This window comes from uncultured Shimia sp. (assembly GCF_947493595.1).
Classification (GTDB): domain Bacteria; phylum Pseudomonadota; class Alphaproteobacteria; order Rhodobacterales; family Rhodobacteraceae; genus Shimia.
In genome coordinates this window covers 1-48457 of sequence record NZ_CANLRL010000014.1, presented here as the reverse complement: position 1 = coordinate 48457, position 48457 = coordinate 1, and the positions used below count along the sequence as shown (strand labels likewise).

Annotated in this window: 41 protein-coding genes and 2 tRNA genes; 15 read left to right on the top strand and 28 right to left on the bottom strand. The window is 58.1% G+C overall.

The annotated features are described in order from the left end of the window. Positions 1-394: 394 nt before the first annotated feature. Positions 395-907 carry a GNAT family N-acetyltransferase gene (locus Q0955_RS20565; RefSeq protein ID WP_299428696.1) on the top strand — a complete coding sequence of 171 codons (513 nt, stop codon included), beginning with the start codon at positions 395-397 and terminating at the stop codon, positions 905-907. 68 nt (positions 908-975) lie between these two features. Here Q0955_RS20565 and Q0955_RS20560 read toward each other — a convergent pair whose 3' ends face one another. Next, the gene (locus tag Q0955_RS20560; protein WP_299428693.1) at positions 976-3987 is read right to left on the bottom strand and encodes a cyclic nucleotide-binding domain-containing protein; all 3012 of its coding nucleotides are present in this window, start codon (positions 3985-3987) and stop codon (positions 976-978) included. Between the two features lie 233 nt (positions 3988-4220). Between Q0955_RS20560 and Q0955_RS20555 the strand changes: the two genes are divergently transcribed. After that, a complete protein-coding gene (locus Q0955_RS20555) occupies positions 4221-4607 on the top strand; it encodes a DUF3307 domain-containing protein (protein ID WP_299428690.1) in 387 nt (128 codons plus the stop codon). A 1-nt stretch (position 4608) separates the two neighbouring features. Here the strand turns inward: Q0955_RS20555 and Q0955_RS20550 are convergent, their stop codons facing one another. From Q0955_RS20550 to lepA, 7 genes are all read right to left on the bottom strand, one after another. Beyond that, complete coding sequence (locus tag Q0955_RS20550; protein ID WP_299428687.1) at positions 4609-5388, bottom strand: MaoC family dehydratase; 780 nt, start codon at positions 5386-5388, stop codon at positions 4609-4611. Then, complete coding sequence (locus Q0955_RS20545) at positions 5375-6589, bottom strand: beta-ketoacyl-[acyl-carrier-protein] synthase family protein (RefSeq protein WP_299428684.1); 1215 nt, start codon at positions 6587-6589, stop codon at positions 5375-5377. The genes Q0955_RS20550 and Q0955_RS20545 overlap by 14 nt, the downstream gene beginning before the upstream one ends. Continuing rightward, positions 6586-6855 (bottom strand): phosphopantetheine-binding protein, encoded by a 270-nt coding sequence (locus tag Q0955_RS20540; protein WP_299428682.1) that lies wholly within the window; start codon positions 6853-6855, stop codon positions 6586-6588. Before Q0955_RS20540 ends, Q0955_RS20545 begins: the two co-directional genes overlap by 4 nt. Before the next feature lie 182 nt (positions 6856-7037). Beyond that, positions 7038-7430 (bottom strand): rhodanese-like domain-containing protein, encoded by a 393-nt coding sequence (locus tag Q0955_RS20535; protein WP_299428679.1) that lies wholly within the window; start codon positions 7428-7430, stop codon positions 7038-7040. Positions 7431-8621: 1191 nt separating this feature from the next. Further along, positions 8622-9344, bottom strand: coding sequence for a hypothetical protein (locus Q0955_RS20530; protein ID WP_299428678.1), 723 nt, complete (start codon positions 9342-9344; stop codon positions 8622-8624). 146 nt (positions 9345-9490) lie between these two features. Beyond that, positions 9491-9841, bottom strand: coding sequence for a hypothetical protein (locus Q0955_RS20525; RefSeq protein ID WP_299428675.1), 351 nt, complete (start codon positions 9839-9841; stop codon positions 9491-9493). A gap of 157 nt (positions 9842-9998) precedes the next feature. Further along, positions 9999-11816 (bottom strand): translation elongation factor 4, encoded by a 1818-nt coding sequence (lepA, locus tag Q0955_RS20520; RefSeq protein ID WP_299428672.1) that lies wholly within the window; start codon positions 11814-11816, stop codon positions 9999-10001. Positions 11817-11906: 90 nt separating this feature from the next. Here lepA and Q0955_RS20515 point away from each other — a divergent pair, with 90 nt between their 5' ends. Beyond that, on the top strand, positions 11907-13196 hold the full coding sequence (locus tag Q0955_RS20515) for a hypothetical protein (protein ID WP_299428669.1): 1290 nt from the start codon (positions 11907-11909) through the stop codon (positions 13194-13196). A gap of 550 nt (positions 13197-13746) precedes the next feature. Next, entirely contained in the window at positions 13747-15405 is a 1659-nt protein-coding gene (locus Q0955_RS20510) for an adenylate/guanylate cyclase domain-containing protein (protein WP_299428666.1), read from the top strand. Positions 15406-15412: 7 nt separating this feature from the next. Here the strand turns inward: Q0955_RS20510 and arsJ are convergent, their stop codons facing one another. The 5 genes from arsJ to Q0955_RS20485 all read right to left on the bottom strand — a co-directional run bounded on the left by arsJ (position 15413) and on the right by Q0955_RS20485 (position 19864). Further along, positions 15413-16669 (bottom strand): organoarsenical effux MFS transporter ArsJ, encoded by a 1257-nt coding sequence (gene arsJ, locus Q0955_RS20505; protein ID WP_299428663.1) that lies wholly within the window; start codon positions 16667-16669, stop codon positions 15413-15415. A gap of 99 nt (positions 16670-16768) precedes the next feature. Then, entirely contained in the window at positions 16769-17779 is a 1011-nt protein-coding gene (locus Q0955_RS20500) for an ArsJ-associated glyceraldehyde-3-phosphate dehydrogenase (protein ID WP_299428660.1), read from the bottom strand. A 129-nt stretch (positions 17780-17908) separates the two neighbouring features. Next, complete coding sequence (gene arsB, locus Q0955_RS20495) at positions 17909-18958, bottom strand: ACR3 family arsenite efflux transporter (protein WP_299428657.1); 1050 nt, start codon at positions 18956-18958, stop codon at positions 17909-17911. Next, positions 18955-19299, bottom strand: a complete 345-nt coding sequence (locus Q0955_RS20490; protein ID WP_299428654.1) for a metalloregulator ArsR/SmtB family transcription factor — start codon at positions 19297-19299, stop codon at positions 18955-18957. The genes arsB and Q0955_RS20490 overlap by 4 nt, the downstream gene beginning before the upstream one ends. Positions 19300-19396: 97 nt before the next feature. Then, positions 19397-19864, bottom strand: coding sequence for an Lrp/AsnC family transcriptional regulator (locus tag Q0955_RS20485; protein WP_299428651.1), 468 nt, complete (start codon positions 19862-19864; stop codon positions 19397-19399). 103 nt (positions 19865-19967) lie between these two features. Here Q0955_RS20485 and Q0955_RS20480 point away from each other — a divergent pair, with 103 nt between their 5' ends. After that, a complete protein-coding gene (locus tag Q0955_RS20480; protein WP_299428648.1) occupies positions 19968-21374 on the top strand; it encodes an aminotransferase class V-fold PLP-dependent enzyme in 1407 nt (468 codons plus the stop codon). Here the strand turns inward: Q0955_RS20480 and Q0955_RS20475 are convergent. The 7 genes from Q0955_RS20475 to Q0955_RS20445 all read right to left on the bottom strand — a co-directional run bounded on the left by Q0955_RS20475 (position 21371) and on the right by Q0955_RS20445 (position 28002). Then, positions 21371-21790, bottom strand: coding sequence for a PaaI family thioesterase (locus Q0955_RS20475; protein ID WP_299428645.1), 420 nt, complete (start codon positions 21788-21790; stop codon positions 21371-21373). The two genes, Q0955_RS20480 and Q0955_RS20475, sit on opposite strands and share 4 nt — an antisense overlap. Positions 21791-21829: 39 nt before the next feature. Continuing rightward, a complete protein-coding gene (locus Q0955_RS20470; RefSeq protein WP_299428702.1) occupies positions 21830-22606 on the bottom strand; it encodes an SDR family NAD(P)-dependent oxidoreductase in 777 nt (258 codons plus the stop codon). A 1-nt stretch (position 22607) separates the two neighbouring features. Further along, positions 22608-23633 (bottom strand): phosphotransferase family protein, encoded by a 1026-nt coding sequence (locus tag Q0955_RS20465; protein WP_299428642.1) that lies wholly within the window; start codon positions 23631-23633, stop codon positions 22608-22610. Positions 23634-23658: 25 nt separating this feature from the next. Further along, on the bottom strand, positions 23659-24330 hold the full coding sequence (locus tag Q0955_RS20460) for a histidine phosphatase family protein (RefSeq protein ID WP_299428639.1): 672 nt from the start codon (positions 24328-24330) through the stop codon (positions 23659-23661). Further along, positions 24327-25316, bottom strand: coding sequence for a nitronate monooxygenase family protein (locus Q0955_RS20455; RefSeq protein WP_299428636.1), 990 nt, complete (start codon positions 25314-25316; stop codon positions 24327-24329). The genes Q0955_RS20460 and Q0955_RS20455 overlap by 4 nt, the downstream gene beginning before the upstream one ends. Positions 25317-25482: 166 nt before the next feature. After that, on the bottom strand, positions 25483-26373 hold the full coding sequence (locus tag Q0955_RS20450) for an alpha/beta hydrolase (RefSeq protein ID WP_299428634.1): 891 nt from the start codon (positions 26371-26373) through the stop codon (positions 25483-25485). A gap of 3 nt (positions 26374-26376) precedes the next feature. Continuing rightward, positions 26377-28002 carry a long-chain fatty acid--CoA ligase gene (locus Q0955_RS20445; RefSeq protein ID WP_299428631.1) on the bottom strand — a complete coding sequence of 542 codons (1626 nt, stop codon included), beginning with the start codon at positions 28000-28002 and terminating at the stop codon, positions 26377-26379. 221 nt (positions 28003-28223) lie between these two features. On the opposite strand from Q0955_RS20445, the gene Q0955_RS20440 reads away from it, so the two are divergent. Together Q0955_RS20440 and Q0955_RS20435 are read left to right on the top strand one after the other, a co-directional pair. Continuing rightward, entirely contained in the window at positions 28224-29135 is a 912-nt protein-coding gene (locus Q0955_RS20440; protein WP_299428628.1) for a pirin family protein, read from the top strand. 124 nt (positions 29136-29259) lie between these two features. Next, positions 29260-30555 (top strand): MFS transporter, encoded by a 1296-nt coding sequence (locus tag Q0955_RS20435; protein WP_299428625.1) that lies wholly within the window; start codon positions 29260-29262, stop codon positions 30553-30555. Here the strand turns inward: Q0955_RS20435 and Q0955_RS20430 are convergent. After that, positions 30552-31139 (bottom strand): TetR/AcrR family transcriptional regulator, encoded by a 588-nt coding sequence (locus tag Q0955_RS20430; RefSeq protein ID WP_299428622.1) that lies wholly within the window; start codon positions 31137-31139, stop codon positions 30552-30554. The two genes, Q0955_RS20435 and Q0955_RS20430, sit on opposite strands and share 4 nt — an antisense overlap. 127 nt (positions 31140-31266) lie before the next feature. On the opposite strand from Q0955_RS20430, the gene Q0955_RS20425 reads away from it, so the two are divergent. The 7 genes from Q0955_RS20425 to Q0955_RS20395 all read left to right on the top strand — a co-directional run bounded on the left by Q0955_RS20425 (position 31267) and on the right by Q0955_RS20395 (position 38748). Next, positions 31267-31503 (top strand): hypothetical protein, encoded by a 237-nt coding sequence (locus Q0955_RS20425; protein ID WP_299428619.1) that lies wholly within the window; start codon positions 31267-31269, stop codon positions 31501-31503. A gap of 94 nt (positions 31504-31597) precedes the next feature. After that, positions 31598-32896 (top strand): homoserine dehydrogenase, encoded by a 1299-nt coding sequence (locus Q0955_RS20420; RefSeq protein WP_299428616.1) that lies wholly within the window; start codon positions 31598-31600, stop codon positions 32894-32896. 224 nt (positions 32897-33120) lie between these two features. Continuing rightward, entirely contained in the window at positions 33121-35490 is a 2370-nt protein-coding gene (locus Q0955_RS20415; RefSeq protein ID WP_299428613.1) for a VCBS domain-containing protein, read from the top strand. 95 nt (positions 35491-35585) lie between these two features. Continuing rightward, positions 35586-36560, top strand: a complete 975-nt coding sequence (glpX, locus tag Q0955_RS20410) for a class II fructose-bisphosphatase (RefSeq protein WP_299428610.1) — start codon at positions 35586-35588, stop codon at positions 36558-36560. Positions 36561-36648: 88 nt separating this feature from the next. Further along, positions 36649-38394, top strand: a complete 1746-nt coding sequence (recJ, locus tag Q0955_RS20405; RefSeq protein WP_299428607.1) for a single-stranded-DNA-specific exonuclease RecJ — start codon at positions 36649-36651, stop codon at positions 38392-38394. Positions 38395-38553: 159 nt separating this feature from the next. Then, a tRNA-Glu gene (locus tag Q0955_RS20400) sits at positions 38554-38628 on the top strand. Between the two features lie 45 nt (positions 38629-38673). Then, positions 38674-38748: transfer RNA gene (locus Q0955_RS20395), tRNA-Glu, on the top strand. Between the two features lie 145 nt (positions 38749-38893). On the opposite strand, the gene Q0955_RS20390 is transcribed toward Q0955_RS20395, so the two are convergent. The 7 genes from Q0955_RS20390 to Q0955_RS20360 form a co-directional block, all read right to left on the bottom strand. Next, positions 38894-40369 carry an NAD-dependent succinate-semialdehyde dehydrogenase gene (locus Q0955_RS20390; protein ID WP_299428604.1) on the bottom strand — a complete coding sequence of 492 codons (1476 nt, stop codon included), beginning with the start codon at positions 40367-40369 and terminating at the stop codon, positions 38894-38896. 82 nt (positions 40370-40451) lie between these two features. Continuing rightward, positions 40452-40940: an Lrp/AsnC family transcriptional regulator gene (locus Q0955_RS20385; protein ID WP_299428601.1), complete on the bottom strand. Its 489-nt coding sequence runs from the start codon at positions 40938-40940 to the stop codon at positions 40452-40454. A 526-nt stretch (positions 40941-41466) separates the two neighbouring features. Continuing rightward, the gene (locus tag Q0955_RS20380; protein WP_299428598.1) at positions 41467-41967 is read right to left on the bottom strand and encodes a TrmO family methyltransferase; all 501 of its coding nucleotides are present in this window, start codon (positions 41965-41967) and stop codon (positions 41467-41469) included. 115 nt (positions 41968-42082) lie between these two features. Next, positions 42083-43801, bottom strand: a complete 1719-nt coding sequence (locus Q0955_RS20375) for an ABC transporter ATP-binding protein (RefSeq protein ID WP_299428595.1) — start codon at positions 43799-43801, stop codon at positions 42083-42085. Beyond that, positions 43801-44742, bottom strand: a complete 942-nt coding sequence (locus tag Q0955_RS20370) for an ABC transporter permease (RefSeq protein WP_299428593.1) — start codon at positions 44740-44742, stop codon at positions 43801-43803. Before Q0955_RS20370 ends, Q0955_RS20375 begins: the two co-directional genes overlap by 1 nt. After that, positions 44742-45722, bottom strand: a complete 981-nt coding sequence (locus Q0955_RS20365) for an ABC transporter permease (protein ID WP_299428590.1) — start codon at positions 45720-45722, stop codon at positions 44742-44744. The genes Q0955_RS20370 and Q0955_RS20365 overlap by 1 nt, the downstream gene beginning before the upstream one ends. Positions 45723-45834: 112 nt before the next feature. Further along, a complete protein-coding gene (locus Q0955_RS20360; protein ID WP_299428699.1) occupies positions 45835-47391 on the bottom strand; it encodes an ABC transporter substrate-binding protein in 1557 nt (518 codons plus the stop codon). A 241-nt stretch (positions 47392-47632) separates the two neighbouring features. Between Q0955_RS20360 and Q0955_RS20355 the strand changes: the two genes are divergently transcribed. Beyond that, a complete protein-coding gene (locus Q0955_RS20355) occupies positions 47633-48364 on the top strand; it encodes an STAS/SEC14 domain-containing protein (protein WP_299428587.1) in 732 nt (243 codons plus the stop codon). Positions 48365-48457: the final 93 nt, after the last annotated feature.

Here is a 48457-nt window from a genome sequence, read left to right as displayed (position 1 = left end):
CAACCCAGCCGCAAGCGCTTTTTTCAACTTTCTGCAAAAACACGCCAACTTTCTACAAAACTCAACAATATCAACACTCTAAACAGAACACCCCCGCAGCCAAAAACAAGACAAACACACAATCACAGTAAACAAATCACCCACAACACAACTTATCCACAGACTCAGACCAGACTCACCATAGAGTCGCCGCGCAACACCACAGCAAGCACCCAAAAACAACGTCGGTATCACGTCGGTATCGCGACTGCATCACGGAGGTGCGGATATGAGGCAGAAACAGGGACCTTTCGGAAAGGTGAAGACTGCGGGCGGTGGGGAGGTCAATCGTTAGGCGCTTGACCTTAAAAGCGCTACGCTGGCGTAGACCCATATTTTACATATCGGAACCGTCATGACTGTGACACTGAAATTTGTCTCCGCCCTGCCCGACCCAAAAGCTTTTGAGACACTCATGCTGGAATACTACACCATCATGGCGTCCAAGCTATCGGATGCGGGTGGACCGAAGCTGTCTGCCGACGCACTCGCGCGGGACACACTTACCCATATGCCGGAGCTGCTGCCGCCCGATGGGCGCACCTTACTGGCGCATGACGAGGCTGGCAGATTGATTGGCTGCGGCGTCTTGCGCAAAGTGCGGCCGGATGCGGCGGAGCTGAAACGTATGTTTGTGCGTCCGGAGGCACAGGGGCTTGGGCTAGGACGTAAGCTGTTTGAGATGCGGATCGCCGCGGCCAGAGAGATGGGCTGCACCACTCTTTATGCGGACACCGTCAAAGGCAATCGCGCCATGTTGTCGATGTATGAGAGGCTCGGGTTTAACTACATCCACCGCTATCGCGAAAACGCCAACCCGCCGGAGCTTGATTCATACTTAGTTTATCTGGAGCGTCGCCTCACATAAGCTTGGTGGTGCTTGTGTGACAAACCAGCCACCGGCAAGAAGACAAGAGATGCGCCTGACCTCAAGGATCAGGCGTCTTCTGTTTCACTGTTGTTCTGCCTGGGTGCGCCCACATAGCCCGACACCGCTTGCAAAATGCGGAACGCTGTTGAGGCGTCGTTTTCGACCACAGCCATAAATTCACTTTCGCCCAAGCGCAGCATCTCTAGGTCGGTCTTGGCATACATGTCGAGCGCCCGCTTCTCTTTGCGCAGCAACGCCAATTCGCCAACCAAGGTGCCTGGCCCGGCTTCGGCCACCACATGGGTCTCTCCATCCGGAGTGCTGTAGCCCAACCCGGCCTCCCCTTCGAGGATCAGATATGCTCCATCAGATGGGTCATCGCCCATATGGAAGACATACTCCCCGGCAGGCGCACTGTGCCATTGCGCCCCAAAGGCCAGCAGTCGCATTTGCCGACGAGACAGGCCGGCAAACATATCCGCAGAGGTCAAAGCCCGCATCTTGCGACGCAGGTCGGCACTGGCCGCATTGTCAGAGTCGTCCACCGCAGCCACACCGCTGTCTTTCAGCCGTCCGTGCTCCAGCTCCAACACAAGATCAAAGCTGTCAGCGTCTTCAAACTCTTCCTCCAAATAAAGGAACGTGGTGTTGGGCAGCAGCGCGCGCAGGTTGGCGATGGTGTGGGCGGCTTGACCTTCCTCATAATTGGCCAGACACCGATTGAGGATCATGACATCGGGTTTTTTGATCGCTGCACGGCTGATGGCAAGCGGTTCGGCAAAGGCCGAAGGCAGCCCTGCCCCGCCAATTCCAGTTGGCACGGCAAACAGCAGCTCAGCCACTTCTTGCTTCATGCCAGCTTCCGCCAATGTCTGAGCAACAATGTCACGAATTTGCTCCGCACGCGGGCCAGCGGAGGCGGCCAACTTTCCAAAGATCGCGTTTTCCAAAACCGTCAGGCCCGGGGCGTAGCGGTCTTCGCGCAAGGGAGCAAAATACACTGCCGTCCATTCCGACAGCTTTTGTGCCTCAACGTGGCGCAGCTCTAGAATGGTCTGTTTGAGTTCCTCACTGAAGCCCGCGCCAATACGTTCCGCGGAAACCAGCAGCGGCAGCGAAATCATTTGCTCCAGCTCTTCCTGAGTCATATTGGCCAGTCGTACGTCGCGGCTTTTGGCAAAGAGTTCGACGTTGCGGGTGAAGTCGTCCGGGTCAAAGCCAAGCTGTTGGAACAGCGGGTGGTCGGTGCCATCCACGCCAAACGTCTGGTTCAGCATCTCCACAACTTCCCGGCTCATGCGTAGAATGCTTTCCTCGATGCCAAGCTCTTGCAGCAGTTTGAGGAATTCGCTGATCCGTTGCTCCCGACCGTCGGTGATGACCTGACGCGGGGTGGCAAAGAACAGGTTGGCGGCCACCGGCAGCGCCGGGTTGTATTGCTCGCGGTCAAAGCGGAAGTAAGCTTTAGTCAGGCCGGCCTTATCTAGCGCTTCGCGGATTTGCGGCCGCAGATCGACAAGGGTTTGGGCCAGTTCGGCGTGATCACTTTCCACAAAGGGTTGGTCGAGGCCCTTGCGGAACAGCGCATTGCCCGCGCCGGTGGCGTCCATTACCGCAATCCACCACGCATGCACATCATCTTCGTTGGCCAAATCCCCCAGCGTTGGATTCACCCAGTCGGAATAGAGCCGATCCAGGCTGTTGCCAGTGCGTTTGGACTCATATGCCCGTTTTTTTTCTTCTGCCTCGCCCATTGGATCGGGGCGGTCTGTGATTGGCTTCTGCTTCAGCGGCATCAGCACGTTGTCGCCAAATGTACCCTCAAACACATAGGGCGACGGATCAGCGTAACCGATACGGGTGGCGATCACCCGCTGGTGCAGATCGTTGAGTTTCACACCGCCAATTTCCAACACGCCACTCAGAGGTGTGATTTCTCGAGTGAACAACTCGGCCACGGCACGGCGTTCTTCGGCGTCTTGCGAGCGGATGCCGATCACCGCGCCTTGGCGCACCGTGGTGGAGATGTTTTCCAGCACGCTGTCGCCATCATGATCACGCACATAAACGTCTTTGAGAACAATGTCGCCGGTCAGGCGCGGGATGTCCTCCGGCTCGTTTTCGATCAGCTCTTCGTCCACCATGCCGGACGGACCAAAACGATCACCAATCAGGTGCCAGCGCAGGGACAGGTCAGCGACGCGGTTGTAGTAGTTCAGCAGTTCTTTCCATGGGGAAGAGAGATCTTTGTAAGCCGCAAGCGCGGCGACCAGCGCCCCAAGGGTGACTTGGCCGCGGATCACCAGAAGACCGCCAACGAGATAAAAGAAGAAAGGTGTCAGTTGCGTGATGAAGTTGTTGAGGAACTTCATGAAGAACTTCTTCTTGTAGATCGACAGGCGGATCAGGAAGAGCGTTCCCAGACGGCGGGTGATTTGTGACAGGCGGTAGCGCCAGCCGCCATTGCCACGCAGTTCCGGCGTGCCGGTTGCGGTTTCGCCAATCTCGGCGGCGAGGTGGCGCACCTGCACAATGCGGTCTTTGTTGAGCAAGTTGATTTGGCGCTGCAATTTGGGAATGATCCAAGCTTGCAAGGGGATCAGCGCAATTGCGGCGAGGCCAAACCAGACGTTTTGCATAAACAGGAAGGCCAGAATGGTCAGCATCTGCCCGGCCTGCATGACCGGCAGGCTGATCGCGTCGCCCATCATACCGCCAAGAGGCTCGGCCTCCGCGGTCACCATACTGACCATCTCCCCTTGGGAGGTGCGGCGCAGGTAAGGTTGCGGGAAGCGGGTGATGCGCGAAATCAGCGTAAACCGATAACGACGCAACATACGCTCAGACAATACACCTTTCATGGTATTGATGCGCATCTTCATCAGCCCGTGCACCAGCACCGCCAGCAAAAACAGGAAGCTGAGCATGATCAGGTAGTTTTCCTGCGTCATCTCCCAATTGTACACGTCGATATAAGAGGTATCCGCATCAATCGCGTCGTTGATGATGCGTTTGGGCAGCTCCAGCGTCAGGAACTGCAGCGGGAAAAGGCACACCGTGAGCGCCAGAAGCGCCATCTGGTCACGTTTCGAATACTTCCAGATGAAGGCAAATAATGAGCGTTCTATACCGTCTACTCCCGGTTTGCAGCACGGGCTCCGCGCCGTCCCATTTGGCAAAGGCTACCAATGGAGGCGGGACCTGTTCAAACGGATTCTTACCGGAAGTTTGAGAGGGTGAAAACAGAGGTTTGCTGTTCCCTGATTCTCCAGCTAGTCTCTTTTCAGAACTTAGGATGGGGCAGAGGTCTATGGACCAGATCACGACAGTGTTGTTGCTGGTCGCGGCATTTCAGATCAAACACTTGGTGGCGGATTTTTTCCTACAGAACGCCAAGATGATCATGGGCCGTGAGAAATACTGGCACATGGGGCGCGCGCAGCATGCGGGCATCCATGCGGCGTTTTCTGTGGTTGTGTTGGCGCTGTTTGGTGCCAGCCCCATGCTGATTTTCTGGATGGTGTTGATTGAATTCATCGTGCACTTCCACATCGACTGGGCCAAGGCACGTTATTCCGTAGATCGAGAACTGCGCCCCGATCAGCCGCTCTATTGGTATGCTATGGGCACCGATCAGGCGTTGCATCAACTGACCTATCTGGTGATGATCTGGGCGTTGTTTGCCTGTCAGAGCTGACTTAGTCAGCTGTAAAAACATCCACGATGGCGTGAATGTCTTGCGCTTCACTCACTACAAACACCCGTGATTTTGTACCTGCTCGCGCGGTCACAACCACCTGAACCGGTGCATTCACCAAAGCAGGTGAGAGGAACCGTGCGCGCAGGTCAATGATTTGCGTACCTGGCGACGTGTGACGAATGCCGGCCTCAGCCAAAGCGCAAAGCAACATCCCGGGGGCTACCACATCAGCGAACCCTGCTGCTCGCGCAACCTCTGGGTCGTTGTGCAACGGGTTGGGATCGTGTGCCAGAGCGGTGTAAAGCGCGATGTGATCGGCGGTGAGTTTTTCAGTGAGGAGTGCTTTTGCCCCCGCACCCACCATACGTGCGTGCAGCTTCGGCGCGACCAAAGCACGGATGGCGTCTGGCATGAGGAAACGCACGCGGGTTTCCATTGTGATGTCTGTGCCCAGCAGGCGACACGTGTGGCACGCAATGGACCCGTTATTTTCACTGGATAGGCCAACCTGCGTTCCTGCTGCCAGAGCATGATCCGCGAGCGCTGTGAACCGTTGAGATTCTTGAACAGCATACAGGCCCTCCGGTGCGGTGAAGCGCTGCCGCAGATCCATCAACGCAGGATCTCCCAAAAGGAAGGCCGCGCGAACTATTGGTAGACCAATTGAAACCGGATGATTCAACAGTGTGACCAGCAGGTCTTGCAGCGCATTAACATCGGCGCTTGAAACCCCTGCCTGCAAAGTGACCGTTGCCGGAGATATGTCAGCTGTGTTCATAGGCTTTGGCAATCAAAGTGGCGTTGATGCCACCAAAGGCCAATGAGTTGGACATGACGGCGCCCAGTTGCTTGGGTTTGGCCACGTTGGCGACCGGATCAATGTCGATTTTGGGATCAACCTCTGTGAAGTTGATTGTGGGTGGCACCGATTGGCGTTGCAGCGCACCAATAGCGACAATCATTTCCAAAGCCCCCGCCGCGCCAAGGGCGTGACCGTGGATGGGCTTGGTGGAGGAGACATCAAGGCCATCCAATCCCTCCCCAAACACGTCGCGCAAGGCCGTCACTTCATTCACGTCATTGGCCACCGTGCCAGTGCCATGGGCGTTTACATAACCAATGTCGGCGGGCGTCAGGCCAGCGGATTTGAGGGCCATACGCATACAGGCTGCAGCCCGCTTAGGATCAGGGCGCAACAGGTCTCCCGCGTCAGAATTGGTGCCAAAGCCAACCAATTCACACAGAATGGTCGCCCCGCGCGCCTCCGCGCTTTCCAGGCTTTCCAGAACCAGAACGCCGGCGCCTTCCCCAAGGGTCATGCCATTGCGGTCCTTGCTAAACGGGCGATTTTGCTCTGCGGTCATCACACGCAAGAGTTCCCAGACCCGAAATACGCCACTCTCCAGACAGGCTTCGGAACCGCCAGCAAGGCAGCGCTCCACCTGACCGGAAGCGATCATCTGATAGGCCATACCGATGGATTGGCTACCGGAAGAGCAGGCCGTGGCCAGACACAGCGCCGGGCCGGTGGCGCCGAACTCCATAGAGACCCAACTGGCAGCGGCGTTGTTCATGATTTTAGGCACGGACATCGGATCGAGCCGCATGGACCCTTCGCGGCCCAGTTTCAGGTAGTTGATATTGAGCGTCTGCCCGCCGCCAAAACCGGAGCCAATTGAGACGCCGCAGCTGTCACCGAAGTGTTCTTCAGTCAGTCCAGCCTGCGCCACCGCTTCCCGCGCTGCGGTGAGCGCGTATTCGGCCACAGGTTCCCGCATGCGATGGGGTTTCTCCCCCAAAACTTGCACCAAATCTGCCTCTGACAGGCGTGCAGCGGTTTTCACGCGTTGCGCGTCTAAATCGCCAAAGTGGATAGGCTTTACACCGGATACGCCAGTCTGTGTTGCGTCGGTAAGCACGTCGGCGCCAAGACCGCAGGCGGAGACGGCGCCTAGGCCGGTGACAACGACGCGGCTCACGCTTGGGCGGCCTGGTGTTCTTCGATTTTGGAGATCGCCAGATCCAGCAGATCTTGCACGGTCACCACGTCGGTCAGCTCATTATCCACCGAAACATACGCGCCGTATTTTTCCTCAATGGCCATCAGGATCATCACAAAGTCCGCAGACTGGATATCCAGCTCCTCAAGCTTTCTTTGTGGTGTGATTTCAGAGGGTTCGACCATGCCTTCCTGCGCAACCATCTCCAGCAAGTCTCGGGTCAGCGTGTCGCGATCGGTGCTCATCGGCGTCCTTCCAGTCGTCAAAATCTTTATCCAATACACCCGCCAAAATCCGGCAGGTGTAGTAAGTGTAAGTGGCAAAAACAAAAGTTTCCAGATGGAACTTCGGAGCCAAATGGCACATCGGTATCGCGTCTGTATTGCGACTGTATCACGGAGGTGCAAAAATTGACGTGCACGTCAACCTACATACCGGGATCAACCGGCTCGATCACCGCGCCGCCGCCCTCTACCCAGTCTTTGAAGCCACCCAGATTGTGCACCTCACCATAGCCCATATCCTTGAGCAGCTTGCCTGCCAGCGCGGCGCGGCCACCTGAGGCGCAGTGCAGGATCACGGGCCGGTCAAATTGCAGCTCCGGGTCATGAAACGGCGTGGCAGGATCAGCGCGGAACTCCAACATGCCACGCGGGATGTGGTGGCTGCCTTCGGCGCGGCCATTGGCGGCCAACTCCGGCGCGTCGCGCACATCCAGTAGCAACGCCCCGGCGGCAACTTTGACCTGCGCATCAGCGGCGGAGATTTTCGGAACAACCGCATGGGCGGCTTGCAGAAGGTCGGCGGCGGTGGTCGGCATAGGGGCACTCCTCTGATGTGTCTGACATGAGGGTAGGCACAGCAGCGCGCCCTGTTAAGGGGGCATCGCACATCCGTGAGCAGAAATCACAAAAGAAAGAAGGCGTCAGGTGATGGACGGCAGCGGGTCAAAACACGACCCATGCCCACGACCTGACGCCTTCGTTTTGAATAGCCCTCAAAGCAGGTTGCCCCGCCCGTCACGCGCATTCATCTCGCGCTGTCCCTTTTGCGCGGCCTCTTACCGAAGCCTAGATGTGCCCCCAACGGGGCCCATCCCATCCGGGCCAGTGCAGCGGGATCTGCTTGGCCTATCGCCACAAACGCAGCCCCTATGGAGCCGGCTTCTGGCAAGAGGACAATCACCTCCCCCCAAACCGATGTTCAAAGCACCCTGCAGGTGAGGCGCACTGGGTGTGCGATCCGTCCGCGTGGTGTTGTCCCTTCTTCCCATCGGCCACCGCTCAGGCCTGTGCCGCCTTCCTGCCTTAAGACCCCGCCGCCGTAGGATGAGGGCGGCCTGATCTCACAGGCATTTCGGCCAGCGATCCGTCGAATAGTCCAGCGTGGACGACGCGTTGTGGTGGGCCTCAAACGAGGCATCAAACGCGCCATGCGAGGTCTGTTCCGGCAGGCCGGTCCCTCCCCGCTCCGGCCACTGGCGGGCATATGCCCCTCTCCGGAAGACCTCAGCGTCCCGCGCCGGATCTTGCGATCCCTTGCGTTGGATTGATGGTGGGTCAGGAGGGCCGAGTCGGGCAAGAAAAAAGTGACAGTTTTACGAAAGCCGCTGGGGGTAAACTATTGGGAAAGCTTGGGGATTTCCTGTGGATAAGCTGGGGATGGGTTGGGAAAGGTGAGAAAAGTGGGGGATTTGGGGAAGGATGGATATTTATGCGGTGAGCGGCGTCTTGGAAACGGTCCAGTGGACCGTTTCAGCCGCGAACGGGCGGAGCCCAGCGGGCGGAATTGGGTTGGGAGAGATTGCGCGTGGGTGCGACGCACGCGTTTGGCGGGTGTTTCGGAGGTTGTTGCTCGCAACAAAGGGGAGCGCCTGACCCTGGGTGGGTGCTGAAAGCGCCCTCCCGTGGGGAGTGAAGGCCGTCTTGGAATTGATCCAATGGATCAATTCAGGCCTGAACGGGCGGAGCCCATGGGCGCTGGGGAACGGAATGTGAACTTGCCAGCCTCTTCACGCTTTATGCTCTTCCGCCGAAAACTGCAAATGCGGCCACATTTCGACCAACCAAGCAATGAAAATGAGGAACATAAACACAAAATAGCCTAAGGCCAAAGCTGCATTAACGGTTCCTAACGCATCGATTAGTGTTGTTTCCGAAGGAAGACCCTGGAACAGAATTCTATGGGTGGAGATGAACGCGCTAAACAAAAAGTATACCCCCATCAAGATCAAGAAGCTCGAGTTCGCACTTTTAACCACTCTTGGCGTGAGCTCTCCTGCATCTTTGAGATCCTTCAAATAGTGCTCCCATCCGCGCACATTCTTGTAAGAGTTTTCAATCCGTTTCTCTATAAATCGCCCCGCACGAGCGATCCCATTCACTTCAATTACAAAGAGGAACGACATCGCAACTACTACAATAGGCACGATTAAAAGAAATGAACCTTCCATAACTCCTGTTATCTTGAGTCCAGATACACTGGGTATGCCCAGAGCCGCACCAGCAACGATAAAAAACCGCCGTTGTTGTCTCTCTAAAATTTCCTTTCTTAGCGAGCGGTACTGCTCTTCGAAAATCACAATCTCTTGGTCTCTGGTTTCGGTCAGTTTGAAGTGCCTGTCATACTCAGCCATCATAAATCTCTTTTTGAAACTAGTTGTTAAGTTATAGATTAATACTCGAAGCCACTCCACAACCATTGCGCGTTTTGAAGTATTATTGCCTTCAGCCAAGGAACAGCTCCCGGATCTCCGATCCGGATCGCGCCCCCCAGGCGGGTGCGATTTTGCAACGTTGCGCCAGACGAGACATGGGGGATGTGCGGACAGGGATGTGTCAAGTGTAGAGCCGCCCTCGGGGTCGGGCGCGATCCTTGCCGCTAAGCAGTGGGCCACCATGGCAAGTCTTGGAACTTGACGCCATCGCGCCATCGGTTTCCACCGCGGCCCTTCAAAACACGTGTTCCGGGCAGTTGGTTGGCGATCTCGGAAAAGTCGGCCTCTGTTAGAAGAGGTGTCCAGAAGTCGCAGGCTTTGGCGAGATGCCATAAGAAGACATCGTTGCAGTCCATTGTGCTGCGCGCGCCATCGACCTGATTTTCCAGCTTGGCCATCACGACGGAATGGCACTCCGGGGTTTCAAGCGCAGCGGCAAAGGCTGGGCCATCGCGGCCTTCTTTTTCGGCGAGGCGGACGAGATCGTAGAAGTAGGTTTTGTTGCGTTTGGGCATTGCGCGGACCGTGCACGTTGTGCGGGTGGCGCGCAATGAGAAAGGCCGCTCAGTAGAGCGGCCTTGGGGGGTGGGGCTGGCGTGGTGCGCCGTAAATTCCGGGGTGCGCCCGCGAAGGCTTTGCCTTCGCTTCCGCGCACGCGCGCTCGAAAATGGACTAGTCGTCCATTTTGAGCGCGGAAATAAATGCCTCTTGCGGGATGTCGACCCGGCCAAACTGGCGCATCTTTTTCTTACCGGCTTTTTGCTTATCCAGCAGCTTACGTTTCCGCGACGCGTCGCCGCCGTAACATTTGGCGGTCACGTCTTTGCGCAGCGCAGACAAGGTCTCACGCGCGATGACTTTGCCGCCAATCGCCGCCTGGATCGGGATCTTGAACATATGGCGCGGGATCAGGGTTTTGAGCTTTTCACACATCGCGCGGCCACGCTGTTCTGCGCGGTCCCGGTGCACCATCATGGAGAGCGCATCCACCGGCTCGTCGTTGACCAGCACCGACATCTTCACAAGGTTGTCCTCGCGGTAGCCCTCCATCTGATAGTCAAAGGAGGCATAGCCTTTGGTCACCGATTTCAGACGGTCGTAGAAGTCAAACACCACCTCGTTGAGCGGCAGGTCATAAACCGCCATGGCACGGGAGCCGGCGTAGGTCAGATCAAGCTGAATGCCGCGGCGGTCCTGGCAGAGTTTGAGCACGTCACCGAGGTATTCGTCCGGCACAAGGATGGTGGCCTTGATGCGCGGCTCCTCGAGGTGGTCAACCTTGGACATGTCGGGCATGTCAGCCGGGTTGTGCAGCTCGATCATCTCGCCAGCTTCGTTGTCCTTGCCCTTCATGTAGACGTGGTAGATCACCGAGGGCGCGGTGGTGATGAGCTCGATGTTGTATTCACGCTCGATCCGGTCGCGGATCACTTCGAGGTGCAGCAGACCCAGGAAGCCGCAGCGGAAGCCAAAGCCCAGCGCGGCGGAGGTTTCCATTTCAAAGCTGAAGGACGCGTCGTTCAGGGCCAGCTTGTCGATGGCGTCGCGCAGGTCTTCGAATTCGGCGCTATCCACCGGGAAGAGGCCACAGAAGACCACCGGTTGCGCCGGCTTAAAGCCCGGCAGGGCCGACTCAGTACCGTGGCGGTCGTTGGTGATGGTGTCACCTACGCGGGTGTCACGCACCTGTTTGATGGAGGCGGTCAGGAAGCCGATCTCGCCCGGGCCGAGACTGTCGACCATTTCCATTTCCGGACGGAAGACACCAACACGGTCAATGGAGTGCAACGTGTTGTTGGACATAAACTTGACGCGCTGGCCCTTTTTCAGGGTGCCGTCCATGATACGCACCAGCACGATCACGCCAAGATAAGCGTCATACCAGCTGTCCACCAGCATCGCTTTGAGCGGCGCATCAAGCGTGCCGGTTGGGGCGGGCAGTTCTTTCACGATGGCCTCAAGGGTCTCGTGGATGCCCTGCCCGGTTTTGGCGGAGACCTGGATGGCGCCGGTGGCGTCGATGCCAATCACATCCTCGATCTGTTCTGCCACACGGTCACAATCGGACGCCGGCAGGTCAATTTTGTTGAGCACAGGCACAAGGTCATGGTCCGCTTCGAGCGCGTGATAGACGTTGGCCAGCGTTTGCGCCTCAACCCCTTGGGAGCTGTCGACCACCAGAAGCGAGCCTTCGACCGCACGCATGGAGCGGGAGACTTCGTAGGCAAAGTCGACGTGACCGGGGGTGTCGATGAGGTTCAAGACATAGGTCTCGCCGTCATCGGCCTTATAATCGATGCGCACAGTGTTGGCTTTGATGGTGATGCCACGCTCGCGCTCGATGTCCATGCTGTCGAGCAGCTGTTCCTTCATATCGCGGTCCTGCACCGTGCCCGTCTCCTGGATGAGGCGGTCAGCAAGGGTGGATTTGCCATGGTCGATGTGGGCGACAATGGAGAAATTGCGGATTTTGGACAGATCTGTGCTCATGCAGCGGGATATGAGGGGGAATCTTGTATTGGTCAAGCAGCGCTGTAGGGTGCGGGGCGGGTTATTTGGGTTAACGCGGGGTTTTGAGTGGTGGATGACGAAGCATTTGAGAGTTTAGAGCAACTGGAAGCTTGGTTGAGGAAGCAGGATATCTCAGCGATCCAAGCTTTTTCTGCGCGAGCAGCCTTAAGAGAACTGCCAGCATTGACGTATTTTTCAGACAAAGATGCGAAAGATATGCTTGGTGTAAACCTTATTCTCTATTGCCTACGAGCAACTCTCACTTGTGGTGTATCTAGTACGCAATCGAGAAAAACTCAAAGAGCCATGAAGGCTGCTGCTGATGCATCTGCAGCTGATGCCAGATCAACAGTTATAGCTGCTGCTACCTCAAGCCTAATCCTCGATTCAGAAGCTGCTCTTCGCGCTACCCGCGCAGCACGAAGCATCAGTCACGCCGCTGCAACTTCCGCCGCTATTTCCATCCGATCAGCTTCCAATTCAGCAATCTCAGCTTCCTCCAATTCTCGATTGCGCGATGCAAATGTGATTGCCATTCAAGGCACAAAAGCTGTCTATTCACGCGCACTTTGGCTCGAAGGAAAGGCTGGTAGCGAATCCGTCAGGAAATGGATTGAATTTCTACGGGAGCCTAGCTCTAGTAGACAATGGCGCTTCTGGCACAAATGGTATCAAAGCATGGTTGAGGGCAAACCATTGAACTGGGAACTCCAACGGCGGGTTGCACTCATTGAAGATGACATCTGGCGAGCTGGTCCAAAGGCCGTAGCGCAAGCCATTCACGAAATCGAACAGGAACTTGCTGGCCCTGCCCCTCTAGAAGAGAACGTTCTGCGAAAGCACGTTGAGCACCTTCTGAAAAATCCAGTTATATCTGAAGCCACCGCATTGAACGGTGCGGAGACGCTCGAGCATGCGATTTCAGAGTACCTGCGCGCAGCTCCGGCGAATGGATTGCCGGAAGATTTGAAACACCTTGAAGGGCTGCCCCAACATTTTAGAGCCATTGCGCGTGTGATCGGGAGCCAAACCAGCAAAGAAGAGAAAGAGGCCCTGCTTGCTGACGAAATTTCCAAGCTGCATGCGCGCGTGGCTGAGCTGGAAAAGGAACTGGCCGTTGCGAAGAGTAAGGAGTTGAAAGGGGTTATCTCACTGAAGGCTGCAGAATCTTTCGGGAAAACAATTGGCAGCCCGGTGTTTTGGAGCGGCGCGGCTGTGAGTGTGGGCTATTTCTTTGGCGTGACTCCGAGCGACATGACTTTGGAAAACTTCCGCAACTATGTGGAAGAGTTGTTGCGCGTTAACGCGGACACTGCCCCAAATGTTCAAACGCAGTTGCCATCAAGCTTCGACATTTGAGAGCAAACCGAGAGAGCCGCGCGGTAGGACGGCGATTATTGGTTAGCAGCAACAAAGGATCGCACCCGATCCCGAGGGCGGCTTTCAGTTTGGCGAAACGCTGTCCCGCCTTCTTATCTCTCTAGCTCTTTGCAACCGTTGCAAATCGCACCCGCCCTGGGGGGCGGGGTCGGGTGCGATCCGGATCACGGGTGATCCGGAAGAAGGATGTTTCACCAAGCCGCGCCTGACCCTGGGATAGTGCTGAATGCGCCCTTCCGTAGTGAGCGTCCTTCTCGGCACCTGGTTGCGCAATGGGGCGCGGCGCGATCGAAAGCTGTAAGACATCCGCAATCCCCTCCCCCACAAATATGTGACCACAAAACCGCTGGCCTTTGCCCTTCGCCACAGCTAAAGACGCCGTCCCGCGCACTCCTGTAGTGCACGGCTGCACGGTTTTTCTGAGCACAACCCTTGATAACGCGCTTCTCTGACCCAAGATTCTGGGCCAGGATTGGGGCATGCGCGGGATCTTTAAAAACGCGCCCCCAAATTGTCAGGGAAGACATTTATGCGCCGGCGATTGACCACTTTGATGTGTGCGGATTTGGTAGGGTACTCGGCCCTTATGGGCGAGGATGAGGCGCTGGCCGTGGCCTCTGTGCAGGAGCTGCGCAAGAAACATCTGGAACCGGTTGCGGCCAATCATGGCGGCGAGGTGCTCAAACGCATGGGTGACGGCTGGATTCTGTCTTTCCCAAGTGTCGAAGAAGCGCTGGATTGCGCCGAAGAGGTGCAAAGCAGCCTTGTTGAACATGAGGTGATCAAGCTGCGCATTGGCTGTCACATTGGCGAGATTGTTGAAGATGAGGCGGATTTCTACGGCAATGGCGTGAACATTGCCCAGCGGATCGAAACCGAAGCGCCTCCCGGTGGCGCGATGTTCTCCGAAGACCTGTTTCGTGCCTTGTCCGAAGAGCGTCAGGACGAGCTCAAAGACGTGGGCATGTTCAACCTCAAAAACATTGCCAAGCCAATCCGGCTCTATCAATGGCGGCCCGCCAACCTGACCACTGCGCCGGACAAAGGCACCTTGCCGTCGGTGGGGTTTGAGACGTTTGTGGCGGCACCGGAGACTCCGGAAAGTGCCGCGATTGCCGATGACCTGCATGATGGGCTGGTGCAGCTGTCGCTGAAACGCACAGGCGTGACCACGGTGGATGCGGATAACTTGGAAAACACCCCGCCGGACTACTTGATCCGTGGTCGACTGCGGGTAGCTGGAAAGCGTGCGCGCTTCACCATGAGTCTCATTTTGCGCGAAGAGATGCAGACGTTGTGGACCGGCACCTATGAGGGTGATCCAAGTGACCCTTTTGCCTTTGTCGATGACATCATGCCCCGGCTTGAAGGCGACGTGCGCCTGCAAACCATTCAGCGGGATGGCGACCGGCTGGCGCATCTAAGTCTCAATCAGCTGAGCGTGTCCGAGTTGCGCGCCCGAGCAGCGTCAAAGTTCTTCAAACAGACCATCCCAAGTTGGGAAGACGGGCTGGCGGCGCTGGACCGCGCTGTGTTGCTTAGCCCCGGGGATGGCATGTCTCTGGCGATGCGGGCGCAGAGCCGGTTGAACCTTGGCGGGGTGATGTTCACCGATGAAACACCTGAGGTTCTGGAGCAGTTGGGCCGGGACCTGGATGTGGCGGTTGCGGAATGTCCAACAAGTGACTTCGTGTTCTGGGCACGCGGGGCGTATCGTCTGAAGGTGAAACGCGATTTGGCCGGAGCTGCGTCGGATATTGCGCGGTCGCGCGAGATCAATCCCAACTTCATTGGGGTTGTGGATCTGATTGCGCAGAAGGCGTTTTTGGAAGGCGACTACGATGGCGCTTTGGAGGCGTTAACCGCCTATGAGGAAATGGGCAGCGGTGATCCGTTCCGGGTGAACCGACTGTGTTTCAACGCGCGGATTCTGTTGGGCGCTGGCGAGGCTGAGGCGGCACATGTGGCCGCGCTTGAGGCGTCGGACTTGAGCCCGATGGATCGCGGGCTGCAGCTACTCAAGGCTTTGGCCTGTGAGAAGGTTGGCGACACGGCGGGGCTTGAGGCCGCACGAGCTGCGGCGCGCAGCTTGGAAAAAGCGCCTTCGGTGACGGTCAATCGGTTGGTTTTGCCGGATGAGCTGCAATGGCTGAACGACGCGTTGCATCCGGAGGCAGAGCCGGTGTGAGGCAGGGTTAGCCTTGCCGCAACCGTCTGGCGGCCAGCCAGCTGAGCGCGGACATCATCGCCGCGGTGAAGAGGCAGAGCCATAGCCCTCCGAATTGATAGCTGACTCCAGAGAGCAACGTGCCCAACAGGCGGCCTGCGGCGTTGGACATGTAGTAAAACCCCACATCCATGGTCACGCGCTCATCAGAGGTGAAAGCGAGAATCAAGTAGCTGTGCACGGCAGAGTTCACCGCGAAGACAAAGCCAAAGATCAGCAAGCCTGCGATCAAAATGGCGGTGAGAGCGTTTGATGTGTCGAGCAGCAGTACGGCGGCGGTGAGCACCAGCGGGATCAGGGTCAGGTAGCCAACCCAATGGATGGCTTTTTGCACGATCTCACCCGTGGTCGAATGGGCGGCTTTGAGGATGCGTGGAGCGTTGCCTTGTACAATGCCGTAAAGAATGATCCAGACCGCCATGAAGATGCCGATGATGAAGAAAGCCTCGCGGCGGCCCTCGGCGGAGCCATCAGACAGCACGGCGTTGAAGTAGACCGGGATGCCCACCACAAACCAGACATCGCGCGCGCCGAAGAGGAACATGCGCGCGAGGCTGAGCCTGTTGACGTTTTTGTCTTTGGAGAAGACCTGGCTAAACTTCGCTTTTTTGGAGCCCTGCGGCAGGCCGGAGGGCATGAAGATCACGACCCCGGCGAGGATCACCGCCAGAATGATCGCCATGCCCCAGACAGAGGCTTGAAAGCCCCAGATGGCCAGCAGCGCGGCGCCCAGGAAGAAGCCGCAGCCCTTCACGGCGTTCTTGGAGCCGGTCAGAAGGGCCACCCAGCGGAACAGCCCGCCGCCCTCTTTGGGGGCGAGCAGTTTCACGGCGGATTTTGACGACATCTTGGAGAGGTCTTTGGCCACGCCCGAGGCACCCTGCACGCACATCACGAAGATCACCGAGGCGGTGACGCCCCAAGCAGGATCGAGCTGCGCCAAGGCAATCAGGGCCACGATTTGAATGGTGAGGCCTGCGTAAAGCGTCGACGTCAGACCAAAGCGGGCGGCGATCCAGCCTGCGGAGAGGTTGGTGACAATGCCCATGACCTCATAAAGCAGAAACAGATAGGCCAACTGGATTGGGGAGAAGCCCAGACCATTGAAGTGCAAGAGCACCAGCATGCGTAACGCGCCGTCTGTGAGCATAAAGGCCCAATAGGCGGCGGTGACGGTGATGTAGGCGGAGAGGCCGTCTGTTTTTTTGGTTCGGGCGTTGGTCATCAAGATCACTTAGGGGCGCGTCCGACCTCGGGAGGAAGCGAAGCGCCCTCCCATGGGGGAGGTCGGGCGCGGCCTGTGCCAGTGGCACGAGCCAAAGGGTTAGAGGCTGGCGAGCACCTTGCGAGTGACATCCGCGAGACGGAAGGCATAGCCCCATTCATTGTCATACCACGCGTAGACTTTCACGTGTTTGCCATTCACTACGCGGGTCGACAGCGCATCAACAATGGTGGAGCGGTCATCATTGGTGAAATCACAGGACACCAGCGGGCGGGTTTCATAGCCAAGGATGCCTTCAAGCTCGCCGGCGGCGGCTTCGGCAAAGAAGCTGTTGACCTCTTCCACAGTGGTGTCACGACTCACGTCAAACACGATGTCGGTCAGCGATGCATTCAACAGCGGCACGCGCACGGCGGTGCCGTCGATTTTGCCCTCCATGTCGGGGAAAATCTGGATGATCGCTTTGGCCGATCCGGTGGTGGTTGGGATCAGGCTGTTGAGCGCGGAACGTGCGCGGCGCGGGTCCTTGTGGGCTTTGTCGACAATCACCTGCGTGTTGGTCACATCGTGGATGGTGGTAAAGCTGGCCTGTTCAATGCCAAGTTTGTCACGGATCACCTTGACCACCGGCGCGATACAATTGGTGGTGCAGGAGGCCGCGGTGATAACTTTGTGTGTCTCGGCATCGTAAGTGTCGTCATTCACACCGTAAACGATATTGGCGACGTCGTCCTCTTTCACAGGAGCTGAGACCACAACCTTTTTTACGCCTGCATCAAAGTAGGGCTGCAACTTATCGTTGGATTTGAAAACGCCAGAACAGTCCACAACAAGATCAACACCGAGTTCTTCAAGCGGCAAGTCCTCGATCTTCCAAGCAGCGGTTTTGCGCATTTGGTGGCCATCTACAGTGATGCTGTCCTCATCAAATGCAAAGTCCGCGCGCCAGCGGCCATGTACAGTGTCAAACTCCAAGAGGTGCGCGTGCAGTTCAGCGTCGCCAACCGGGTCGTTCAGCAGGACAATGTCGGCGTCCAGACCAAGGTCAAAAAAGCTGCGGATCACCAGCTTGCCCATGCGGCCAAGGCCATTGATTGCGATTTTGGTCATCAGAAATTCCTCAATTTCTATCCCCGGTGAGACAAATCCAAAGGGCGGCGGCCGACCTCGGGAGAAAGCGAAGCGCCCTCCCGTGGGGGAGGTCAGGCGCTGCCCGGGCTTGACGGCCCGAGTCTTAGGTTACGAGAACCATCCGCGGGTGCGATTGGCAAAAGCGACAAGGGACAGCATGACGGGCACTTCGACCAGCACGCCAACGACGGTGGCCAAGGCAGCTCCTGAGCCGAGACCAAAGAGCGAGATGGCAACCGCCACCGCAAGCTCAAAGAAGTTGGAGGTTCCAATCAACGCACAGGGAGCGGCGACCTCAAACGGGACTTTCCAGAGCCGCGCGGCGCCATATGCGATGAAGAAGATGCCGTAGGTTTGGATCAACAGCGGGATCGCGATCAACAGGATATTGAGCGGTTGGCTCAGGATCACCTGCGCTTGAAAACCAAAGAGCAGGACCACGGTCAGCAGTAAGCCGCCCACAGAAGCAGGGCGCAGCTTATCACGGAAGGCGTCGACAGCGATCTCCCCCCCCTGCCCCATCAAGCGGTTGCGCGTGATGACACCTGCAATCAGCGGTAGGAGAATGTAGAGCACCACGGACAGCAGCAAAGTGCTCCATGGCACCGTGATGTCAGTCACGCCCAGCAAAAAGGCCACGATGGGGGCAAAGGCAAAGACCATGATCACATCATTCACGCTGACCTGCACCAGCGTGTAGTTGGCATCGCCCCGTACTAGATTGGACCAGACAAACACCATGGCGGTACAGGGCGCGGCCCCCAGCAGGATCACCCCGGCCAGATATTCGCTTGCGGTTTGCGGATCTATCCAAGGGGCAAAGATGTGCTCAAAGAATAGAACTCCCAGCGCGGCCATGGTGAAGGGCTTGATCAGCCAGTTCACAACAACAGTGATCACCAGACCTTTGGGTTTGCGGCCCACGTCGGTGAGCGCACCAAAGTCGATGCCCACCATCATTGGAAAGACCATGGCCCAGATCAGCACTGCAACCGGCAGGTTTACAGAGGCTACTTCCAGACTGGCGAGCCAACCAAAGGCACAAGGAAACAGGCTGCCCAGCGCGAGCCCTGCGGCAATGGCCAAAGCCACCCAAAGAGACAGAAGGCGCTCGAAAGTGCCAAGACCCGCGTCGATGTCTGCACTGTGGTCACTCATGCGCATGTCCCTTCACCGCAAGTGAGGTCTTCGATCAGAGGCTGACACAATTCTGGTTGGCCGCCGCAGCAATCTTCCAAAAGGAACTCCAGCAGGCCACGCATGCCATCTGTGTCCGCGAAATAGCGGATCACGCGGCCTTCACGTTGATTGCGTACAAGGCCTGACTGCAACAGAACCGAGAGGTTGGCCGACAAAGTATTTTGCCGCACATCCAAGGCTTCGGCAATCTCACCAGCGCTCATACCGGCGTCTCCGGTTGTCACCAAAAGGCGGAAAGTTTCCAAGCGGGTTTGCTGAGACAGGGCCGAAAAGGCCGTGAGGGCTGACGTCATATCCATAATTCACGAAATATGGATATGATGGGTGAGTCGCAAGCGTTTCATGCCGGCGTTTTGGCCTGATGCAGTGAAACTTTTGTGACGGCTTGGGCTTTGGTTACCCAAAAACATCGACGGGGCGGTCTTCGAGCATGGTTTCCATGGAGAAGAAGCCTGTGACCGTGTCGAGTTCATAGCCTGTGGTGAGGCGGCGATAAACGGCATCATACCCAGACATACCGGAAGTGATGATTTTGAGCATGTAGTCCCAGTCGCCACCAATACGATGCATCTCCGCCACTTGGGGAATGCGCGCCACATGGGCCTTGAAGCCTTCCGCCCAGTCCATCGAGTGATTGCGCGTGCGCACCATGACAAAGACGGTCAGGTCGAGGCCCAGTGCCGTGGGATCGATGCGCATGCGCGACCCCAGCAGCACGCCCTCTTCTTCGAGCTTTTTCAACCGTCGCCATAGGGCGTTTTGAGACAGGCCGACGCGGTCTGCAACTTCTCGCTGCGACAAAGAGGCGTCTCTTTGCAGAACATCGAGAATATTGCGATCAATGTTATCAATTTGCTTACTCATACCGATCATATGACCACAAATTTGACCAAATGGCGATGAGAAAGGGAAAAAATATCTATTTCGATAGGGCTAACATCCTCTCAAGACGCGCATGAGGACAAAAATGACCAATCCGACCGCCCCTTTTGAGACATTTGCCAACACGCTGAAGACCGCGAAGGATCCGCAAGAGTTCCTTCGGAGCGGATTGATTGGAGGTGAGGCCCTTATTGATACGCCAACCGGCCCAAAGAAGCTGGTCTATGCGGATTACGTCGCCTCCGGGCGGGCGCTGCGCCAAGTGGAAATGTTCGTGATGGAAGAGGTCCTGCCGTTTTATGCCAACACCCACACCGATGCGTCCTTCTGTGGCGCGCGCATGGGGGCGCTGCGTGAAGGGGCGCGGGAGGTTGTGCGCGAACATTGTGGTGCGCGGGCCGGCGAACATGCGGTGATTTTCTCCGGTTCCGGTGCGACAACCGGTCTGAACCAGCTGATGCATCTGATTGGCGTCGGCGCGGGTGACACCGTGCTGGTGGGGCCCTATGAGCACCACTCCAACCTTTTGCCGTGGCGTGAAAGCGGCGCGGATGTGATCGAAGTGCCGGAGGGCGATCTGCCCGGCCCGGACCGCAAAATTCTGACCCAGCTGCTCACGGAGCGGGGGGCCACAGGCCGTGTGATCGTAGCGCTTAGCGCTGCGGCCAATGTGACAGGGGTATGCACGGATGTGGCGGCGCTGACCCGGCTGGTCAAACACCATGGGGGGATCATGGTGTGGGACTACGCCGGGGGCGGGCCTTACCTGCCCATGCAGATGACGCCGGTGGAGGGGGCAGAGATCGACGCTCTGGTGTTTTCGCCGCACAAATGCATTGGCGGCCCCGGCGCGAGCGGCGTGCTGGTGATGCGCCAAGAGCTGGCCTGCGCCCGCGTGCCCTATCGTCCGGGCGGCGGCACCGTGGCCTTTGTGAACGCGCATCAGCATGACTACGTGACCAAACTGGAGCAGCGCGAAGAAGGTGGAACGCCTAACGTGGTGGGCGACATTCGCGTGGCGTTGGCGTTGAAGGTGAAAGAGGTGATTGGCCAAGAGGCGATGACTGCGCGCAACGCGGTGCTGACCGCGCGGGCCTTTGCGGCTTGGGGTACGGAGCCACGCCTGAAAATTCTGGCACCGGAGCGTGAGGAGCGTCTACCGATCCTGTCATTTGTGCCGCTGAACGCTTATGGTGAGCGGATTGACCACAATGAGTTCACGCGGGCGCTGTCAGAGCAATATGGCATTCAGGCGCGCGGAGGCTGTTCCTGCGCCGGGCCTTATGTGCATGAACTTCTGAAGATTGGCGACGATCAGTCGTCCGTCATCCGCAACGACATCTTGCAAGGGCCAGGCACATCCAAACCCGGCTTTGTGCGTCTGAACTTGAGCGTGTTGATGACGGATGAAACCGTGAATTACATCCTCGCGTCTGTGGCCGAACTGGCCCGCAGCTGGGACCTTGAATCGCAAACTGCGATGGCAAGCTAAAGCGTTGTTGCGCGGTACTTGAAGGCGCCGGAGCCACGGGCGATGACCTCGCCGGTCTCGTCCGTGATGGTGCCTTCGGCAAAGAATGTCTTGGCGCCGCCGCCGGTGCGCCAGCCTTCTGCAATCAGACCTTTGCCTTTGGGGCGCGACAGGAAGTTGGTGGTCAGCGACAACGTAAGCGCCAGTTTCTTGTGCTCTGGCGTGCCGGTGTAGCAGCCTGCAAACCCCATCACAGTGTCCAGAAGCGTGGCGTAGATGCCGCCGTGCGGAATGCCTGCTCGGTTCATCAGGTGTGGCGCGATGGGCAGTGCAAGCCGGGCATAGTCCACATCCCAATGAGTGAGCTCAAAGCCAAGGTGCTTCTGCAGATCATATGGGGCTTCGTCCAAGGCCGGATCAAGTGGTGCGTGGGGCATGTCAAAGGCTTTCAATATTGCGTCGCAGATCGTGCACTGTCACACGGCGGTCAAACCACCATCAATGGCAATCGCCTGTCCAGTCATGAAGCTATTGTCTGGCGCATTGATCCACAACATCGCTTGCACCACCTCTTCCGGCTTTGACACGCGGCGCATGGGCACACGGCTGGCGATGTGCGTCATCGCATCCTCCCGAGAGAGACCAGAGCGCTCACCAACAATGTCTGCCATTTCATCGACCATAGGCGTGGCGGAGAACGACGGGCAAAGCGCATTCACCCGGATGCCGCGCGTAGCGTTTTCGTCGGCAGCGGCTTTGGTCAGCCCAACAACAGCGTGTTTGGCCGCCGAATAAAGCGACAGATGGCCGGAACCAACCAGCCCTGCGGCGGAGGCCACATTGAGGATCGCGCCTGCGCCCGCCTTTTGCATCAGCGGGATCTGATACTTCATACAGAGGAACACGCCTTTGGCATTCACGTTCATCATCAGGTCAAAATCATCGACGGTAAGGTACTGCAGCGGGCGCACGTCGTGGCCAATGCCCGCGTTGTTGATGCCCATGTCGAGCCCTCCGAAAGTCTCTGCGATGTTGGTGACATGGGCGGCGACCTGAGTTTCGTCAGCGACATCGACCACGTTCGCGGCCACTTCGACGCCTTTCGCGCGCAAAGCTTCCGCGACGGCGGCGAGTTGGTCAGCATTGATGTCGGACAACCCCAGCTTGGCGCCCTGCTCTGCAAAACGCTCCGCTGCCATGGCCCCAAACCCGCTGGCCGCGCCAGTGATCATGACCACCTTGTCCTGAAACATCTTATCCACGTTTTGAGGCCTCCAGTCCGGCCATGGCAAACATCGGCACAAAGGTGCCCAGCTTGGCGGCGCGTTCCGGATCAGATGCATTGCCATCCAGCGCGCGTTTTTTCACGCCTTGGATGATGGCGCCCATGCGGAAGAAACAGAACGCAAGATAAAAGCCGAATTTCTCGATGCCGGGCAGGTCCATGCGTTTGCAATAGGCGGCGATGAAGTCTTCATCCGTCGGCAGGCCCAGCGCGGCGCGGTCGATACCGGCAAGCCCCCTGCCCTCGTTGCCCGGTGGCATTTGCCATTGCATGATTACCGCCGCAAGATCGGCATAAGGATGGCCAATGGTGGACAGCTCCCAGTCCAGCACCGCGACGACTTCGGGGCGGTCTTTGGCAAAGAGCATGTTGTCGATCCGGTAATCGCCATGCACCAAGGTGCGTTTGCCATCGTCGGCGGGGATGTTGGCGGTAAGCCAGTCGATCAGATGATCCATCTGCGGGATCGTTTCGGTTTCGCTGGCGCGGTATTGCTTGGTCCAGCGGCCGACTTGACGCTCAAAGTAGTTGCCCTCTGGGCCATAGTCCGACAGGCCAACGGCGTTGATGTCGACGGAATGAATAGCGGCCAGCACACGGCCCATTTCGTCGATGACCTGAGCGCGTTGGTCGTTGGTGAGCTCTGGCAAGCGTGGATCGTCGAAGTTGCGGCCTTCGATGAAGTCCATGACATAGAAGGCGGAGCCAATCACGTCACCGTCCTCACACAGCAGGTGCATTTTGGCGACGGGGACGTCGGTGTCAGCAAGCGCCTTTTGCACGCGGAATTCGCGGTCTACAGCGTGTGCTGATTTGAGCAAAACTCCGGGCGGTTTGCGGCGCAGGACGAATTGGCCGGACGGACTGTCGAGCCGAAAGGTCGGGTTGGATTGGCCCACGTCGAATTTGGTTGCCGTGATGGGGCCTTCAAAGCCCTTGAGATGCTCGGTGAGCCAGCGCGCAACGGCGTCCGTGTCCAAGGTGGTTGCGTCCATCTGTGTCTCCTCCCCAAGGTCCACGTTAGCTGTAAGTCAGCATCTCGTCTTGGTTGCTGCTGTCAATGTGTGGGGTTTCGTTGAACCCGTTGAGCCATGTATGGCCCTTGGCCATGACCAGTCGGGCCACGGCGCAGTTTTTGACCTGCAATTGCAACAGGATCATCTGTTCGGCAGGCGCGTCCAGCACATCAGAAATGGTGCGCCCGATGGCACCTCCGGAACTGACGGCGAGGGGCGTTTTTGCATCGGACGCGGCGACAATCGCGCGCGCCTCACGCACGCGGTCAGTAAAGGCCGCGAAGCTTTCCGGTGGGGTGTCGATCTCACCGCGCTGCCATTCGATCACCGTGTCCCGCAGGATACGAAAATGGGTTTTCCGGTCATCATGCAGGCCTGCTGGCTTGTCATCCCGGTTGGCGTAGCGGGCCTCAAGCAGCCCGCCAAAGTCAAATTCGTTCCACCCCGGCACGACAATCGGCTCAAGCCCGGTACCCAGCGCGCTTTCGATGCCTTCCCAGGTTTGGCGATGACGTTTTTGCGCGCCGATGAACACCGCATCCGGCCTTACGCCTTGACGCTCAAGCGCCGCGCCCAGCGCCGCGGATTGGCGGTGGCCGAGGTCTGACAGGTTGTCATAATCTTCCGCGCCAAAACTGGCTTGCGCGTGGCGGATGAGGTGGAATATCTGACTCATGACATGCGAGCCTGTAAGCGCTCCCACGCGGCGATGTATTCGCGCTCCAGCCGGTCGACGAGGTCTGCGGTTTTGGTGACTTCTTTCACCGCGCCAATGCCTTGGCCGGAGCCCCAGATGGTTTTCCACGCTTTCGGCTTCTCGCGGTCGCCGCCAAAATCCATGGTTTTCACGTCCCCGTCCGGCAAGTTGTCCGGGTCCATGCCCGCGTTGGTCACAGAGCCTTTGAGGTAGTTGCCGGACACGCCGGTGAACAGGGATGAGTAGACGATATCCTCGGCGCCGCTGTCGACAATCATGTCTTTGTAGCCTTGTACGGCGTTAGCTTCCTCTGTGGCGATGAAGGGCGAGCCGATGTAGCCGAGGTCGGCGCCCATGGCTTGTGCCGCCAAGAGCGACGCGCCAGTGCCAATGGAACCCGACAGCAGCAAAGGCCCGTCAAACCACTCGCGGATTTCGCTGATCAGCGCGAGTGGGCTTTGTGGGCCTGCGTGACCGCCAGCGCCAGCCGCGACGGCAATCAGGCCGTCCGCGCCTTTCTCAATCGCCTTTTTGGCAAACTTGTTGTTGATGATGTCATGCAGCGCGATGCCGCCGCAATCATGGGCCGCGTCGTTGACTTCCACCCGCGCACCGAGCGAAGTGATCCAAATTGGCACCTTGTGTTTGTGGCAGAGCTCAATGTCACGCTCGAGACGGGTGTTGGAGCGGTGCACGATCTGGTTGACCGCAAAGGGCGCGGCAGGGCGATCCGGGTTCTCTTGGTTGTGACGGTCCAGCTCTTCACGGATTTGCGTCAGCCAGGTGTCCAGAAGCGGATGCTCGCCCTCGCCTTCGCGGGCGTTAAGCGCCGGAAAGCTGCCGATGATGCCTGCCTTACACTGGGCAATGACCAGCGCGGGGACCGAAATGATGAACAAAGGTGAGGCAACTGCGGGGATGCGCAGACCTTGCAGGGCCTTTGGAAGGTGGCTGTCACCAGACATGAGAAACTCCTGTTGTTGGTGTCAGGATAAGGCCGCGCGCGGGGCGCTCAAGCAAGAGGTTGGCAAAGTAACATGACGTCACTTTGGAGGCGCCGTCACGGGTGGCTGTGAATTTTGCAAAACTTAGATGCCTCCGGCGGGGATATTTGGGGGCAAATGAAGCCTGTTAAGGGGTGAGGAAGTGGCGGATGTGCTGTGCAATCTCGGTGGGCTTTTGGTGCAGCAACCAATGGTCGGCGTCAGCGATGGTTTGGATCGTGAGATCGGCGCAGTGGTCTTGGAGGCCGGCGTAGCATTCCGGCAGGAGCGCGGTGTCGTTTTTGCCCCAGAGCAGGAGGTGGGGCATCGGGACATGCAAAAGGTGTGGTGGCAGATTGGGCAGGTCTTCCTCTGACAGGGGCACGCCGGGATCTGCCACTTTTAGGAAAGAGGCACGGTACCAATTGACCATGCCGCGGATCTGATCGGCATTCCCCCAGGCAGCTTGATAAGCGGCAAGCTTCTCCGGCGTCATCCAGGACATATCCATGTGTTTGGAGAAGATACCCATCATGCGGGCGTTGTTGTTGGCGGCAAGCTTATCTTCCGAGCCATCTGCACGCAGCCAATTGATGTATTGGCTGGCTTCCGACTGCGCGCCACCCGAAGCCAGAGCGCGTTGAAAGGGGATCGGGTGGACGCCATTGGCGATGATCAGCTTTTGCAGGCGATTTGGGTGGCGGAAGGCCAAACCGTAAGCCACCGCCGCGCCCCAGTCATGACCGAGGACAGCCGCGACGGGGGCGTTGGGGCTGTAGTGGTCGAGAATAGCAAGCGCATCTCCGACCAGCTTGGAGGCGGCGTAGTGGTCGACCTCGGCGGGTCGCCAGCTTTGACCATAACCGCGCTGATCCGGGGCGATGCAGAAGTACGCCTCTTCCAGCTGCGCCATAAGCTCGGCAAAGGCACCGGAGTATTCCGGGAAGCCGTGCAGCATCAGGATCGCAGGCTTAGAGGGATCGCCGGCCACCACCACGTGGAAATCGTGGCCGGCGATTTTTAGGGTATCGCTGCGCAAGACTCAGGCCATGTCCGGCAGTTTATGATCGGCAAACTGTTTGCGCAGGGTGAGTTTGGAGACTTTACCGGTGGCGGTGAGCGGCAGTTCGTCGACAAACACCACATCGTCCGGCAGCTGCCATTTCGCGAAGTGCTCCAGCAGCAGGTCCATCAACGCGTTGGCCTCTGGTTTGCCTTCGGGAGACGGCACCACCACGAGCAGCGGGCGTTCGTCCCATTTGGGGTGTGCCACGGCGATCACCGCGCAGTTGGCGACCTTGGGATGGGCCATGACAGTGTTTTCCAGATCAAGCGACGAAATCCATTCCCCGCCGGATTTGATCAGGTCTTTGGCGCGATCGGTGATGGTGAGGTAACCATTGGCGTCGATGGTGGCGACATCACCGGTGCCAAACCAGCCTTCAGCGTCAAAGGCTGTTTTATTGGCCTCTTCGTTTTCGAAGTAGCCGGAGGTGATCGCATTGCCGCGCACGTAGAGCTCGCCTGCGGCCTCTCCGTCATGAGGCAGGCGGTTGCCGTCTTCATCCACGATTTTCAGATCGACCCCAAAGACGCGGCGGCCTTGTTTGGACTTGATGGCGATGCGTTCTGCCATGGGTTTGCTGTCCAGATGATCTGGCAAATTACCTTGGGTGCCGATGGGCGACATCTCGGTCATCCCCCAAGCGTGACAGACGTTCACGCCGCCTTCCTCAAAGTATTGGATCATTGAGGCAGGTGCCGCAGAGCCACCGACGACCATATCGCCAAGGCCTTCGGGCATACGGCCTTTATTGGCGATCTCACCCTGCAGGCCGAGCCAAACTGTAGGCACACCCCAAGCGGAATAGACTTTCTCCGCGTCCATCAGTTTGAACAGGCTCGCGCCATCCAGAGCGCCGCCGGGGAAAATCAAGGACGCGCCGGTGAGAGGCGCGGCATAGGGCAGGCCCCAGGCGTTCACATGGAACAGCGGGACAACCGGCAGGATGCGTTTGCCCGGTTGCAGTGCGGCGGGCAGCGAGAGGCCAACCATCATGGCGTGCAGCACGGTGGAGCGGTGGGTGTAGAGCGTGCCTTTGGGATTGCCCGTCGTGCCCGACGTATAGCAAAGTCCTGCAGCGGTATCCTCGGGAAGGTCTGGCCAGTCGAAATGCTCTGACTGCCCCTCCAGCAGCTCTTCGTAGCAGAGGTAGTCGCCGTCGGGCATATGCGCGCGGTCGGTCATCACCACGACCTTGAGACCTTCGGGCCATTGCCCACGCAACGCGTCGACGATGGGCACAAAGGTCAGGTCGACAAACAGCATTGTGTCGTTGGCATGGTTGACGATGTAGGTCATCTGCTCGGCGGACAGGCGCGGGTTAATGGTGTGACACACTCCGCCGGCGCCAGAGATGGCATAATAGAGCTCGAGGTGGCGGTAGCCGTTCCACGCAAGTGTGGCGATACGGTCGCCCAGTTTTAGCCCCTGCGCGGTCAGCCCATGCGCCAGCTGCGCCACTCGTTTGGCGGTTTGGGCATAAGTCTGGCGATGAATGTCGCCTTCGGTGCGGACCGAAACCACCTCCGCCTCTGAGTGAATTTCTGCCGCGTAGCTTAGAATGTCCGCAATCTTCAGCGGACGCATCATCATGGACCCTTGCATTTGGCCCTCCCCTGCCAATGAGTGTCTGTTCGCCCCAGTACGTTACGCGCAAGTTTCGAGATTTCAAAAGCCTGCGTTTGGAATGCCGTGACGTCGCGAAGGTTCACAGCTCTGTGACGGATCACCGCCCATCTGTGCAGTGGCGCACAGTTTTATTGCGAGGCTGCCAATGGTCGGGGCGCGACTGTCGCCCTATCTTGGAAGGCGAAAGGAGACATGCCATGTCGATCAGACCAGTCTTGGAGACACGCAAGGCCATTGCCGCAATGGAAGGCGCTGGCGTGCATTTGCATCGGGTGTTCGGGTTTCAGGACCCAAAGGAGCTTGATCCGTTTTTGATGATGGATCACTTCCGCAATGATGATCCCCGGATGTATGAGAAGGGCTTCCCCTGGCATCCCCATCGCGGGATCGAGACCATCACCTACGTCATTGATGGCGCGGTGGAGCATCAGGACAGCCTTGGTAACACCGGCAATCTGACGTCCGGCGATGTGCAGTGGATGACCGCAGGCAGCGGGATTTTGCACCAGGAAATGCCGACGGCCGACGCCAACGGGGTGAACCATGGCTTCCAATTGTGGGCCAACCTGCCGCGTGATTTGAAAATGACGGACCCGCGCTATCAGGACGTCGAGGCCAAGGAAATTCCGGAGATCATTGATGATGACGGCACCAAAGTGCGGATCGTCATTGGCAGTTTCTGGGGCAAAACCGGGCCGGTGGATGGCATTGCCGCCGATCCGATGTTTCTAGACGTGACCATGCCGGCAGGGGTGAAAAAGACCTTTCCCATCGACACGCGACGCCGTGCCTTTGCCTATGTGTTTGAGGGTGACGCGGCCTTTGCCGATGCCAGCCAGCCGACCGGTATCCTGCTTGAGAAAGAGGTGGCAGGCGAAGAGCTGAACATCCGCGACATGAGCGGGGATCGCACGCTTATTCGTTTTGGCAATGGCGATGAGGTCACGGTGCAAGCCGGGGAAGAAGGCGTGCGCTTTCTGCTGATTTCCGGGCAACCGATCCAGGAGCCGGTGGCCTGGCACGGGCCGATTGTGATGAACACGCAGCAAGAGCTGCAACAGGCCTTTGCTGAGTTGCGCAACGGCACGTTCATAAAACCGGCGCATTAAACACGCTGGCGGTGGGAGGGGCACCTTCGGCCGCCAGCCTTTGGCTTCCGCCAAAAAATCATCCCCACAAAGGCGTTTTGCGAACTAAGGTCATGCAAGGTGGAGGAAAACGGAGGGGGAAGCGATGGAGACGTCACCACGGGTGATGACCAGTTGGCAGCTGCTGTGCTTCAGCTTGTTGTCGGCGCCTTTGGCGATGGTGAACTTTGCCGTCGTCAGTTTCGTCCCGACATTCTATGCGGTTGATCTGGGCGTGGGACTGGCCACGGTGGGGGCGGTGTTCCTGTTTGGACGCGCCTTTGACGTCATGACCGATCCGCTGGTCGGGGCCTTGAGCGACCGCACCCAGAGCCGTTGGGGGCCGCGTGTGCCCTGGATGATGATGGGGTTTCCCGGCTTATTGCTTTTTGTCTGGCTGCTGCTGTCCCCGCCGAACGGGGTCGGCGCGCTCTACCTTTTTTCCGTCACCTCCGGCTATCTGCTGTTTCTGACCGTCTTTGACGTGCCCTACTCCAGCATTGGGTTGGAGATTTCCCCCAACGCGCACGAGCGTTCTGTGATCGCGGGCACAAAAGGCATGTTTCAGATTATCGGCGCTATGCTGGCCTCGGTGGCCTCTGCGGTGTTTGCCGGGCAGATGGGGATGTCGTTGCAGATGACAGCCGTGATCTTTGTTGCGCTGATGCCAATCGCTTTGGCGCTGTTTTGGTGGCAAACGCCACGCCAAACCCGCCCCCCGGCACAGGCGCGGCCCAACCTCTGGAGGACCTGGTTGGACTGCATGAAAAATCGCGCGTTTCGCGGATTGATGCTGGCGTTTTTTGCGGTACAGGCCGCCAATGCCATGACCGTGGGCCTGTTTGTGCTGTTTGCCACCCATGTGCTGCAGGCGCCGGATCTGGTGGGGCCGATGTTTCTGGCGCTGCTGCTGGCAACCGCCCTGTTTGTGCCGGTCTGGGTGATCCTGTCCAAGAAGATTGGCAAGCGGCAGAGCTGGATCACCGCGATCGTGCTGTGCTGTCCGGTGGTGTTGGCAGCCTATTTGGTAGGCGCAGGCGATACGGTGCTGGTCTTGATGATCAGCTTTGGGCTGGGGGCCTGTATGACCTGTGACGGCGTGATGCCGACCTCTTTGCTGGCCGACATTGTGGCGGTGGAAGAACAGCGGCAGGGGCATTCGCAGGCGGCGAGTTATCTGGCGCTCAAGAACGTGGCCTCAAAAATGGCGTTTGTCGCGCTGATGGGCGTGGCGTTTCCGGTGTTGGGCTGGGCCGGATTTGACCGCGACGCCGGCAGCGCGCCGGAGACCATGGGCGTCCTGCTGCTGTTCTTTGCCGCCGTGCCATGCGGGTTACGGCTTCTGGTGGCAGGATTTTTGTGGCGCGGCACAGCGCGGGACCATGCCGAGGTGGCGATCTAAACGCCCACTGCCTTGCGCACCATGTCCCAGTAAATCTGCTCGACCTCAGCGAGAGACAGACGTCCTCCTTCGCGGAACCAGGTGTTCACCCCGGTGAGCATGGCAATCACCGCCATGGTAGCAATCTTGGGATCGCTGACCTCGAAGTCACCACTGTCGATGCCCGCGCGCAGGATGGCTTCCAACCCGTCCTCATAGGACCGGCGGAGTTCCTCGATTTTAGCGAAGTTTTCCGGCGTCAGGTTGCGCAGTTCCATATAGGCGATGAAGACTTCATCGGGCCGTTCAGAGTGAAACCGCAGGTGCAGACGAGTGAAGTTTTCCAGCGCTTCAGTCGGAGTGCCCCCGTCTGGCAACTCTCCGCGTGCGGCCAGAAGCTCGGTCATATGGGTCTGCATCAAATCAAACAGCAGGCTCTGCTTGTCCGGCGTGTAGTTATAGAGCGCTCCGGCCTGTACCCCCACTTCCCGTGCGATCTGTCGCATGGAGACGGCGGCGTAGCCGTGCTGAGCAAAGAGTTTGAGCGCCGCATCGCGGACGCGCGGGCCGGTGATGCCGGAATGAGAGCCTTGGGTTCGTGCCATGGCCTACAATTATCTGAACACGCGTTCGTTTAAAAGCCCGCATGGAATGATTGCCGTCGTACGATCACGGCTTGTGTGGCCCCACAGCCATAGGTCATAAAGCGGGGAAGCCAAAACGGACCCTGAGATGTTGCCTGTTCGCCCCTTTGCTTTTGCCCTATTGCCATTGTGGGCGCTGACGGCCTGTGGGGAAACCCCGGGCATGGACGCCACCAGCGATCCGGCATTGGAAGCAGCCCCCTACCCCGACATCCTGCCGCAAAATGCGCTGCCCAAAGCGCCAAAAGGCCGCTTGACAGAAAACAGCGAGGCCGAGCTGGAAGCCCGCGGCGCGCGGCTTCAAAACCGCGCCAAGAATCTTTAGCGCTTGCCGATCACGCCGCGCGTTGCACAGCACCCAAAGAGCGGCTAAACGGCAAAGTGACAAAATCAACTCTCCTGCATAGAGGTAGCCCATCATGACCACTTCCCAGCCTACTCCGCTTCGCCTTGGGATTGCCGGCTTGGGCACCGTGGGCGTGGGTGTTGTGAAAATCATCCGCCAGAAAGCCAACGTACTGGCCGCCCGCACAGGCCGCCCGATCGAGATCAGTGCAGTGAGCGCCCGCTCCAAGGATAAAGACCGCGGCGTGTCGCTGGCGGGTTATGCCTGGGAAGACGATCCGGTTGCGTTGGCAAAACGCGACGATGTGGACGTGTTTGTGGAGCTGATGGGCGGCGAAGACGGCGCGGCCAAAGACGCCATTGAAGCCGCGTTGGCATTGGGCAAAGACGTAGTCACCGCCAACAAGGCACTGCTGGCGCATCACGGTCAGGCACTGGCAGAAACCGCCGAAGCCAAAGGCGCCGTGATCCGGTTTGAAGCGGCTGTGGCCGGTGGTATTCCGGTGATCAAAGCGCTGACCGAGGGGCTGGCCGGCAATGACATCACCCGCGTCATGGGCGTGATGAACGGCACCTGCAACTACATCCTGACCCGGATGCAGGATGCGGGCCTGCCCTATGATGAAGTTTTTGCCGAAGCCGATGCGCTGGGCTATCTCGAAGCGGATCCAAATCTCGACGTGGGTGGCATCGACGCCGGTCACAAGCTGTCCCTGCTGTCCTCCATCGCCTTTGGCACCAAAGTGGATTTTGACGGCGTGGAGCTGGAAGGCATTCAGCGCATTTCCATTGAGGATATCAACCAAGCGGCGGAACTGGGCTTCAAGATCAAGCTATTGGGTGTGACCCAGATGACTGGCCGCGGACTGGAACAGCGCATGTCGCCCTGCTTGGTGCCTGCAGACAGCCCATTGGGCCAGCTTCAGGGCGGCACCAATATGGTGGTGATTGAAGGCGACGCTGTGGAGCAGGTTGTGCTGCGTGGCCCCGGTGCGGGCGAAGGCCCAACAGCCAGTGCCGTTATGGGAGACGTCTGTGACATCGCGCGTGGCTTCCGCCTATCGACCTTTGGTGTTCCGGCAGAGATGCTGACCACAGCCAAATCGGCACAGTCCAACTCGCCGGCGCCTTATTACCTGCGCCTTGCACTTGAGGACCGTCCAGGTGCCATGGCCAAGATTGCCACTGCGCTGGGAGACAACGGCATCAGCATCGACCGCATGCGCCAGACCCGCCACGACGATGCTCATGCGCCGGTGTTGATCGTGACCCATAAAACCCAGCGCGCCGACCTTGACGCAGCTGTGGTTGCGATGCGGGAAACCGGTGTGATGGCAGCTGACCCCGTGGCGTTACGCATCGAAGCGGTGTGATCGCCAAAGCGCGCAATACCGTCAAATATAGTAAATTTTGAATTATTACCAAACCACGCTACACTCTAACGAGTGGCAGTGGGTTGACGATTCTTGCTTCGGTGCGCCCTAGAGATCGACATGTTTTTAACAGTTTGATCTGCCACGGAAAATTGCACGATTTGGTCGTAACGTTTGCGATCCGCTTAGCTTTTGTCAAAAAGTCCTTTTGGGGGGAGAACGCCATGCCAAGGTTTAACTCGTGGCTAGATTGGTTCAACAAACCGATCGTGATCGGCACGCAGAAAGATGATGTCCTCACGCTGAAAGACAACAACCTGCCAGGAAAAATCATTGGTCTCTCTGGCAATGACAGTCTGTTTGGAGGCAACCGAGACGACTATCTCTTTGGTGGCCGAGGCAACGACGACATTTCTGGCGGCCGTGGCAACGACAAAATTTTTGGTGGATCCGGAAATGACACCATGTCCGGCGGTGAAGGATATGACCAAATCTTCGGGGGGGGTGGCGCAGACACCGCAGCCTATGCTGGCTCTGTCTTCGGCTATTCCTGGGAACACGGCTGGTTTAGCAAGTTCTATGTAAAAGACATCGATGGCTCGGATGGAGACACCGCCATAGACACGCTGCTTGGCGTCGAGTTTCTTCAGTTTGACGACTACACATTCGACATTCGCGGCGACAATGGCGCGTTGGTTTTAGGCGACGATGCCGCCACAAATGAAGACACCCCCATTGTGATCTCCTTCGACGCCTATGATTTTGATGGCGGCACCGTCACCGTATCAAGTGTTTCAGCGTCATCCGGCGACTTGACATTGATTGGTAGCAGCCCTCTGTCCCAAGGCATGGGTATTGGCGCCAGTTACAGCTACAGTTTTGATCCCACCACCGCATTTAACTACCTCGCGGTGGGTGAATACGACACCGCAACCATCACCATTGTGATAGACGACGGCCAAGGCAATCTCACAACCCAAACACTTGACGTCACCGTGGCAGGCACCAATGACGCCCCCACAATCACCGGCGTCACCAATGACATTGGCGATCTTTATGAAGACACCGTGACCGCGGCGAATGGGGTTGTGTCCGCTTCAGACCCGGACCTCAGCGATGTCCTTACTTTCACGGGTGCTGCAGGCGCTTACGGTACTTTTGCGATTGATCCAAACTCCGGCGCGTGGACCTATGCCCTAAACAATGCCTCAATCGCGGTGCAGGAACTGGGCGTTGGCGAAAGCCTGTCAGAGACCATTTCCGTGGACGTCAGCGACGGCAATGGCGGCACCGATTCCGTCAACATCTCACTCACGATTTACGGCACAAACGACGCCCCTGTTGTCAGCGATGTCACCTACGACAATGACACCGTGTCTGAGGACGGCGCTGTGCAAAACGCGTCAGGAGCGGTTGTGGCCAGCGATGCCGATAAAAACGACACGCTAACCTATAACGTAGTTGGCAGCAGCACTGGCACCTATGGCACCTTGGCGCTTGATCCCAACGACGGCACATGGAGCTATGTTCTGGACAACACTTCAGCGGCGGTTCAAGCCTTGGCGGAAGGGCAAACCGAGACCGAAACCTTTGACGTTCTTGTCAGCGACGGCAAGGGAGGTTTTGACACAGCAACCATTTCCATAGACGTCAACGGCGCCAATGATGCGCCCGTTATCACCGGAACGGTCTATGACGTTGGTGAGGTGACCGAAGATGACGTGCTCACTGCTTCGGGCAGCATCACTGTCACGGAATTGGATACCAACGACACGTTGAGTTATGTGGCTCTGGGCAGCGACACCAGCGGCTTTGGCACTTTGACAGTCAACCCGGACGGAACTTGGAGCTACGCGCTCAACAATGACAGTGAGTTGGTGCAAAACCTCAATGGAGGTGACACGCGGGTGGACACCTTCCTCGTCGCTGTAACCGATCCCAGCGGTGCGCGTGACACCACCAGCATTTCGATCACAATCAATGGCGCCGACGACGTCGACCCAGACACCGGAGATGGCGGCAGCGACGGGGGAGATCCCGAGCCGCCAGCGCCTTCGACGCTGGATTTCGAGGGCCAGCTGCATGCGACTTCCTTTGAAGGTACCGCCGGCGGGGTACAATGGTCGTCAGGTTGGGCCACCTTCGACTCGACCGTGTTTGGAGAGCTCAGTCCAGATCGTGGGGGCGGTCAGCTGGACACAGGTGTCGCCAACGGCGCGACCAGCGGCACCATGGTGGTGGCCGGCGGTTCCGGCGTCACCTTGGACGGCGACTTTGTCGACACCTTTGATTTTGAAAGCGCACAGATCACTTCGGCCTTGAGGGAAGGCATGACGCTGACTGTCGAAGCCTTTGATCAGTCGTTCCAGAACGTCGAAACCAGCCCGGGCGTGTTTGAATTCATCGAGGTTTTCACCAGCCTCGGGTCGGAAAGCTTTGTTCTGTCCACCACCGGACCAATGTTTGTCGCGTTTGACGACATCATTTTTGACGCGGTGGATCGTGTGGTCTTCACCACCAGTGGCGGCGCCCCGCTGCCAATTCCACTGTTGGGCGACCAATTTGTCATGGATGATGTGACCATCTTCGTTTGATCTCTGTTTTGACCCAAAACCCCGGCGACCTCAGGTTGCGCCGGGGTTAGGCCTGCGCTATTGCGGACTTAAACGTGTTCAAAAGGATTTATTTCATGTCGCTGAAGCCGGAATTTCACGATCGCATGTTGTCCCTTGGCCTCGCCCGCGTTGCGGAACAGGCTGCCATTGCGTCCGCTGCCTTGATTGGCAACGGAGACGAAAAAGCCGCTGACCAAGCTGCGGTAAATGCGATGCGGGAACAGCTCAACCTTTTGGACATCGCAGGCGTGGTGGTCATTGGGGAAGGTGAACGCGACGAAGCGCCAATGCTCTATATCGGTGAGGAAGTCGGCAACGGCAACGGCCCAGGCGTGGACATTGCGCTGGACCCTCTGGAAGGCACCACGCTGACCGCCAAAGACATGCCAAACGCGCTGACCGTGATTGCCATGGGCCCACGCGGCTCCATGTTGCACGCGCCAGACACCTACATGGACAAACTGGCCATTGGTCCAGGATACCCGGAAAACGTGGTGTCGTTGGAAATGAGCCCCAAAGAGCGCGTTGAGGCATTGGCCAAAGCCAAAGGCTGTGACACCTCTGACATCACCCTGTGTATTCTTGAGCGCCCGCGCCACGAAGAGATGATTGCCGAAGTGCGCGCCACCGGCGCCTCGATCCGCCTGATCACCGATGGGGACGTTGCTGGTGTGATGCACTGTGCCGAAGCGGAAGAGACCGGCATCGACATGTATATGGGCCGTGGCGGCGCCCCTGAAGGTGTTCTGGCAGCGGCAGCATTGAAATGCATGGGGGGCCAAATGTGGGGCCGTCTGGTGTTCCGCAATGACGACGAACGCGCCCGTGCCGCAAAAACCGGCATCACCGATCTGGATCGGATCTACTCCCGTGACGAGATGGTGACGCAGGACGTGATTTTTGCCGCAACCGGCGTGACCGGCGGCTCGCTCTTGCCCGCGATCAAACGCACCCCGGGCTGGATCGAAACCGAGACGCTTTTGATGCGCTCCAAGTCCGGTTCCGTACGCCGCATGACCTACCGTGCGCCAGTGGATCAAACCTCTTGATCACCGCAGACATTCTTGTTTGATTTGGGCCAACGTGCCCCGATGGCCCGCCTTTTGGCGGGCTTTTTCATAAGACGAAGGCTCTGACATGACTGACTTCCTTGGTGTTTCCGAAAGCCTGACCGGACGGCGCTGGGTGGGGCCGGATGTGGAAACCACCCGTGCGGCGGAGCAACTGGCGCAGGACACCGCTTTGCCCCCTGCGCTCTGTGCGGTGCTGGCACGGCGTGGTGTGAGTGCTGGCGAAGCGAACAGCTTTCTGGAGCCAAAGCTGGTAGATCTGTTGCCAGATCCGCGTAGCATCAAAGACATGGAGACCGCCGCAGGGCGATTTTTGCAGGCGGTCAAGGCGCGCCAACGCATCGCGGTCTTTGCCGACTATGACGTGGATGGCGGCACCTCCGCTGCCCTTCTGATCACCTGGTTGCGCCAGATGAACCTGCAAGCCACGCTCTATGTCCCGGACCGGATTGATGAAGGCTACGGCCCCAATGAGACGGCCATGGCGGAACTGGCCAAAGCCCATGACCTGATCGTCTGTGTTGATTGCGGCACTTTAAGCCACGGGCCTATTGCGGCGGCCGAAGGCGCGGATGTGGTGGTGCTGGACCACCACTTAGGCGGGGAGACCCTGCCCAATTGTGTGGCGGTGGTGAATCCCAACCGGCAGGACGAAAGTGGCGATCTCGCGCATCTCTGCGCCGCCTCTGTGGTGTTTTTGATGCTGGTGGAAGCCAACCGGCAAATGCGTGAAGCGGATGGCACACGTGGGCCAGACCTGATGTCCATGCTGGATCTGGTGGCGCTAGGCACCGTGGCCGATGTGGCGCCCCTGATTGGCGTCAACCGCGCATTGGTGCGCCAAGGCCTCAAAGTAATGGCACGCCGGGAGCGCCCCGGTGTGGTTGCCTTGTCTGATGTGAGCCGCATGGATTCTGCCCCCAACAGCTATCATCTCGGTTTCCTTCTGGGACCACGGGTCAATGCTGGCGGGCGAATTGGCCAGGCCGATCTGGGCGCGCGCCTTCTGTCCACTGACAGCCCTCAGGAAGCCCAGGCCATGGCGGCACGCTTGGACGAACTCAACACTGAGCGGCGCGACATTGAGGCGTCCGTGCGCGCCGCAGCAATAGCGCAGGCCGAAGAACGCGGCTTGGACGCGCCTCTGGTCTGGGCGGCGGGAGAAGGCTGGCACCCCGGCGTGGTTGGCATTGTCGCCTCCCGCTTAAAAGAAGCGACCAACCGACCGGCTGTGGTGATTGGCCTTGAGGATGGCGAGGGTAAGGGCTCGGGCCGCTCTATTTCCGGTGTTGATCTGGGCGCAAGCATTCAGAAACTTGCCGCGGAGGGCCTGTTGATCAAAGGCGGCGGACACAAAATGGCCGCCGGCCTCAGCGTCGCGCGAGATCAGCTGGAACCTGCCATGGAACGCCTGTCTGAATTGCTGGCCAAACAAGGCGCGGGTGACGCCGGCCCCGCAGACCTCAAACTCGACAGCCTGCTGATGCCCACCGGCGCAACGGTGGACCTGATCAATGACATCGACAAAGCGGGGCCGTTTGGGGCCGGCGCTGCGGCACCACGGTTTGCCTTTCCGGATGTGGAAATCCGTTTCACAAAACGGGTCGGCGACAGCCATCTAAAACTGACCTTTGGCGACGGCTTTGGCGCGCGCATCGATGCCATTGCGTTTGGGGCTTACGACACGCCACTAGGCCCCGCGCTCGAATCGCACGGCGGCGCGCGTTTCCACTTGGCTGGGCGGTTGGAAATCAACACCTGGGGCGGTCGCCAATCGGTGCAGCTGCGCCTTGAAGACGCCGCGCGGACCTGAGCCGAACTTCATTTGACCCTAAATATCCTGGGGGAATCGCAGCCCCGCTGCGATGGGGGCAACGCCCCCGCCGCGGTGCCAAAAATTTTCCGGAAGTCGCGCAAATTTCCACTTGCGCCCACCCCGTGGTTTCACTAGATACGCCTCACGCTTCAGCGCGTCCCGTTCGTCTATCGGTTAGGACGCCAGGTTTTCAACCTGGAAAGAGGGGTTCGATTCCCCTACGGGATGCCAGAAGCGGGGTACGGGGTTTCTGACCTCTGACGCGCCCAAAAGAGCGTCCCGTTCGTCTATCGGTTAGGACGCCAGGTTTTCAACCTGGAAAGAGGGGTTCGATTCCCCTACGGGATGCCACTTTTACCATCAATCACATTGAAGTTCTTCCAACAGCACGCCTGTGATGTGGCGTGACGTTTGGCACGCCTTCACGAATCCGCTGCAAAAGAAAGGCGCGCCCATCCAAAGGGATGCGCGCGCCAGAACCTCAGACCTGAGGGCATCAGCCCCAGTCGCGGCAGACGTATTTGATCTCGGTGAACTCTTCCATGCCCATGCGCGCGCCCTCACGCCCCAGACCGGATTGCTTGGTGCCACCAAAGGGAATCGGAGCCCCGGTCACCTTGGTGCGGTTCACCGCCACCATCCCGTATTGCAACGCCCGGCTCAGACGGTAAATGCGACGCGGGTCCTGGCTGTGCACATAGGCCACCAACCCATATTCGGTCTCATTGGCGCGGGCGACAACCTCTTCTTCGCTGTCAAACGGGGTAATCGGGGCCACGGGACCAAAGGTCTCTTCCGCCATGATCTGTGCCTCTGCCGGCACATCGGTCAGCACGGTGGGTTCAAAGAACAGCGTGCCCAGCGCATGACGATTGCCGCCACAGGCCAGCGTTGCGCCTTTGGCAAGTGCATCCGCCACATGCTCTTCCTGCTTTTGCACCGCTTTTTCATTCATGAGCGGGCCAATGTCGGGATCGTCCATGCCCACACCAACGCTCAACGCCTTGGTGGCGGCAACAAACTTTTCACAGAAGGACGGGTAGATGTCGCGCTCCACAAAAATGCGGTTGGCGCCAAGGCAGTCCTGACCGGAGGTGGCAAATTTGGCTTTGATGGTTTCTTCAACCGCCACGTCCAGATCCGCGCCTTTGAAGACGATCACCGGCGCGTGGCCACCCAGTTCCATGACAAGCCGTTTTACCGTGCTGGCGGATTGGCGATAGAGCAGTTTGCCAACCTCGGTGGAGCCGGTGAAGGACAGCGCGCGCACGCGGGTGTCGCGGGTCCAGGGCTCGACCACAGTGGGGGCAATGCCGGTGACCACGTTGAACACGCCCGCCGGAATACCGGCACGCTCGGCGAGTTCCGCCAGCGCCAGGGCGCTATACGGGGTTTCGCCGGAGGGATGCGCCACCACTGTGCAGCCAGCCGCCAACGCGGCGGCGGCTTTGCGGGTCAGCATGGCAGAGGGGAAGTTCCAGGGGGTGATCAGCGCGGCGACCCCCACCGGTTCGCGCCACAGCTCCACCTCAGCATCCGGCAGGTGACTGGTAACCCCCTCGATGTTGGGACGTTTGGCCTCTTCCGAGTAGAACTCGACAAACGCCGCGCCATAGTCGATCTCGCCGCGGGCTTCGGAGATCGGTTTGCCCTGTTCCAGCACCATGATACGGGCAAGATCTTCTTTGTGCTCCAGTTGCAGCTCAAACCACCGGCGCAAAATGGCCGCGCGCTCTTGTGGCAAGAGGTCCGCCCAAGCGGGAAAAGCCGCCTGGGCCGCATCCACCGCAGCTGAGGATTCCTCGGCGGACATCGCCGCCACGCCCCCCAAATGTGTGCCGTCTGCCGGATTGGTCACGGCAAAACTGTCGCCGTCTTTGGCGGCCTGCCATTTGCCGTTGATGTAGGAAAAGGACCGCACAAGGGCCTTGTTGGTGATGTCTGCACGAGCGGAAAGCGCGGTTTGCGTCATGGGGGGTGTCTCCTCTAGTTGAGGAGAAAATGCCGTAAGCAGACAGAGGATTTGTCCGAAGTTCTAGCCGATTACAGAAGATTTAGCTGTCCTCAGAAGCGCCCAGCAGAATATCAAACGGCGGCGCGCCGTGCTCTTTCACCGGCTTGGTCACAATGTAGGTAAAATAGCGTGACAGGCCGATGCGGGCATCGAGCATTTCGTCGATCAAGCGCTGATAGGCATCAATATCGCTGGTGACAATTTGCAGCAGATAGTCAAATCCGCCCCCAAGCGCCCAGCAGGCAACCACTTCGTCATAACGCTGCATCGCGGCTTCAAAAGCCCGAAAGCTGGCCGCAGTGTGATCGGCGATTTCAGCAGAGACAAACACGGTGACGCTGGGGGCAAGTTTTTTTAGGTTGATGCGCGCACCGTAGCCTTCGATCAGCCCGGCCTTTTCCAACTTTTTCAACCGGTCCCAGCAAGGGGTTGGAGAGAGGCCAATTTTATCTGCCAAAGCCGCTTTGGTGATGCGGCCTTCACGCGTCAACACAGACAGGATTTGAATATCGCGATCGTCCAGTTTCATGGCTACGCCCACGCCTCAAACATGGCGGAGAACACATCCGGGCGCAGGCCCATGTCATATGATCGCGAGGTCAAAGTCATAGCCAGACAGCGTTATCAGGCCACAATTGCCATCGGCAAGCCCAATCATGTCGCGCGTCAACACTGCGGGCAAAAATCCCAAAAAATCTGACTTTTGCAAAGCTGCGCTTAACCACTGACTCTTCATTAACCAATTCGAACTACGGTTTTCCTGTGTCGTTATCACCGCTCCTGTCTCAATCGATTCTCTCTTCTAGGCGCGGTTCGTAAGGGAATGGGATCAATGACAAAAACACATTTGTCAGTCTGGGTGCTACCACGCAGTCCATCGCAAGACGTGCGCCCTCCAGCGCGTCGGGCGAATCGTACCGGTGCCTTCATAGTCGCAGCCTGCGGCGATGAGGATTTTGCTGTGAAGCCAAAAGCTTCGGGCAACAAAAACCGCCGGATTTGGCCGCATACCGCGCCAATCCGTCCCCGTTTTCTGGCACGCTAACAACAGTCACTCACAGCTCCGGCGGGACATCCACTGCCGGCGCACTGGGCTTGATGTCCAGCAAAGGTGTCCCGTCGAAACAATCTATGGCGTCGATGCCGATAATCCCCGCTTCCAAATCAAGGGACGTGATGCGCACCGCCGCCAATGAAATTGGGTTCACCCGGTTGGGGGAGCGCAGTGCAAAAGTACCACTTGCCGTGTCACGATGACGGGGTCGTTGCGTGATCAGATCGCGCCGCGCCCGATGCATCCAATAAAACAGCAAAATCCCCTGCCCCACGTCCAGACCGGTTAGGCCTTTTGCAAAACCCGGCTCCAAGATGACGCGGGCACCCTGCCCTGTTTCCCGCGCGCGGGTCACATTTTTGGGACAATCACCACGTCGCCACGGGGTTTCAATCTTTCCGATAAACCGCAGCTGCGCATCTATGCGTTCCATTGGATCGAAAGTCAGGCGGTCTTCGCCATCGCGTTGTTCTGGGATAGCGGTTGTTGTGCGCACTGTCATGACGGGGTCCCTTGGATATCACGGACACTCTGCCAGCAGCCCCACAGTGATACCAGCATCTGCTTGGTCGCACCCTCAAATGAAAAACGCCGCTCCTTAGAGCGGCGTCTTCTGATTATACAATCTCGTCTTCGAGACCTTCGGTGGAGAGACCCTCAAGCTTGGGCATCAAGCTCAAAAGTTCCCGCGTGTAGGCCTCTTTGGGCGCAGCAAACAGTGTTTCGGTGTCCGCCACCTCCACCATTTGCCCCTGACGCATCACGCCAACACGGTCACACATCTGGCGCACCACCGGCAGGTCGTGGCTGATGAACAGCATGGTCAGCCCCAGATGTTCCTGAAGATCCTTGAGGATGTTCAAAATCTGCGCCTGAATGGACACGTCGAGCGCCGAGGTAGGCTCATCACAAATCAGGAAGCGCGGCTGTGTGGCCAAAGCCCGCGCAATCGAGATCCGCTGACGCTGACCGCCGGAGAACTCATGCGGGTACTTGCGCCCGGCTTCAGAGCCCAGCCCCACACGTTCCAGAAGCTCATCCACGCGGTGCTGAATGGCGGCGCCTTCCAGCAGCTTATGGTGCTTCACCGGTTCCGCGATGATCTCATCCACACGCATACGCGGGTTGAGGCTGGAGAACGGGTCCTGGAAGATCATCTGGATCTGGCGGCGATAGCTCTCCAGATCCTTGGCAGTTTTCAGTTGCGTGATCTCTTCATCATCAAAGAAGATCTTACCACCGTTGGTCTGATAGAGCGTCGCAATCATGCGCGCGACGGTCGACTTGCCAGACCCACTTTCCCCAACGATGCCAAAGACTTCACCTTCGCGAATGTCAAAACTGACCTTATCCGCCGCGGTGAAATATTTGCGCCGCGAGGGAATGATCGCATTGCGGGCCAAAAAGGTCTTGGTCAGTCCTTCAACCTTCAGCAACGTGCCGGACTTGGTGGGTTCCGGACGTTCCCAATTACGGGCCAGATCGTCGATGTGGAACGCAATCTGACGGCCGCCATAAGACAGCTGCGGGAAACGGTGCACTTTCAGAGTTGGACGTGGCACAGCGGCAATGAGCGACTTGGTATACTCATGTTCCGGCGCGCCAAGCACCTGTTCTGTTGTGCCACTTTCCACCACTTGCCCCTGATACATCACGGTCACCTTATCGGTGGTGTCCGCGATCACACCCATGTCGTGGGTGATCAGGATCACGCCAGTCTGACGCTCCCGCGCCAGTTCCTTGATCAACTCAAGGATCTGCGCCTGGATCGACACGTCAAGCGCGGTGGTCGGCTCATCCGCAATGATCACATCCGGTTCGGAACACAACGCAAGCGCAATCACCACCCGCTGGCGCATACCGCCAGAGAACTGGTGTGGGTATTGATCAATCCGCTCAGAGGGGTTGGGAATGCCAACCCTATCCAAAAGCTCGATCGCGCGCTTTTTGCTGTCTGCCTCAGAAAGCTTGAGGTGGAATTGGATGGTTTCCACCAACTGCTGGCCAACGGTCAGAAGCGGGTTAAGCGAGGTCAGCGGGTCTTGGAAGATCATAGAGATCTTCGCGCCCCGCAGCGCCCGCATGCCATCCGCATCGCGCCCGTTGATGTGCTCGCCTTTAAAGCTCACGGAGCCTTCGGCGATATGGCCGGGGCGTTCCAGCAAGCCCATCACGGCGGCGCCGATGGTGGATTTACCCGCGCCGGATTCCCCCACAAGACCGTGGATTTCCCCTGGCTCCACTGCGAGATTGGCTTTGTTGACCGCCACAAAAAGCTTGCGGCGGGTTGGGAAATGGACCGAGAGGCCCTCGATATCTAGGACTGTATCGCTCATCACTGCAACCTCGGGTTCAATGCATCGCGCAGCCAGTCACCCAACAGGTTCACAGACAGCGCAAGGGCCAAAAGCGTGACGGATGGGAACAGGATGATCCACCATTCGCCAGAGAACAGGTAGCCCTGACCAATACGGATCAAGGTGCCCAGTGAGGGTTGGGTGGGTGGCGCGCCCACACCGAGGAACGACAGCGTTGCCTCTGCGATGATCGCCAGCGCCAAAGAGATGGTCGCGATGACCAACACCGGCGAGAGCACGTTTGGCAGGATATGACGCAGCATGATGATGCCGCGGCCACGGCCAATCATACGTGCGGCCTGCACGTACTCTTTGTCTTTCTCCACCAAGGTTGCACCTCGCACCACGCGGGCAAATTGCACCCAGTCAGACAGACCAATCGCCACGATCAGCACCCAAATAGCCATCTGATCGTGGTGCTGAATTGGGATGACGCCTTTGGCAATCCCGAAAATCAACATCGCCACCAGAATGGCTGGGAAGGTCAGCTGTACATCCGCCGCCCGCATGATGATGGTTTCCACCCAGCCACCTACGTAGCCGGCCACGAGGCCCAATGTGATGCCCAGCACCATGGCGAAGCTCACAGCGGCAAAGCCGACAAACAGTGACACACGCATGCCGTAGAGGATGGTGGAGAACACGTCGCGACCTTGGTCATCTGTGCCCAGCCAAAAGACATCACCGGTGAAGTCATTGGGCGCCATCGGCGCGGTGAAACCGTTCATCAGATCCAGTGAGCTTGGGTCAAACGGATTGTGAGGCGCGATCAGCGGCGCAAAGACGGAGCTGAGCACCAAAAGCATCACCACAAGGAACGACACAATCGCCACCGGAGACCGGCGGAAGTTGTAGACAAAATCGCTGTCCAAAGCCTTCGCTAGGCGCGACTGCGGAGCGGTTGAAGTTTGGTCAGACATCAGTGCGCCCCCTTCCCATCCGTGCGCAGGCGCGGATCAATTGCGAAATACAGCAGGTCGACAATCAGGTTGATGCCAACAAACATCACCGAGATCAGCATCAGGTAGGCGGCCATCACCGGGATGTCGACAAACTGGATGGCGTTGATGAACAGCAGGCCAACACCGGGCCACTGGAACACGGTCTCCGTGATGATCGCAAAAGCGATGATCGAGCCAAGCTGCAAGCCAGTTACGGTAATCACCGGCACCAGCGTGTTCTTCAAGGCGTGGCGGAAGTTCACTGTGCGCTCTTTCAGACCACGGGCGCGGGCAAAGCGGACATAGTCCTGCCGCAACACTTCGAGCATCTCAGAGCGGACAAGCCGCATAATCAGGGTCATCTGATAGAGCCCCAGTGTGATAGACGGCAGGATCAAGGCTTTAAGCCCTGATGAGGTCAACAGCCCCGTGCTCCACCACCCAATATGGGTGACCTCCCCGCGTCCAAAGGAGGGGAGCCATCCCAGCTCCACAGAGAATAGGTAGATCAATAAGATACCTATGAGGAAGGTAGGCAGGGACACCCCTATGAGGGAGACTGACATGATCATATTGGCCAGAAAGCCATCCTTGCGAATGGCGGTGAACACCCCAAGCCCGATGCCAATACTGATCGCCAGGAAGCCACTGACAGCCGCCAATTCCAGCGTTGCAGGCGCGCGTTCCACAAGGATTTCCGCCACCGGGCGGCCTTGGCGGAAGCTTACGCCAAAATCGCCCTGCACGGCGTTTTCAAGAAACTTGTAGTATTGCACGGGAAAGGGCTGATCCAGCCCGAGGTCCGCCCGTAGGCGGGCGATGTCAGCATCGGTGCGTTCCTGACCAAGCATGTTGTCGATCGGATCCCCGACAAACCGAAACATGCTGAAGGCCACAAGGCCTACGACCAGAAGAACCAACGCGGACTGTAGTACTCTTTTCAAGACATACGTCAGCATCACTGCGTCCCTTTATTTTTTATTGGCGCGAGCCTTGCGCTCTCAAAGGGCGCAGGTCAAGTGCAGCGCACAAGGCAGCGAACATTGCCCGCTGCCTCATTTTTAGGCAGTATTATTGCACGTTCACCCACCGGAGGATAAAGAAATTATCCGGGCGCTGTGTCAAAGTGACGTTGTCCCGTGTTCCCCAAACCAGAGGTTGTACGTACATCGGCACATAGGCTGTTTCCGCCTGCAGAATCGCGGCGGATTCGTCGAGCATCATCTGGCGTTTGCCGTCGTCGATCTCCGATTGGATCATCGGCAACATCTCGTCGATCTTGGCGTTGGAGTAACCGCCAAAGTTCCAGCTGCCGAGTTTCTTCTCGGAGTTTGGTGTATGCGCCAGGAAGCGGATTGGGTGCTCTGCGTCAAAGGTGCCCGGGGACCAGCCCAGCAGATACATGTCGAAGTTATCCGCACGCAGCTCTGGCCAGTAGTTCGACACCGGCATCGCGTCCAGCTGGGCATCAATCCCTACTTTTGCAAGCATCGCGGTCACAGCCTGGCACACCGCTTCATCGTTCAGGTAGCGGTTGTTTGGGCACTTTAGGCCAAAAGAAAAACCGTCAGCATAGCCAGCTTCAGCCAGCAGCGCTTTGGCGCCGTCCACGTCATAGGCTGGACGGTCCATATTGGCCGCGGAATAACCGCGCATCGCCGGGCTGACCATCTGGCTCGCTGGTTCGGCATTGCCACGCATGATAGTTTTCAAGATCGCGTCCACGTTCACCGCTTTGGACACAGCCTCACGCACACGCGCGTCCTTGAATGGGTTTGGCTTGCCGGCATCCGCGCCGTATTTCAGCACGTCAGATTCTTGGGCAAAACCCAGCATAATCACGCGAGCCTCAATGCCCTGAATGACCTGTATGCCCTCTTGACCTTGCAGACGCGCGGCATCCTGAATCGGCACCGGATTGATCATGTCCACTTCGCCCGACAGCAATGCTGCCACGGCGGTTGCCGGGTTCTGGATCGGGGTAAACTCTGCTGTTGTGATGTTGTGCGTGGCGTCGTCCCACCAGCCGTCAAATGGCTTGAGCTGTGTACGCAGGCCCGGCTCACGTTCCGTCACCATAAACGCACCCGTGCCGTTGGCATTCAGCGTGGCGTAGTTGCCGTTTTCTTTGTCCGGCAGCGCGGCGTTGTTGGCCTCGGCCCAGCCCTTGTCCACGATCATCCAGTTGGCAATGCTGTCGGGGAAAATTGGGTTTGGAGCTTTGGTCAGAATGTCGATGGTCTTGCTGTCGACCATTTTGACCTCGGACACCGGCGAAAACCAGCTGCGTGTATCAGACACTTCGTTGGACGCGCGGTCGTAAGAAAACAGCACATCCTCGGCATCAAAGCTGCTGCCATCGTGGAAGGTCACGCCTTCACGCAGATGGAAGCGCCAGCCCTCCCCGTTGCCAATGGGTTCCCAGCTTGTCGCCAGAGCAGGCTCGATGGACATGTCTTTGCCCCGACGCACAAGGCCTTCATAGACGTTGTTTAGGAACCCCAGAACCGGCGCAGAGTTCACCGCATGTGGATCCATGGTTTGTGGATCGGTTGTGCCCGCCCATTTGAAATCTTCGGCTGCGACAGGTGCAGCACAAACAGCGGCCAAGACGGCCGCGCTTAACATGTGTCTCATGACTATTCCCCTGTTCTTCAATCCGCGACGATGGCGCGGGTGCATAGAACAGTGTCACTCCATGCGGGTCGCAAAAGCAAGATCAGCACACTTTTTTGTGAACAAGTTAAGCCATTTCTTTGAAACGATTTTCTCCACCGGTTTGCACATCAGACCAAACTGACAAAGTTTTGTTGGGCTGTCAGTGCACCATGTGCAACCATGAAGACACCGATTGTTTTGAGGTGATGACATGATTGAAGTGATTGAAGCAGGTGGGCCGGGATTTCTCGAGGTCCATATGACCGCCCCCATAACCGAAAGCGACTACACCGACGTACTGACGCCCGCGATCGACCACGCCATTGAGCAGTCAGAGAACATCCGTCTCTTGGTGAAATTGGACGGCGGCCCTGGCGATTTTACAGCCGGAGCGATGTGGCAGGACAGCCGCATGGGGTTCAAACATTGGCGTGGTTTTGACCGCTGTGCCATTGCCACGGACGATGCCACCATGAAACGGCTGATTTCGGTATTTGGCGTGCTGATGCCCTGCCCGGTGGCGCTTTTTGGCCTGTCAGAGGCCGAGGACGCCCGTCGATGGTTGCGCGAAAGCCTGGGATCTATCCAGATCGACGCGGTGGATGACAGCACCGTCTGCGTGCGCCTGATGGGCAAACTCGACAGCGAGATCTACGAAGGCAAATCCGAAGACCTCGACAATCTTCTGGCGGGCAAAAGTCAGTTTGGCTTGGTGATTGACCTGCGGGAATTTGACGGCTGGCAAGGATTGGGGGCTTTGCGGGATCATTTTGCCCTCGCGAGCGCGCATGTGAATCAATTGACGCGTGCGGCCATCGTGGGTGATGCCGGCTGGCAAAACATGGCGTCCAAAGTGGGCAAACACGCCTTCGGTGTGAATGCACAGCATTTTGGCGCAGATGACTTTGACAAGGCCGTGGCCTGGGTGCAGGCGGGCGCATAAATCCCTCGCATGCTCCAAGCAAAAAGGCCGCCCAATGGGCGGCCTTTTCGTAGTCTGTCGTCTGAATTACGCTAGGCGTAATTACTCAACGAT

Bases quoted from the DNA above. Each gene is read 5' to 3' on its own strand.
- Q0955_RS20535 (WP_299428679.1), bottom strand. From the start codon at position 7,430: ATGCCGACCACCGCCGCCGACCTTCTGCAAGCCGCCCATGCGGTTGTT.
- Q0955_RS20455 (WP_299428636.1), bottom strand. From the start codon at position 25,316: ATGTCTGGTGACAGCCACCTTCCAAAGGCCCTGCAAGGTCTGCGCATC.
- Q0955_RS20360 (WP_299428699.1), bottom strand. From the start codon at position 47,391: ATGTTAAGCGCGGCCGTCTTGGCCGCTGTTTGTGCTGCACCTGTCGCA.
- Q0955_RS20460 (WP_299428639.1), bottom strand. From the start codon at position 24,330: ATGAGTCAGATATTCCACCTCATCCGCCACGCGCAAGCCAGTTTTGGC.
- Q0955_RS20465 (WP_299428642.1), bottom strand. From the start codon at position 23,633: ATGGACGCAACCACCTTGGACACGGACGCCGTTGCGCGCTGGCTCACC.
- Q0955_RS20385 (WP_299428601.1), bottom strand. From the start codon at position 40,940: ATGAAACTGGACGATCGCGATATTCAAATCCTGTCTGTGTTGACGCGT.
- arsJ (WP_299428663.1), bottom strand. From the start codon at position 16,669: ATGACCAACGCCCGAACCAAAAAAACAGACGGCCTCTCCGCCTACATC.
- Q0955_RS20500 (WP_299428660.1), bottom strand. From the start codon at position 17,779: ATGACCAAAATCGCAATCAATGGCCTTGGCCGCATGGGCAAGCTGGTG.
- recJ (WP_299428607.1), top strand. From the start codon at position 36,649: ATGACTGACTTCCTTGGTGTTTCCGAAAGCCTGACCGGACGGCGCTGG.
- Q0955_RS20365 (WP_299428590.1), bottom strand. From the start codon at position 45,722: ATGCTGACGTATGTCTTGAAAAGAGTACTACAGTCCGCGTTGGTTCTT.
- Q0955_RS20555 (WP_299428690.1), top strand. From the start codon at position 4,221: ATGGACCAGATCACGACAGTGTTGTTGCTGGTCGCGGCATTTCAGATC.
- Q0955_RS20475 (WP_299428645.1), bottom strand. From the start codon at position 21,790: ATGCCCCACGCACCACTTGATCCGGCCTTGGACGAAGCCCCATATGAT.
- Q0955_RS20420 (WP_299428616.1), top strand. From the start codon at position 31,598: ATGACCACTTCCCAGCCTACTCCGCTTCGCCTTGGGATTGCCGGCTTG.
- Q0955_RS20390 (WP_299428604.1), bottom strand. From the start codon at position 40,369: ATGACGCAAACCGCGCTTTCCGCTCGTGCAGACATCACCAACAAGGCC.
- Q0955_RS20380 (WP_299428598.1), bottom strand. From the start codon at position 41,967: ATGACAGTGCGCACAACAACCGCTATCCCAGAACAACGCGATGGCGAA.
- lepA (WP_299428672.1), bottom strand. From the start codon at position 11,816: ATGAGCACAGATCTGTCCAAAATCCGCAATTTCTCCATTGTCGCCCAC.
- Q0955_RS20540 (WP_299428682.1), bottom strand. From the start codon at position 6,855: ATGAGCACCGATCGCGACACGCTGACCCGAGACTTGCTGGAGATGGTT.
- Q0955_RS20565 (WP_299428696.1), top strand. From the start codon at position 395: ATGACTGTGACACTGAAATTTGTCTCCGCCCTGCCCGACCCAAAAGCT.
- Q0955_RS20510 (WP_299428666.1), top strand. From the start codon at position 13,747: ATGCGCCGGCGATTGACCACTTTGATGTGTGCGGATTTGGTAGGGTAC.
- Q0955_RS20560 (WP_299428693.1), bottom strand. From the start codon at position 3,987: ATGGCGCTTCTGGCGCTCACGGTGTGCCTTTTCCCGCTGCAGTTCCTG.
- Q0955_RS20415 (WP_299428613.1), top strand. From the start codon at position 33,121: ATGCCAAGGTTTAACTCGTGGCTAGATTGGTTCAACAAACCGATCGTG.
- Q0955_RS20480 (WP_299428648.1), top strand. From the start codon at position 19,968: ATGACCAATCCGACCGCCCCTTTTGAGACATTTGCCAACACGCTGAAG.
- Q0955_RS20445 (WP_299428631.1), bottom strand. From the start codon at position 28,002: ATGCAAGGGTCCATGATGATGCGTCCGCTGAAGATTGCGGACATTCTA.
- Q0955_RS20435 (WP_299428625.1), top strand. From the start codon at position 29,260: ATGGAGACGTCACCACGGGTGATGACCAGTTGGCAGCTGCTGTGCTTC.
- Q0955_RS20550 (WP_299428687.1), bottom strand. From the start codon at position 5,388: ATGAACACAGCTGACATATCTCCGGCAACGGTCACTTTGCAGGCAGGG.
- Q0955_RS20430 (WP_299428622.1), bottom strand. From the start codon at position 31,139: ATGGCACGAACCCAAGGCTCTCATTCCGGCATCACCGGCCCGCGCGTC.
- Q0955_RS20485 (WP_299428651.1), bottom strand. From the start codon at position 19,864: ATGAGTAAGCAAATTGATAACATTGATCGCAATATTCTCGATGTTCTG.
- Q0955_RS20370 (WP_299428593.1), bottom strand. From the start codon at position 44,742: ATGTCTGACCAAACTTCAACCGCTCCGCAGTCGCGCCTAGCGAAGGCT.
- arsB (WP_299428657.1), bottom strand. From the start codon at position 18,958: ATGAGTGACCACAGTGCAGACATCGACGCGGGTCTTGGCACTTTCGAG.
- Q0955_RS20470 (WP_299428702.1), bottom strand. From the start codon at position 22,606: ATGTTTCAGGACAAGGTGGTCATGATCACTGGCGCGGCCAGCGGGTTT.
- glpX (WP_299428610.1), top strand. From the start codon at position 35,586: ATGTCGCTGAAGCCGGAATTTCACGATCGCATGTTGTCCCTTGGCCTC.
- Q0955_RS20525 (WP_299428675.1), bottom strand. From the start codon at position 9,841: ATGCCCAAACGCAACAAAACCTACTTCTACGATCTCGTCCGCCTCGCC.
- Q0955_RS20440 (WP_299428628.1), top strand. From the start codon at position 28,224: ATGTCGATCAGACCAGTCTTGGAGACACGCAAGGCCATTGCCGCAATG.
- Q0955_RS20355 (WP_299428587.1), top strand. From the start codon at position 47,633: ATGATTGAAGTGATTGAAGCAGGTGGGCCGGGATTTCTCGAGGTCCAT.
- Q0955_RS20490 (WP_299428654.1), bottom strand. From the start codon at position 19,299: ATGGATATGACGTCAGCCCTCACGGCCTTTTCGGCCCTGTCTCAGCAA.
- Q0955_RS20375 (WP_299428595.1), bottom strand. From the start codon at position 43,801: ATGAGCGATACAGTCCTAGATATCGAGGGCCTCTCGGTCCATTTCCCA.
- Q0955_RS20425 (WP_299428619.1), top strand. From the start codon at position 31,267: ATGTTGCCTGTTCGCCCCTTTGCTTTTGCCCTATTGCCATTGTGGGCG.